The organism is Burkholderia sp. Tr-20390 (genome assembly GCF_017104595.1).
GTDB lineage: Bacteria > Pseudomonadota > Gammaproteobacteria > Burkholderiales > Burkholderiaceae > Burkholderia.
Genome location: NZ_JAAGPC010000073.1, coordinates 1 through 41,267, shown reverse-complemented (window position 1 = coordinate 41,267; position 41,267 = coordinate 1). Strand labels below are relative to the sequence as shown.

At 66.8% G+C, this 41,267-nt stretch carries 34 protein-coding genes and 1 pseudogene; 19 read left to right on the top strand and 16 right to left on the bottom strand.

Features of this window, described 5'->3' with window-relative positions:
• Positions 1-523: dihydroxyacetone kinase subunit DhaK (locus G3N98_RS20745; protein WP_206149089.1), on the bottom strand; the 523-nt coding region annotated here is incomplete at its 3' end.
• A gap of 621 nt (positions 524-1,144) precedes the next feature.
• Here G3N98_RS20745 and G3N98_RS20740 point away from each other — a divergent pair.
• Together G3N98_RS20740 and G3N98_RS20735 are read left to right on the top strand one after the other, a co-directional pair.
• Positions 1,145-3,418: a LamG-like jellyroll fold domain-containing protein gene (locus G3N98_RS20740; RefSeq protein WP_206149088.1), complete on the top strand. Its 2,274-nt coding sequence runs from the start codon at positions 1,145-1,147 to the stop codon at positions 3,416-3,418.
• 144 nt (positions 3,419-3,562) lie between these two features.
• Positions 3,563-5,809, top strand: a complete 2,247-nt coding sequence (locus tag G3N98_RS20735) for a dockerin (RefSeq protein WP_346779098.1) — start codon at positions 3,563-3,565, stop codon at positions 5,807-5,809.
• A 250-nt stretch (positions 5,810-6,059) separates the two neighbouring features.
• Here the strand turns inward: G3N98_RS20735 and G3N98_RS20730 are convergent, their stop codons facing one another.
• Together G3N98_RS20730 and G3N98_RS20725 are read right to left on the bottom strand one after the other, a co-directional pair.
• Complete coding sequence (locus tag G3N98_RS20730; RefSeq protein WP_206149086.1) at positions 6,060-7,160, bottom strand: sigma-54 dependent transcriptional regulator; 1,101 nt, start codon at positions 7,158-7,160, stop codon at positions 6,060-6,062.
• The gene (locus tag G3N98_RS20725; RefSeq protein WP_241026009.1) at positions 7,157-8,503 is read right to left on the bottom strand and encodes an acyl-CoA dehydrogenase family protein; all 1,347 of its coding nucleotides are present in this window, start codon (positions 8,501-8,503) and stop codon (positions 7,157-7,159) included. Before G3N98_RS20725 ends, G3N98_RS20730 begins: the two co-directional genes overlap by 4 nt.
• A 502-nt stretch (positions 8,504-9,005) precedes the next feature.
• Here G3N98_RS20725 and msuE point away from each other — a divergent pair.
• From msuE to G3N98_RS20705, 4 genes are all read left to right on the top strand, one after another.
• Entirely contained in the window at positions 9,006-9,566 is a 561-nt protein-coding gene (gene msuE / locus G3N98_RS20720; RefSeq protein WP_041492695.1) for an FMN reductase, read from the top strand.
• A gap of 36 nt (positions 9,567-9,602) precedes the next feature.
• Positions 9,603-10,706, top strand: coding sequence for a dimethylsulfone monooxygenase SfnG (gene sfnG / locus G3N98_RS20715; RefSeq protein WP_206149085.1), 1,104 nt, complete (start codon positions 9,603-9,605; stop codon positions 10,704-10,706).
• Between the two features lie 174 nt (positions 10,707-10,880).
• Entirely contained in the window at positions 10,881-12,110 is a 1,230-nt protein-coding gene (locus G3N98_RS20710) for an SfnB family sulfur acquisition oxidoreductase (protein ID WP_206149084.1), read from the top strand.
• A gap of 126 nt (positions 12,111-12,236) precedes the next feature.
• A complete protein-coding gene (locus G3N98_RS20705; RefSeq protein ID WP_089476451.1) occupies positions 12,237-13,685 on the top strand; it encodes an APC family permease in 1,449 nt (482 codons plus the stop codon).
• A gap of 98 nt (positions 13,686-13,783) precedes the next feature.
• On the opposite strand, the gene G3N98_RS20700 is transcribed toward G3N98_RS20705, so the two are convergent.
• A complete protein-coding gene (locus G3N98_RS20700; protein ID WP_206149083.1) occupies positions 13,784-15,127 on the bottom strand; it encodes a PLP-dependent aminotransferase family protein in 1,344 nt (447 codons plus the stop codon).
• On the opposite strand from G3N98_RS20700, the gene G3N98_RS20695 reads away from it, so the two are divergent.
• Positions 15,126-16,199 carry a sulfite exporter TauE/SafE family protein gene (locus G3N98_RS20695; protein ID WP_241026008.1) on the top strand — a complete coding sequence of 358 codons (1,074 nt, stop codon included), beginning with the start codon at positions 15,126-15,128 and terminating at the stop codon, positions 16,197-16,199. The genes G3N98_RS20700 and G3N98_RS20695 overlap by 2 nt on opposite strands.
• A gap of 58 nt (positions 16,200-16,257) precedes the next feature.
• On the opposite strand, the gene G3N98_RS20690 is transcribed toward G3N98_RS20695, so the two are convergent.
• Complete coding sequence (locus G3N98_RS20690) at positions 16,258-16,905, bottom strand: LysE family translocator (protein WP_089476449.1); 648 nt, start codon at positions 16,903-16,905, stop codon at positions 16,258-16,260.
• 110 nt (positions 16,906-17,015) lie between these two features.
• On the opposite strand from G3N98_RS20690, the gene G3N98_RS20685 reads away from it, so the two are divergent.
• Positions 17,016-17,867, top strand: a complete 852-nt coding sequence (locus G3N98_RS20685; protein ID WP_089476448.1) for a LysR substrate-binding domain-containing protein — start codon at positions 17,016-17,018, stop codon at positions 17,865-17,867.
• Between the two features lie 22 nt (positions 17,868-17,889).
• On the opposite strand, the gene G3N98_RS20680 is transcribed toward G3N98_RS20685, so the two are convergent.
• Positions 17,890-18,786, bottom strand: a complete 897-nt coding sequence (locus G3N98_RS20680; protein ID WP_089476447.1) for a LysR substrate-binding domain-containing protein — start codon at positions 18,784-18,786, stop codon at positions 17,890-17,892.
• Between the two features lie 153 nt (positions 18,787-18,939).
• Between G3N98_RS20680 and G3N98_RS20675 the strand changes: the two genes are divergently transcribed.
• Positions 18,940-21,999, top strand: coding sequence for an FAD-binding and (Fe-S)-binding domain-containing protein (locus tag G3N98_RS20675; RefSeq protein WP_089476446.1), 3,060 nt, complete (start codon positions 18,940-18,942; stop codon positions 21,997-21,999).
• Between the two features lie 94 nt (positions 22,000-22,093).
• Here the strand turns inward: G3N98_RS20675 and G3N98_RS20670 are convergent, their stop codons facing one another.
• From G3N98_RS20670 to G3N98_RS20660, 3 genes are all read right to left on the bottom strand, one after another.
• Positions 22,094-22,396, bottom strand: coding sequence for a DNA-binding protein (locus tag G3N98_RS20670; protein WP_089476445.1), 303 nt, complete (start codon positions 22,394-22,396; stop codon positions 22,094-22,096).
• Positions 22,397-22,483: 87 nt separating this feature from the next.
• Entirely contained in the window at positions 22,484-23,638 is a 1,155-nt protein-coding gene (locus G3N98_RS20665) for a branched-chain amino acid ABC transporter substrate-binding protein (protein WP_206149082.1), read from the bottom strand.
• 640 nt (positions 23,639-24,278) lie between these two features.
• Complete coding sequence (locus G3N98_RS20660; RefSeq protein ID WP_089476443.1) at positions 24,279-25,178, bottom strand: DMT family transporter; 900 nt, start codon at positions 25,176-25,178, stop codon at positions 24,279-24,281.
• Between the two features lie 57 nt (positions 25,179-25,235).
• On the opposite strand from G3N98_RS20660, the gene G3N98_RS20655 reads away from it, so the two are divergent.
• The 4 genes from G3N98_RS20655 to G3N98_RS20640 all read left to right on the top strand — a co-directional run bounded on the left by G3N98_RS20655 (position 25,236) and on the right by G3N98_RS20640 (position 28,378).
• Positions 25,236-26,222, top strand: a complete 987-nt coding sequence (locus tag G3N98_RS20655) for a LysR substrate-binding domain-containing protein (protein WP_089476442.1) — start codon at positions 25,236-25,238, stop codon at positions 26,220-26,222.
• A 186-nt stretch (positions 26,223-26,408) separates the two neighbouring features.
• Entirely contained in the window at positions 26,409-27,077 is a 669-nt protein-coding gene (locus G3N98_RS20650) for a nitroreductase (protein ID WP_089430004.1), read from the top strand.
• A 118-nt stretch (positions 27,078-27,195) separates the two neighbouring features.
• Complete coding sequence (locus G3N98_RS20645) at positions 27,196-27,651, top strand: sodium:proline symporter (protein ID WP_206149081.1); 456 nt, start codon at positions 27,196-27,198, stop codon at positions 27,649-27,651.
• A 214-nt stretch (positions 27,652-27,865) separates the two neighbouring features.
• The gene (locus tag G3N98_RS20640; protein WP_206149080.1) at positions 27,866-28,378 is read left to right on the top strand and encodes a hypothetical protein; all 513 of its coding nucleotides are present in this window, start codon (positions 27,866-27,868) and stop codon (positions 28,376-28,378) included.
• Positions 28,379-28,386: 8 nt separating this feature from the next.
• Here G3N98_RS20640 and G3N98_RS20635 read toward each other — a convergent pair whose 3' ends face one another.
• The 5 genes from G3N98_RS20635 to G3N98_RS20615 form a co-directional block, all read right to left on the bottom strand.
• A complete protein-coding gene (locus G3N98_RS20635; RefSeq protein ID WP_206149079.1) occupies positions 28,387-29,538 on the bottom strand; it encodes an acyltransferase in 1,152 nt (383 codons plus the stop codon).
• A 133-nt stretch (positions 29,539-29,671) separates the two neighbouring features.
• Positions 29,672-30,316: a glutathione S-transferase gene (locus tag G3N98_RS20630; RefSeq protein WP_206149078.1), complete on the bottom strand. Its 645-nt coding sequence runs from the start codon at positions 30,314-30,316 to the stop codon at positions 29,672-29,674.
• Between the two features lie 120 nt (positions 30,317-30,436).
• Complete coding sequence (locus tag G3N98_RS20625; RefSeq protein ID WP_206149077.1) at positions 30,437-31,609, bottom strand: porin; 1,173 nt, start codon at positions 31,607-31,609, stop codon at positions 30,437-30,439.
• Positions 31,610-31,801: 192 nt separating this feature from the next.
• Positions 31,802-32,314 carry a DUF4262 domain-containing protein gene (locus G3N98_RS20620; protein WP_206149076.1) on the bottom strand — a complete coding sequence of 171 codons (513 nt, stop codon included), beginning with the start codon at positions 32,312-32,314 and terminating at the stop codon, positions 31,802-31,804.
• Positions 32,315-32,422: 108 nt separating this feature from the next.
• Positions 32,423-34,276: an ABC transporter ATP-binding protein gene (locus G3N98_RS20615; protein WP_206149075.1), complete on the bottom strand. Its 1,854-nt coding sequence runs from the start codon at positions 34,274-34,276 to the stop codon at positions 32,423-32,425.
• A 289-nt stretch (positions 34,277-34,565) separates the two neighbouring features.
• Between G3N98_RS20615 and G3N98_RS20610 the strand changes: the two genes are divergently transcribed.
• The 3 genes from G3N98_RS20610 (at position 34,566) to G3N98_RS20600 (ending at position 36,877) form a co-directional block, all read left to right on the top strand.
• Positions 34,566-35,132: a TetR/AcrR family transcriptional regulator gene (locus G3N98_RS20610; protein ID WP_089448963.1), complete on the top strand. Its 567-nt coding sequence runs from the start codon at positions 34,566-34,568 to the stop codon at positions 35,130-35,132.
• A 227-nt stretch (positions 35,133-35,359) separates the two neighbouring features.
• The gene (locus tag G3N98_RS20605) at positions 35,360-35,785 is read left to right on the top strand and encodes an organic hydroperoxide resistance protein (protein WP_046547194.1); all 426 of its coding nucleotides are present in this window, start codon (positions 35,360-35,362) and stop codon (positions 35,783-35,785) included.
• A gap of 57 nt (positions 35,786-35,842) precedes the next feature.
• A complete protein-coding gene (locus G3N98_RS20600; protein ID WP_089433932.1) occupies positions 35,843-36,877 on the top strand; it encodes an alpha/beta hydrolase in 1,035 nt (344 codons plus the stop codon).
• Positions 36,878-36,978: 101 nt separating this feature from the next.
• Here the strand turns inward: G3N98_RS20600 and G3N98_RS20595 are convergent, their stop codons facing one another.
• Together G3N98_RS20595 and G3N98_RS20590 are read right to left on the bottom strand one after the other, a co-directional pair.
• The gene (locus G3N98_RS20595) at positions 36,979-38,694 is read right to left on the bottom strand and encodes an ATP-binding protein (RefSeq protein WP_206149074.1); all 1,716 of its coding nucleotides are present in this window, start codon (positions 38,692-38,694) and stop codon (positions 36,979-36,981) included.
• A gap of 90 nt (positions 38,695-38,784) precedes the next feature.
• Complete coding sequence (locus tag G3N98_RS20590; protein WP_089429985.1) at positions 38,785-39,414, bottom strand: response regulator transcription factor; 630 nt, start codon at positions 39,412-39,414, stop codon at positions 38,785-38,787.
• 418 nt (positions 39,415-39,832) lie between these two features.
• Between G3N98_RS20590 and G3N98_RS20585 the strand changes: the two genes are divergently transcribed.
• From G3N98_RS20585 to G3N98_RS20575, 3 genes and pseudogenes are all read left to right on the top strand, one after another.
• Positions 39,833-40,156, top strand: a complete 324-nt coding sequence (locus tag G3N98_RS20585; protein ID WP_039355302.1) for a flagellar transcriptional regulator FlhD — start codon at positions 39,833-39,835, stop codon at positions 40,154-40,156.
• A complete protein-coding gene (locus G3N98_RS20580) occupies positions 40,153-40,806 on the top strand; it encodes a FlhC family transcriptional regulator (protein WP_206149073.1) in 654 nt (217 codons plus the stop codon). The genes G3N98_RS20585 and G3N98_RS20580 overlap by 4 nt, the downstream gene beginning before the upstream one ends.
• Positions 40,807-40,941: 135 nt before the next feature.
• Positions 40,942-41,267, top strand: a pseudogene (locus tag G3N98_RS20575) (sensor histidine kinase); the annotation flags it as partial.

The window sequence follows — 41,267 nt, the reverse complement described above, 5'->3', positions numbered from 1 at the left end:
CGCGGGCGAGCGGCAGCCCGCGCGCGGCGGCCGCGCCGGCGAGCTTGTGGATCAGCACGGTGCCGGCGATCCCGCGTCGCTGGCCACGCTCGACGCGGCCGCGCAGCGACACGTCGTCGGCGACGATGACCGTCTCGACCGGAATGCCTTCGGCGCGCGCGAGTTCGGCGGCGAGCCCGAAATTGAGCCGGTCGCCGGTGTAGTTCTTCACGATCAGCAACGCGCCGTTCGGGCCGGCGCTGGCGCGGATCGCGGCGAGCACGGCGTCGGTGGACGGCGACGTGAACACTTCGCCGCAGACGGCCGCGCTCAGCATCCCTTCGCCGACATAGCCGCCGTGTGCGGGCTCGTGGCCGCTGCCGCCGCCGGAGAGGACGGCGACGGGGCGCTGCGCGGGCTCGGGCAGCGGCTGGCGGACGAGCACGTGCTCGTCGCCGAGGATCGCGACATGCGGCGACTGCCGTGCGATGCCTTCCAGCATTTCTTGCACGACATCGGACGGGCGGTTGACAAGCTTTTTCATGGCGACGGGTTCCGGACGGGTGAACGAGGCTCGGCCGGGCCCGCACGGGCGCCGGACGGCCTTTCGTGTTGCGCAGGATCGTGCGGGTGCTGTCGCCGGGGGCAGGCGGTCATGGAATGGATGACGTTCCGCACGGGCGAAGCGAGGCGCACGCTTCGCGCCACGATACATCAGGTTCGGACGTTGATGTATGGAGTGCGGCGCACGCCCATGCATGTTGTGAGATGCGAGGCCTTTGGCCGCGCATTCCGAGCGAGGAACGAGATGCAAGTTCGGCCACGGCCGTCAACGCCGAACTTCTATCGGCAGGCTGGTCGTCGGATTCGAGATGGCGTGCTCCGCCGTGAGCGCGCTACGGACAACAGAACATGCCCAGGCTCGACTTTGTTTTGTTCCATGGCGGTGCCCAGCCGCTTCGCGCATCCCTCAGTCCTTGCATCACCGATGTGTCAAGTGCGTGTCATGAGTGAATATGTTTTTTTTCGCTTGATTACCTCCCTATCGCACTGGATAGAATGCTACGCGTTCCTGATGAATACGGAATGGTTCGTACATTTTTGACGCTTCGACCATAGCTAAAAAACTGGGGATCCCAACATGCGAGACAACGGAGCACCGACGATGCCATCCGAGGAAATCGTCCCACTCGGCGACATCGAAAATATTGCACGACGCCATTTCGTGATGGGGCTCGGTGCAACGCTTCTGGCCGGATGCGGCGGCGACGGAAGCAACGCGGTGACAGGCGGTGAGCGTACTTCGGCAAACGGCATCAGCCAGGCGTCCGGCGTTGTTCCAGCTTCGGACGGTATCGGCGCAGGGGCGACGTCGGCAGGCACTGCCCAGACCCGCGCCTTCACGCATCCCGGGTTGCTGCATACCGAGGCGGATTTCGAACGCATGCGCGCTAAAGTCGGGGCCCACGCTTCCCCGTGGATCGACAGCTGGAACGTGCTCGTCGCCAACGGTCACACGCGCCTCACGAACAAGCCGAATCCGCAGGTCGGCATCTATCGCGGCAATGATCCCACGCATGGTCAGAACTACGGCGCGCTCTACAACGACATCGCCGCCGCCTATGGCGACGCGCTGCGCTGGAAGGTGTCGGACGACAAACGCTATGCCGACAAAGCCGTCGAGTATCTGGACCAATGGGCGTCGACGCTGACGACGCTTGGCGGCAGCGACGTGGCGCTCGCCGCCGGCATCTACGGCTACGAGTTCGCCAACGCAGCCGAAATCATGCGCGGCTACAGCGGCTGGAGTCCGGCCGGGCTTGCCGCGTTTCAGGCCATGATGCGCAAGGTCTTCTACCCGGTCAGCCATGCTTTCCTGACCCGTATCGACACCGCGATGGACACGCACTACTGGGCCAACTGGGGCCTGGCCAACATCGCGTGCGTGCTGGCCATCGGCGTGCTGTGCGACGATGCCGAGCTCGTCAACGAGGCCGTCACCCATTTCAAGACTGGCGGCAGTAACGGCTGCATCCGGCAAGCCGTGTACTACCTGCACCCCGGCAACCTCGGGCAATGGCAGGAAGCCGGCCGGGACCAGGGCCATAGCACGCTCGGCATTGCATTGACGGGCGCCATTTGCGAGATGGCGTGGAATCAGGGCATCGACCTGTACGGCCATGACAACAATCGCTTCCTGGCGGGCGCGGAATACGTGGCCAAGGCCAACCTGAAGCAGGCGGACGGCGCGTTCTATACGGTGCCTTTCGTCACGTACCAGAACAGCGCGGGCGTCACCCAGACGCAGTTCTCCACCGGCGGGCGAGGCGACGCCCTGGGGCGGCCCTGCTGGGCATTGGTGGCCAACCATTACATCAACCGCAAAGGTCTGGCGGCGCCCTACACTAAGCGCGCTGCCGAACTGGTGGCACCGGAAGGCGGCGGCGGCAACTACGGCCCCAACAGTGGCGGCTTCGATCAGCTTGGCTACGGCACGCTCACTTGCACGCTCGACCCCGGCACCCCCGCCGCAACGCCGACCGGCCTGACCGGCTACGCGAGCGCGGGCAAGGTGGTGCTGTCGTGGTGGGGCAGCAGCAACGCCGTCAGCTACAACGTGAAGCGCGCCACCATTGCCGGCGGGCCGTACAAAGCCATCCAGAGCGGGATCACCGATCTGCTGACCTATACCGATCTGCCAGCCGCTGCCGGCACGTATTTTTACGTCGTGACAGCGCAAACGATTGCGGGCGAATCGGCGTTCTCCAACGAAGTGAAAGTGATCACGGCGCAGCAGCTGCTCGCGCACCTCACGTTTGATGAAGGCAGCGGCATCACGGCCGCCGATAGCTCGGGCAACAGGCGCAATGGCACGCTCAACGGCGCAACGTGGGCGGCCGGGCACAACGGTAACGCGGTCTCGCTCAACGGCTCGGGCGCGTATGTCGCGTTGCCCGACGATCTGCTGGTCGATGTATCGGACTTCACCATCGCTTCCTGGGTGTTCTGGAACGGCGCGCAAACGTGGGCACGCCTGTTCGACTTCGGCACGGGCTTCCACCGCTACATGATGTTCACGCCGCGCGGGCAGTTGCGCAACGGCTGGGCCGGCATGCGCTTCGCCATGACGGCCAACGGCCCCGGTGACGGTCCACCGGAACAGATCATCGACGCCCCCACCGAGCTGCCGAGCAAGCGATGGGTGCATGTGGCCGTCACGCTATCGGGTTCGACCGGCACGATCTACGTGGACGGCACGCCCGTCAGCACCAACACGGCGATGTTCCAGGCGCCGTTCCGCTTGGGCAGTACCACGCAGAACTGGCTGGGCAAATCGCAATACAGTGCCGACGCCACGTTCCACGGCCTGATCGACGATTTCCGCATCTATCGCGGTGCGCTCAGCGCTGCGCAGATTGCGTCGCTCATGGCGAATTGATTGCGCGGGCCCGATGGCGGGCCCTGCGATGGACCGCTTTCCTAAGGACTTCTGATGACCGTGTTTTCTCAACGATGGATTGCCGTTGCGGCGATGGCGTGTGCGTTATGGGGCTGTGGTGACGGATCCGATAGCACGACAGGTGTGACCCATGCGGGTGCCAATGCAGCCGCCAATCGTAGCCAGATCGGCGGAAATGGCAGCGGCAGCAACCTGCCGGCGGCCAGCTGGACCAGCGTCAAGTGGGGCGGCGGCGGCTATGTGACCGGCCTGATCTACCATCCCGTCAACGCGAGCCTGCTGTACGCACGTACCGACGTTGGCGGCGCGTACCGCTGGAACGCGACCAACTCGACGTGGACGCCCATCACCGACGGCATCGGTTTCGGCTCGGGCGAGGGCGATTTCCACGGCGTCGAAAGCCTCGCGCTCGACCCGAACAACGATCAGCTCGTCTACATGGTGACCGGCATTACCGTGACGCAGGGTCACAACGGCCGCATCTACATCTCGAGCAACCGCGGCGATACCTGGACGCACTACGACCTGCCGTTCCCGGTGGGCGGCAACGACAACGGCCGCGCCACGGGCGAGCGCCTGCAGGTCGACCCGAACAATCCGTCGACGCTGTTCTACGGATCGCGCACGGCCGGCCTGTGGAAGAGTGCCGATTCGGGCCGGACCTGGACGCAGGTCACGGGTCTGTCCTCCACCACGATCAGCGGCGGCAGTTCCCCGATCGGCGTCGAACAGGTGATCTTCGATACGTCGGGCAAGGGGAGTGGCCAGCCGACCTGGATCATGTGGGCCACCGTCGCCCCGGATTACGCCAACGCGGCGGGCCTGACGTCGACCCTGTACAAGTCCACCAACGGCGGCTTCTCGTGGACGCCGGTGCCCGTCCCGCCGACGGTGTCCGGCTACTACATCCCGCACGCCGTGCGCACGTCCGACGGCAACTTCTACGTGGTGTTCAACGCGGGCGTCGGCCAGGGCATCGGCGGGCCGAGCTCTCTCTACAAGTTCGGCGGAAGCAACGACAGCAACTGGACGCTGCTCAACCGCTCCAGCAGCAACGGCTTTGGCGGCCTGTCCGTCTCCGGTCTGGGCGCGTCCGCCCGCATCGCATTGGGCATGACCGGCTGGAGCGACACCAGCAAGACCATCCAGCTATCCGACGACGGCGGCAGCACGTGGCGCGAAATCGAGGCCGGCATGCCGCATATCGGCACTGCCTCGGGTGGCTGCGCCGGCTGGGTCGAGAGCGTCGCCATCGACCCGGCCAATCGCGATCACGTCATGCACGTCCACGGCGGCGGCATCTGCGAAACCATGAACGCCTCGTCGCCCACGCCAACCTGGCGCGCCAAGGTCGACAACCTCGAGGAAACCGTGACGCTGGCGCTCGTCACGGCGCCGCCCGGTGCGTCGTACAAGTTCATCAACAGCGCCGGCGACATCGGCACGTGGGTCAATACGGATCTCTCGACGAGGCCGACGAAAGGCCCGTTGAACACGTGGAGCAGCGGCAATTCGGCCGACATGTCGTGGTCCGATCCGACGTACATCGCCGCCGCGGGCGTCGACAACGCCAACGGCTATGCGACCAAGGGCTTCTGGTCCGGCGACAGCGGCAATAGCTGGTCGACGTTCGCGTCGCTGCCCACCGGCGCCGCGGCAAGCCAGAGCAACGTGGGCAACCTGGTCGTCTCGTCCCGCAACAACGTGACCTGGGCACCGCCGGACTCGGTGCCGTCGTACACGACAAACAATGGCGCCAGCTGGACGGCGACCAACCTGCCGGCGTTCAGTGCCACATGGAACGGCTTCCCGCGTGCCTACCGCCTGGCCGCGGACCGCAAGAACCCGAACAAGGTCTATGCCTACGACTCCGGCGGCGCACCGTGGAGCTGGCAGCGCGGCAAGATCTACGTCTCGAACGACGGCGGCCACACGTTCGCGCTGAGCCAGGGCTCGGTGAACGCGAACCTGGCGTGGAATGCGTGGCGGGATACGTCGATGGCGGTCAATCCGAACGCCGAGGGTGACCTCTGGCTGGCCGACGGCACGGCCGTGTACCACTCGGTGGACTCGGGGGCGACCTGGACGAAGCTCGGCGTCTTTGCGTCGACCAACGACACACCGGGCGCCACCGTGATCGCGTTGGGCAGGGCGCCGACCGGTTCGTCGTACTCGGCCGCGGTCTACGTGGAAGGCACATTGAACGGCGTCTGGGGTATTTACCATTCCGACGACGGTGGTGCAACGTGGGCGCGCTTCAACGATGACGCGCACCAATTCGGCGGCTCCGGCGTGATGGCCGGCGACTGGAACACGTATGGCAGGATTTACGTCAACGGCGCCGCTCGCGGTCTGGTCTATAGCAATTGAGGTTGATCGACCGTAAGGGGCCATTCTCGACGTCTATGTCACGGTGCGCTGACCAACGAGCATGGGTGTCCACCGATTGGGGAGGTGGGCACCTATGGCCGACAAAGACGCTGAGTTGACCGTTTGCCGCTACGGTACGATCGCCTGCTCAAGCTCTGGCTCGCGCCACGATACATCGGGTTCGAACGTTGATGCACATAACGCTGCGCGATCGCGCCGGAGCGAGGCAGCGGTGCGCCCCCATACGTGGCTACTTCATCGCCGCGATTTCCTTCGCGCGAATCAGCCGCGCCCGCAGCACGTTGCGGCTGATGCCGAGCAGCCGTGCGGCCTGGATCTGGTTGCGGTGGCTGAATTCGAACGCGACGCGCATCACGGTGTCCTCGATGCGTTCGAACAGGTTGCCGTGATCCTCGTCGAACAGGTCGCGCAGCGCGCGTTCGAGTGCGGCTTGTGCACCGGTGGCCGGGTCGGGTTCCGGCGCTGACGTACTCGAGGCGGCCTGCGACACACCCGGCGACGCGATATGCAGGTCGGCCTCCTGCAGCGAGTCGTTCCGACTCACGAGCAACGCGTGATGGATCACGTTCTCGAGTTCGCGGATGTTGCCCGGCCAGCTGTGTGCCTCGAGCCGGCGCTCGGCGCGCGGGTCGATGCTGCGCGGCCCGTAGCCGAGGCGGCTGCGGTAGTCGTCGAAGAAGTGGCGCGCGAGCGGCAGGATGTCGCCCGGGCGTTCGCGCAGCGTCGGCACCGCGAGCTGCACGACGTTGAGCCGGTAAAACAGGTCGCCGCGAAACTGCCCGTTCGCGACGGCCTGCTGCAGATCCACGTTGGTCGCGGCAACCACGCGCACGTCGATCGGCACGCCGGTGCGCGAACCGAGCCGCACGACCTCGCGCTCCTGCAGCACGCGCAGCAGCTTGACCTGCATCGACAGCGGCAGGTCGCCGATCTCGTCGAGAAACAGCGTGCCGCCGTTCGCGGCCTCGAACCAGCCGGGCTTCGCGCTGAACGCGCCGGTAAACGCGCCTTTCTCGTGCCCGAACAGTTCGCTCTCGACGAGTGTCTCGGAGAAGGCGCCGCAGTTCACCGCGATGAACGGCCCGTTGCTGCGGCGGCTGAGGCCATGCACGTGGCGCGCGATCAGTTCCTTGCCGGTGCCGGTCTCGCCGACGATCAGCACGTTCGCATCGCTCGGCGCGACCAGGCGAATCCGGTCGAGCAGCGCGACCGAGCGCGGATCGACGAACACCTGCGCGCGGGCACGAATGGATGTCGCGAGCGCGGGCCGGTCGGGCAGCGTGAGGACGGGCGCGGCGTCGGGCCACGCATCGGAAGGGGTGTGATTCACGAGTAGAAGCCCGGCGTCGGATAGGTTCGCTTGAGCGCCCATTCGCCGATCTCGCGAATCTTGTACGCGAGCGGGTCGTGGAGCGTATGGGTGCGCAGGTTGCGCCAGTGCCGGTCGAGCCGCAGCGCGCCGTGCGTCGCGCGGGCGCCGGCGACGTCGAACATCCGCGTGCAGAGATCGAGGCCGGTGCGCGCGGCCGACACCTTCGCGGCGGCCGTGGCGAGCGCGACCTGGCCGCGCTCCGCCTGGGTGAGCGCCGCATCGCGCGACCATGCGGCGTCGAGCCGGTCCGCCGCGCGATCGGCGAGCACGCGCGCGGCTTCGAGCCCGACCCAGAATTCGCCGTACTGGCCGAGGATGTACGGATCGTCGCCGGTGCTCGCGACCTGCGCGCCGGGCCACGGCCGCGCCTCGTGCAGCGTGTAGTGCCGCGCGTCGTTGAACGCGGCTTCGGCGATGCCGAGATACACGTTCGTCAGCACGAGCTGCGCGACGAGCGGGCGCAGGCACGCGAACGGCGTCGACAGCGGGCCGGGGTCCGTCAGCAGTTCGTGATCCTCGACGCGCACCTTCTCGAACGTGACCGTGCCGCTGTCGGTCTGGCGCTGGCCGATGTTGTTCCAGTCGTCGGCGATCGAGATGCCGCTGCGCTGCGTCGGCACGGCCGCGATCAGGAATGCGCGCGTCTGCGCATCGTGCGCGGACGCGATCAGCATCTGTGAATCGAGCGCCCCCGAGCAAAAGCTCTTCTGGCCACTGAATTCGTGCCACGCGCCGTGCGAGCGGCTGAGCGTGCGCTCGTCGAGCGGATTCAGCGCGTTGCCCCAGAACCACTGCTGGCGCGCGGTGCGTTCGAACCACGATTCCCATTGCGTGGGCGCGCCGAACAGCCGCACGGTCGCGAGCATCAGGTGGTGGAAACCGAACACGTGCGCGAGCGAACTGTCGGCCGCGGCGAGCACGCGGACGACGTCGAGCGTCGTGCGCCAGCTCGCGCCGAGGCCGCCGTAGGCAGACGGGATGCTCAGCGCGAGCAGGCCGCTGTCGCGCAGCTGGTCGCGCTCGGCCTTCGGCGTGCCGCCCTGCTGGTCGCGTTCGGCCGCGGTGCGGGCAAAGCCGGCCGCCAGGCGCTCGGCGGTTTGCAGGGCGTCAGGAGGAGCCGGTTCGTCGCGGGACGGCGCGACGACGCGCAGGCCTTCCGCGCGGGGCGATACGGAAATGGGTGTCATGGCGGTGAATGCGTCGGGTTGCTGCACGAAAACGGTCAGGTCGCAAAGGGCGTTGCTGACCGGGTGCTGCGTGATCAGCAGAGTGTTCAACGTTTTGAGCAACGCGGGAAACATCGAATTCTGATAACCAATGCGGGAATGCTGCGCTGGACGCAGCCGGGCACGGAGATGTCGCGCAACGTAGCGATCGGCGGCACGCAGGGTGACGATGCAGCAGTCATGTCGGCGCTATTGCAAGTGCGGGACGCGTCACGCTGGCGCATGAACGCGAAAAGCTGGCGCCAATGCATGCCAATGGACGCCACGCACTTGCCGGAATCCGTGTTGAAGCGGAAAGGCGCGAGTGCCGCACACCGCGCTGCTGATCACGCAGCAGCGCATCAGCAGCGTTGTTTCCCCGAGTTCATCGCGCTGCGGAATATGGTTGTGATGCACTGGCTGGCACGCTTATCAACGTGCGGCGATCGTTGGGAACGCCATGACAGGCCGTCGATCGCGATGCATTTCGTCATGCACACGATCGTTTTTGCTCTCGATCATCGAAATGGCACGCTCCTTGCTGACCCAAGACGTGACGGGTGCGCTGGCACCCGACTCGACAATGGGAATGCAACCGATGAGCAATGCAATCAACGTGGTCGCGATATCGGGCGGCCTGCAGCGGCCGTCGCGCACGCTGGCGCTGACCGACGCGATCGTTTCGGCACTCGGCGCCGCGCTGCCGATCGAAACACGGCTGATCGAACTTGGCGAGATCGGCGGCCGGCTGGCCGGTGCGCTGACGCGCGCGCAGGTGCCGGCCGACCTCGATGCGCAGATCCGCGCGATCGAGACGGCCGACGCGCTCGTCGTCGCGAGCCCCGTCTATCGCGCGTCGTACACGGGCCTCTTCAAGCACCTGTTCGATCTCGTGCATCACGAAGCGCTGATCGACGTGCCCGTGCTGCTCGCGGCCACCGGCGGCAGCGAGCGTCATGCGCTCGTGATCGACCATCAGCTCCGTCCGCTGTTCAGCTTCTTCCAGGCCCGCACGCTGCCGATCGGCGTGTATGCGTCCGAAAGCGATTTCGACCAGTACCAGATCACGAACCCGGCGCTGCGCGCGCGTATCGCGCTCGCCGTCGATCGCGCGGTGCCGCAATTGCGCCCGCATGCGCTTTCCGTCGCGGCCGCGTAGGCCGCCTGCGTTTTCTTTTCCGACCAGGACACACTCATGAGCCATCCCGACCCTTCCGCCGACGGCGTCAAGTTCGCCTACTGGGTGCCGAACGTCAGCGGCGGCCTCGTCGTCAGCACGATCGAGCAGCGCACCGACTGGAGCCTCGAATACAACCAGCAGCTCGCGCGCACGGCCGAGGCGGCCGGCTTCGACTACGCGCTGAGCCAGATCCGCTTCACGGCCGGCTACGGCGCCGAACACCAGCACGAGTCGGTGTCGTTCAGCCAGGCGCTGCTGCATGCGACGACGAAGCTCAAGGTGCTCGCCGCGATCCTGCCGGGGCCGTGGCATCCGGCCGTGGTCGCGAAGCAGCTCGCGACGATCGACCACATCTCGAACGGGCGCATCGCGATCAACGTGGTGAGCGGCTGGTTCAAGGGCGAATTCACCGCGATCGGCGAGCCGTGGCTCGAGCACGACGAACGCTATCGGCGCTCGAAGGAATTCATCCAGGCGCTGAAGGGCATCTGGACGCAGGACAACTTCACGTTCAAGGGCGACTTCTACCGCTTCAACGACTACACGCTGAGCCCGAAGCCGGTGCAGAAGCCGCACCCGGAGATTTTCCAGGGCGGCAGCTCGCGGGCGGCGCGCGACAACGCGGCGAGCGTGTCGGACTGGTACTTCACGAACGGCAATACGCCGGAGAACCTGAAGGCGCAGATCGACGACATCCGCGCGAAGGCGGCGGCGAACAATCATCGTGTGCGCATCGGCGTCAACGCGTTCGTGATCGCGCGCGATACCGAGGAAGAGGCGAAGGCCGTGCTCGACGACATCATCCGGCACGCGCACGTCGAGGCCGTGCACGCGTTCGGCGACGCGGTGAAGCAGGCCGGCAAGGCATCGCCCGAAGGCGAGGGCAACTGGGCGAAGTCGACGTTCGAGGATCTCGTGCAGTACAACGACGGCTTTCGCACGAACCTGATCGGCACGCCGCAGCAGATCGCCGAACGCATCGTCGCGCTGAAGGCGATCGGCGTCGATCTCGTGCTCGCGGGGTTCCTGCATTTCATCGAGGAAGTCGAGTACTTCGGCAAGCGCGTGCTGCCGCTCGTGCGCGAACTCGAGGCGCAGCGGCAGGCGGTTGCCGCGTAACGCGGAGGCCGGTGTGCGGCGGGCAGTCACGCGTGCTGCGTGCGGGCCGATTGCAGGGGTGACACCGACGATTCTTGCGGGTCATCCTGATTTGACGTTTCGGATACCGAAACAGAAGGTCGGCGGATGCTTCTCGGCACCGCCGGCCGGTTCACGAGCTTTGCCGGAAAAACCATGTCTACGGAAATCATCGAAGAAAACGTGCAACCGCAAGCGAGCGCCACGCCCGTTCCCGTCATCGGCTCGGATGCCGAGGCACTCGACGTCGCGCACCAGGTCGCGGCCCGACTGGCCGAGCACGCCGCGTTGCGCGACCGAGAGCGCAAGCTGCCGTTCGACGAGATCGAGCTGTTTTCGTCGAGCGGCCTGTGGGGCATTACCGTGCCGCGCGAATACGGCGGCGCGGAAGTGTCGAACGTGACGCTCGCGGAAGTGATCGCGATCGTTTCGCAGGCGGACCCGTCGCTCGGCCAGATCCCGCAGAACCACTATTGCCTGATCGAGGACATCCGCCTCGAAGGCAGCGACGCGCAGAAGCGCTTCTTCTTCGATCTCGTCCTGAAGGGCACGCGCTATGGGAACGCGTTCTCCGAGGCGGGCGGCAAGAACGTGCTCGACATTCAGACGCGGGTGCGCCGCGACGGCGATGCGTTCGTGCTGAACGGCCGCAAGTTCTATTCGACCGGCACGCTGTTCGCGCACTGGATTCCGGTGCTCGCGCTCGACGAGTCGGACCAGGCCGTGCTCGCATTCGTGCGGCAGGGCGCGCCGGGGCTGAGCGTCGTGGATGACTGGAGCGGCTTCGGGCAGCGCACGACCGCGAGCGGCACGGTGATCGTCGAGAACGTGCGCGTGAGCCCGTTCGAAATCTTCCACACGCAGCGTTCGTACGACCGCCCGACTTTCGCGGGCCCGTTCGCGCAGATCACGACCGCCGCGATCGATCTCGGGATCGCGCGCGCCGCGCTGCAGGACACGATCGCGTTCGTGCAGGAGCATGCGCGCCCGTGGATCGACAGTGGTGTCGATCGCGCGAGCGAGGATCCGCTGACGGTCGCGCAGATCGGCGATATCGCGTACCGCGTGCACGCGGCCGAAGCGCTGCTCGCGCGCTCGGGGCGCTTCGTCGACGCGGCGAAGCACGCGCCAAGCGAGGAAACGGTCGCGCTGGCCGCGATCGCGGTGGGCGAGGCGAAGATCGCGACGACCGAGGTGTCGCTGCTCGCGGCGAGCAAGCTGTTCGAGCTTGGCGGCAGCAAGTCGACGCTCGCGAAATACAACTTCGATCGTCACTGGCGCAACGCCCGCGTGCATACGCTGCACGATCCGGTGCGCTGGAAGTATCACGCGATCGGCAACTACTACCTCAACGGCGTGAAGCCCGCGCGCCATTCCTGGAATTGACCGGCTCGCGCCGGCGTATTCAACGCAACGAAACATGGGCAAGGAATTGGGGTGGCCGCACCGGCAGCCGCCACCGCCGCGTAGTTGGCCCACGCGTCACCGCTTCATTCCTGACGAGGTAAACCAATGAGTCATCCAGCAAGCACCGCGCAGGCACTCCCTGCGCAAAGCGCCGTGCCGCAGGCAGGCGGCCTGCGGCGCAACTACCTGAGCCTGCCCGAACTGATCGCGCAGTCGATCGGCCTCGTCGGCGTGTCGGGCGGGATCGGCGTACTGATTCCCGCCGTATTCGCGACGGCCGGCAACGGGACCTGGCTCGCGTACCTGTTCGCGATCGTCGCGCTGCTGTTCGCGTCGTGGAGCATCGCGGTGTTCGCACGCGACTCGGCGTCGCCGGGCGCGCTGTATGCGTACGTGTCGGCCGGCATCGGGCCGGTCTGGGGCGCGATCTGCGGCTGGTCGCTGCTGATTGCCTATGCGGTGGCCGCCGCGGGCATCCTGCAGGGGACGATCAACACGTTTCTGGTGCTGGGCCGCGAAACCGGGCTGCTCGGCAGCGCGACGCCGCTCGGCGCGGTGCTCGGGCTGACGGTCGTCACCGCGTTCGCTGCGTGGTACATCGCGTTTCGCGACATCCGGCTGTCCACGCGCTTCACGCTGTTCGTCGAACTCGCGACGCTGCTGCTGATCGCCGTCGTCGTGATCGGGACGATCGCGTTCGGCGGGCATCCGGTCGATCGCGCGCAACTGACGCTGGAAGGCGTGAAGCCGACGCAGTTGCAGCTCGGGATGGTGCTCGCGTTCTTCAGCTTCACCGGGTTCGAGAGTGCGACCGTGCTCGGCGCGGAAGCGCGTGACCCGTTCCGTGCGATTCCGCGCGCGGTGCTGATCAGCGTCGTCGGGCCGGCGATCCTGTTCGTGATCGGCGCGTACGGGATGGTGAGCGCGTTCCACGGGCAGACGCCGTCGCTCGATCAGGTCGACGGCCCGCTCGCGGTGCTCGCGCATCGGCTCGGGGCCGGCTGGGTCGGCGTGCTGATCGACGCGGGCGTGGCGTTGAGTTTCTTCGCGGCGTTCTTCTCGTCGATCAATGCGGCGGCGCGGATCGTCTATACGTTCGGGCGGCAGGGTGTGCTGCATGCGTCGACGGGCCAGGCGCACGAGCGGAATGCGACGCCGCACGTCGCGGTGGCGCTGATCGCGGTGCTGGCGCTGGTGACCGCGCTGGTGTTCACCGCACGCGGCACCGCGCTGCTCGATTCGTATGGTTATCTGAGTTCGATCGCGACGTACGGCTGGCTGCTTGCGTACGTGCTGGTGGCGATCGGCGCGCCGCTTTATCTGCGCCGGCAGCGCCGGCTGCGTGCACGGCATGTGGCGATCAGCGTCGTGGCGGTCGTGCTGCTCGCGATTCCGCTGGCCGGCAGCGTGTATCCGGTGCCGGCGGGCGTCTATGCGTGGCTGCCTTATGTGTTCGTCGCCTTGCTGGCGATCGGGCTCGGGTGGTTCCTGGTATTGCGCGTCCGGTTCCCGGAGCGGCTGCGCGAGCTGGAGGCCGAGCTGCTGACGAAGTGACGGCGTGGCGCCGCTGGCGGGTGGTCGGCGGTGACGGCGTGATATTGATCCGGATACCGAATCAGGGGGCGGTGCATACCGACGCATCCGCGCGCTGCTTACTCGGTCGCGTCGAAATCGTCCTCCCGGCCGTTCAGCATCGCGGTCAGCGTGCGCAGGCCGGCATCGAGCTGATCCATGGTCGGCGCGGCCAGCGCGAGCCGGACTGCGTTCGGCGCATGGCCGGACGACACGGCGAAGGTGGTCGACGGCGTCAGCCCGATGTCGCGCCGGGCCGCGGCTGCGACGAGGGCTTGCGAACGCCAGTGCGCCGGCAACGTCAGCCACAGGTGATAGCACTTGCCGTTGGTCCGGACATCGAAACCCGCGAGGCGCTCGATCGCCAGCGCCTGACGCGCGCTGGCGTCGATGCGTTTCAATCTCGCGAGTTCGGCCACGGTGCCGTCGCGCATCAATCGCTGCGCGGCTGCAAACGCGAACCCGGAAGCGGTCCATCCCCCCGAGCGTACCGACGCCATCACGCTTTCGCGCAGCCGCGGCGGCGGCACGATGAAGCCGAGGGTCAGGCCTGGCGTGACCCGCTTGGACAGGCTGTCGATCACGATGCAGGCATCTGGAGCGAGTGCGGCCAGCGGCGGCTCGTCGCCGAGAAAACCGTAAACGTTGTCTTCGATGACCGGTATGTCGAGCTTGTCGACGACACGCAGCAGGTCGGCGCGGCGAGCGGCGCTCATCGTCGTGCCCAGCGGATTCTGGATGGCCGGCTGAACGTAGATCGCCGACAGCCTGGCCTCGCGGTGAGCCTTTTGCACGGCGTCGGGCCGAACGCCGTCTTCGTCCATCGCCAGCGGCACCAGCGAGATCCCCAGCTTGGCCGCGATGCCCTTGATGAACGGGTAGGTCAGTGCCTCCACGCCACAGCGCCCGCCGGTCGGCACGACGGCGGCAACGGCCGCGGCGATGCTTTGCCGCCCGTTGCCGGTAAACACGAGCTGGTCGGGCGATGGGGCCCATTCATGCTGCGCCAGATACGCGGCGGCAACGCTTCGGATGGCCGGGGTCCCGGTACTCGTCGCCTCGCGTAACGCGGCGTCGAGCTCCCCAGGTCGGTGCAATCCGCGCAGGCTTCTGGTGATCAACGCGGTCTGGGCCGGGACGGTCGGGTAGTTGAACTCGAGATCGATCCGAACGCCGCGCGGCTCGCCCGGCGCAGCGGCCCCGCGTCGCGTCTCGCCCGACACGAAAGTGCCCCGACCGACTTCACCGACCACCAGGCCGCGGCGCAGCAATTCCGCATAAACCCGTCCCGCCGTCGATGCGGCGATGCCATGCTGGTCAGCGAAATGACGCTGCGGAGGCAGGCGGTCGCCCGGCCTGAGCGTGCCGTCGGCAATTTGGGCGGCGATCGCGTCTGCCAACTGCAGATACTCGGAATTCGACATGGATTGCACCGATAACAATGATTATTGCACCGAGGTCAATGTTTTAATTGCACTGAGTCTAACGGCGGTGCATTCTGCTTTCATCAAGTCGATTGTACCGGGGCTGACATGCTTGTGCGGCCCGTGCGGCCCACGGTGCGTTGGTGTACCGCATCTCCCCGGCATCCCATTGGAGAAGCAGCATGCGTGCAACGCGTTCAACCCGGATCCACCGTGCGGCGATGCCGCCCGTGCGACCCGCTCCGTGGCAGTCCGCCACGCCGCGATTCGAACCGGCACGGAGGTCGTGATGGCGACCCCTGCTGCGATGGGCCTGCAATTGACGCTGGCCACGATCCTGATCGCGTTTGCCGGCGTGTTCGTGATCGCGCTCATGCGCGGCGCGTTCGGTGGCGGATTCGCGATCATCGGCATTCCGCTGCTGTCACTCGTGATGGACCCGGTGACGGCCGGCGGCTTGCTCGCCCCGTTGTTCATCGCGATGGATCTGTTCGCGCTGCGGTACTGGAAGCCGTCGACATGGTCGAAGCCCGACCTCGTGCTGCTCCTGCCGGGGCTGGTGATCGGTATCGGGTTCGGTTACCTGGCTTTCCGCTTCCTCGACCATCGCGCCATCGAGCTGTTGATGGCGGTGGTCACGCTGGTCTTCGTCGGGTTGTGGGTGAGGGGCGGCGCGAAACCGACGGTTCGTCCGCGTTCGTCGCCGAAGGCCGTCTCGGCCGGCCTTGCATCGGGCGTCACGACGATGGTCGCGCACTCGGGCGGTCCGCCGCTCGCGATGTATCTGCTGCCGCTCGGCCTCAGCAAGGAGATGTACGCGGGAACGACGAGCCTGTTCTTCACCGTGGGCAATGCGATCAAGGCGGTGCCGTGGCTGCTGATCGTGCGGCCGACCGCGAATGTCTGGGCGTTGATGGCGGTGTGCCTGCTTGCCATTCCGGCCGGCGTGGTGTGCGGCTGGCGGCTTCACGGCAGGCTGGATCAGCGCCTGATCTACCGGAGTTGCTACGGATTGCTCGCGGTGACCGCGTTGAAACTGCTCTGGGACGGCGTTTCCGGCTATCTCGCGTAAAACCGGCGCGCGGCTGTCCTGGTTCCGGTGGCATCCGCTCGATGGCGTGATTGGCGCACTATGCCATGCCCGCCATCTTCGACGCATCGACCACCATCTGCACGCCGAGCCCGCCGAGAATGAGCCCCATCGCCCAGCGCTGCGCGAGCAGCAGCATCGGGCGCCCGTGCAGGAACGTCGCGATGCTGCTCGAACAGATCGCCACCAGCCCGTTCGCGCAAGCGAACGCGGTGATCAGCAGCGAACCAAGAAACAGCGATTGCCCGAGCACGCTGCCTTTCCGGTAGTCGATGAACTGCGGCAGCAGCGAAATGAACAGCATCGCGAGCTTCGGGTTCAGCACGCTGGTCGTCGCGCCCATCGCCAGCAAACGAAGCGGGCGCTCGCTGGGCAACGCCCGCACCTCGAACGGCGAGCGGCCGCCGGGCCTGACGGTCTGCCACGCGAGATACAACAGGTACGCCGCACCGACCACGGCCAGCCCGCTGCCCGCGTAGGGCACGCTCATGAACAGCGTCGTGATCCCGAACGCCGCACCGAACATGTAGAACAGGTAGCCGATCATCACGCCGCCGAGCGAGATGAGCCCCGCGGTGCGACCTTGAGCGATCGAGCGCGACATCACGTAGACCATGTTCGGCCCGGGCGTGACCGCGAGCATGCCGCCGATGACGAGAAATCCGTAGAGCGATCCGGACGTATGCATGTCTGATGATTCCTGCAACGAGTAAGGGCTGACGGGATGCATTGTCCGACCGTGGAGGAGAACAGTAAAACGGGATAAACTGAATCGATTAATCAGTTTTTCTGAAGACGATGAAAAAGCTCGACCTCGATGTGCTCGCGATGGTGGTGGCCGTCGCGGAATCCGGATCGTTCGCGCAGGGCGCGCAGGCCGTGCACCGGTCGCCGTCGGCGGTGAGCATGCAGATCAAGGCGCTGGAAGACGCGCTCGGCAAGCCGCTCTTCATCCGCGACACGCGCAACGTGACGCCGACCGACGACGGCACGATGCTCGCCGAATACGGCCGCCGGATGCTGGCGATGCGCGACGAGGCCTGGGCGTCGGTCGTGCGCCCGGAGGTCCGCGGCCGCGTGACGATCGGCGTGCCCGACGATTACATTTCGTCGCTGCTGCCGCAGGTGCTCGGCAAGTTCGCCGCGATGCATCCGCGCGTGGAAATACGCGTGATCGGCCAGCCGAGCAGCGCGCTCGTGCCGATGCTGAAGGACAACACGGTGGACCTCGCGTGCCTCACGCGGATCAAGGGGGTGACCGGCGAGCTGATCCGGCTCGAGCCGCTCGTCTGGGCCGGGTCGCCGAAGCGCAATGTGTGGGAAGAGCGGCCGCTGCCGGTGGCCTTTTTCACGCACGGCGGCAGCGCGGCGCGCGATCACGCGGTCAAGGCGCTGAACCGGCGGAAGATCCCGTACCGGATGTCGTACGAGAGCCCGAGCCACCTCGGCCTGCTCAGCATGGTGGAGGCCGGGCTCGCGGTCGCGCCGCTGGCGCGCTGCTGCATTCCCGATCATCTCGTGCAGCTGTCGGAAAGCCACGGGCTGCCGCCGCTCGGTGAAATGGAGGTCGTGCTTGCGCGCAGCGCGCAGTCCGCGCGCCCGCCGTGCGACTACCTGGCCGAGCAGATTCTCGGCGAATGGCGCACCTGAGCGGGCCGCCGCCGGCCGCGTTTCAGCAGGATTTCAGCAGCCATTCGCGGAAGGCGACGAGCGACGGCAGCGTCTCGTTCCCCGGCGGGTAGACGAGGTAGTAGCTGCGCTGGCTGGTGATCGCGTCGCCGATCGACACGAGCTCGTGGCGGCTCAGCTCGTCTTCCACCAGCACCTTCGGCACGAGCCCGATCCCCATCCCGGCCCGCACCGCCTGGATCAGGTGCGACGTGAGCTCGAAGCTCGGGCCGATGCGCATCTGCCGATGGTCGAGCCGAAAGTGCGAAAACCACTCCGCCCACGCCTGCTGGTTGCTCGTCACGCCGAGCAGCGTCTGCTTGGCGGCCCACGCCGGCGTGCGTGCGTCGGCCTTGCGGCGGCTTGCGCTGCCCGTGTCCGGCGGCGCGATCGCGATCAGGAACTCGTTGTACAGCCGGTGCGCGTGCAGGCCCGGCCAGTCGCCTGCGCCGACGGTGATGGCCGCATCGAGGTCGTCGTTGAGGAAATCGATGCCGCCGATCCGCGAATGGAGGTGCACGGTCACGCCCGGATGCGCGGCGTAGAAATCGTGCAGGTGCGGCAGCAGCCATTTCGAGCCGAACGTGGGCAGCGTTGCGAGCCGCAGCGTGCCGGCGCCCGCCTGGTGCGACATCGCCTGCAGCGTCGCGCCGCGGATGCGCCCCAGTGCGCCGCTCAGCTCGCTGAAGTAGCGGCGCCCGACTTCGGTCAGCTTGACCGAGCGGCCCTCGCGCCGGAACAGTGGCACGCCGAGCTGATCCTCGAGCGTCTGGACCTGCCGGCTGATCGCGCTCTGGCTCAGCGACAGCTCCTCGGCCGCGCGCGTGTAGCTTTCATGCCGCGCGGCGGCCTCGAACACCAGCAGCAGCGACATCGACGGGGTGAGGCGACGGTAATTCATGAGTTTTATGCAATATTCGCCGGAGCAGAATTCGTTTGTTTCTCGCGAAGTATCCAAAGATACTGGAATTCCCGGTCGCGTGGAAACTTGCTAAAAAATCATGTTTCGGCCATGCGAGCCGGCCGGTTCCACTCACGTTGCCGCTTTTGCCCCATGTCGATCGCCTCGTTGCCCCGTCCCGCCAGCCCGCCCGCGCATGCGTACCGTGACTTTCTCGCCGCGCTGCGGGCCGCCGGATTCGCCGGGGAAATCCGCGCGGACCATGCGAACCGGACGGTGCAGGCCACCGACAACTCGATCTACCAGCGTCTGCCGCAAGCGGTGATCTGCCCCGCGCATGCGGACGACGTCCGGCTGCTGGCACGGCTGCTCGCCGAGCCCGCGCATCGCGACGTCGCGGTGGCCGCGCGCGGCGGCGGCACGGGCACCAACGGGCAGTCGCTGACCGACGGCGTGGTGGTCGACCTGTCGCGCAACATGAACCGGATCCTCGAAATCGACGTCGAGCAGCGCTGGGTGCGCGTGCAGGCGGGCGTCGTCAAGGATCAGCTCAACGCGGCACTGAAGCCGCACGGGCTGTTCTTCGCGCCGGAACTGTCGACGTCGAACCGCGCGACCGTCGGCGGAATGATCAACACCGACGCGAGCGGGCAGGGCAGCTGCACGTACGGCAAGACGCGCGACCACGTGCTCGAGCTCGATTTCGTGCTGATGGGCGGCGAGCAGCTGCACAGCGAAGCACTCGCGGACGACGAGCTCGAGCGCCGCTGCGCGCGCGAGGACCGCATCGGCAAGGTCTACCGCACCGCGCGGCGCATCAGCGACGACAAGGCGGCGCTGATCGAAGCGAAGTTTCCGAAGCTCAACCGCTGCCTGACCGGCTACGACCTCGCGCACCTGCGCGAACCGGACGGCCGCTTCAACCTGAACAGCGTGCTGTGCGGCGCGGAAGGCTCGCTCGGCTTCGTCGTCGAGGCGAAGCTCAACGTGCTGCCGATCCCGAAGGTCTCGGTGCTGGTCAACGTGCGCTATGCGGGCTTCATGGACGCGCTGCGCGACGCGCGCGCGCTGCTCGCGCACCAGCCGCTGTCGATCGAGACGGTCGACTCGAAGGTGCTGATGCTGGCGATGAAGGACTTCGTGTGGAGCAGCGTGGCCGAGTATTTCCCGCAGGACGATGCCCGGCCGACGCTTGGCATCAACCTGATCGAATTCAGCGGCGACGATGCGGAGGACGTCGACGCACGCGTGCGCGCATTCGTCGATCATCTGCGCACCGATTCGAGCGTGGAGCGCCTGGGCCACACGCTCGCGGCCGGCGACGACGCGGTGAAGCGCGTGTATGCGATGCGCAAGCGCGCGGTCGGCCTGCTCGGCAACGTGCAGGGCGAGGCGCGCCCGCAGCCGTTCGTCGAGGACACCGCGGTGCCGCCCGAAAACCTTGCCGCGTACATCGCCGAATTCCGCGCGCTGCTCGACGGCCACGGGCTGCAATACGGGATGTTCGGGCACGTCGATGCCGGCGTGTTGCACGTGCGGCCGGCGCTCGACATGAAGGACCCGAAGCAGGCGGCGCTGGTGCGGCCCGTGTCGGATGCGGTGGCGGCGCTCACGCAGCGCCACGGCGGCCTGTTGTGGGGCGAGCACGGCAAGGGCGTACGCTCCGAATATGCGCCGGCGTTCTTCGGCGAGCTGTATCCGTCGCTGCAGCAACTGAAGGCCGCGTTCGATCCGCACAACCAGTTCAACCCGGGCAAGATCGCGACGCCGCCGGAGAACACGATGCGGCTGCTGAAGATCGACGAAGTGCCGACGCGCGGCGACCACGACCGGCAGATCGACGAGCGTGTATGGCAGAGCTACGGCACCGCGATGCACTGCAACGGCAACGGCGCGTGCTACAACTTCGATCCGGACGATGCAATGTGCCCGTCGTGGAAGGCGACGCGCGAACGCGTGCAATCGCCGAAGGGGCGTGCGTCGCTGATGCGCGAATGGTTGCGCCTGCAAGGGCAGGCCGGCGTCGACGTCGTCGCGGCGGCGCGTGCGCGGCAGCCGTTCCTGGGCGGTCTTGCCACGCGCTGGCGCAACAGCCGCGCGGCGCGCAGCGGCGAAGCCGATTTTTCGCACGAGGTGTACGACGCGATGGCCGGGTGCCTCGCGTGCAAGTCGTGCGCGGGGCAGTGCCCGGTGAAGGTGAACGTGCCGGAGTTTCGCTCGCGCTTCCTCGAGCTGTATCACCAGCGTTACCTGCGGCCGCTGCGCGACTACCTGATCGGCTCGCTCGAATTCACGATGCCGTGGATGGCGCGGGTGCCCGCGCTGTACAACGGGCTGATGCGCTCGGGATGGGTGCGCGCGGTGCTGGAGCGGCACGTCGGCATGGTCGACAGCCCGCTGCTGAGCCGCTTCGATCTCGCGGCGGTGATCCGTCAATGGCAGGTGAAGCCGGCCGATCCGCAGGCGCTCGCCGCGTTGAGCGACGCGCAGCGCGCACGCAGCGTCGTCATCGTGCAGGACACCTTCACGCGCTATTTCGATACCGAGCAACTGGCGACGCTGATCGAGCTGGCGGCGCGTATGGGCTTCCAGGTGTGGCTCGCGCCGCTCGCGCCGAACGGCAAGGCGCTGCATGTGCAGGGCTTCCTGCGCGCGTTCGAGCAGGCGGCGATCCGCAATGCGACGCAGCTGGCCGCGCTGGCGCGCTCGGGTGTCGCGCTGGTCGGCCTCGATCCGGCGATGACGCTCACGTATCGGCAGGAGTACCTGAAGGTGACGGGGCTCACCGATGTGCCGAAAGTTGCGCTGCCGCAGGAGTGGTTGCTGCAGGCGTTGCCGGAGGCTGGTACTGGCGACGGTGTCGGCGGCGTGCCCACGTCGTACCGGTTGCTGCCGCACTGCACCGAGAAGACCAATGCGCCCGACAGCGGCAAGCAATGGGCCCAGGTATTCGCGCGGCGCGGGCTGCGCTTGAAGGTCCAGGCGACCGGGTGCTGCGGGATGTCGGGTACCTACGGGCACGAGGCGCGCAATCTCGCGACGTCGAAGACGATCTACGCGCAGTCGTGGGCGTCACACGTGGACGGGCCGGAGGACGAAGGCGAGGCGCTGGCGACCGGCTATTCGTGCCGCAGCCAGGTGAAGCGGATGTCGTCGAAGCAGGTGCGGCACCCGTTGCAGGCGCTGCTCGATCACATGCGGGCGGTGGGGTGATTGGTCGGGCGTCGCGTGTCGCGTTGCCCGTGAGATGACATTCGATTCAGCGTCGAGCGGCAAGCCCCGTGCCGTTGTCGACGCATGCCTGTGCTCAGGCGTCGGCTTTCGCCGTTTTTCTGGAACGTGGTTTTTCCACCGCAGGAAACGCACCGCCGCCGCGCGGCCGTTTCGGTTCGATCCGCATCTGTCGGATCACGCGCCGGAAATCGATCTCGTGCGCCGCCATCGTGCCGATCAGTTTCGCGATGACCGCGAGGTGGGACGGGACCGTGCCCTTGCTCGAATAGTTCGTGATCGAACTTTCGTTCATCTTGATCAGGCGGGCGAACTCGCGCGCCGTCAGCTGTGCCTTCTTCAACTCCTGTTGAAATTCCGCATACGCCATTGCACACATGATGCTTCGTCTCCGTGAATCAGAATTCGGCCCGCGCGGCGCCGGCGCCGACGGGTGGCGTTCCCGTCGCACCGGCGCCGCGTCGGGTTACATCTTCACCTGGTCGAGGAAGGTCTTCTTGCCGCTCTTGTAGCCGTAGATCGAGATGATCCCGTGCGTCAGGTCGCCCTTCGAATCGAACGTCGTCGTGCCGATCACGCCTTCGTACTTCGTCGCCGGCATCGCCGCGAGGATCTTCGCCGGCTCGGTCGAATTCGCGCGCTTCATCGCGTCGACCGCGATGTAGACCGCGTCATACGCGAACGGCGCATCGAACTTGATGCCCTGGTTGAAGCGCTTCTGGTATTTCGCGAGGAAGTCCGCGCCGCCCGGCATCTTCTCGAGCGCGGCGCCGGCCTGCGAGCACAGCACGTTGTCGGCCGCCGGGCCGGCCAGCTCGGCCAGCGAGTCGGTGCACACGCCGTCGCCGGACAGGATCTTCGCGCGCAGGCCGAGCTGCTTCGCCTGCTTCGCGAGCGGGCCGCCGGTGGCGTCCATGCCGCCGTACATGATCGCGTCCGGGTTCTCGCCCTTGACCTTCGTCAGGATCGCGCGGAAGTCGACCGCCTTGTCGTTGGTCGCGTCGTGCGACAGCACCTTCAGGCCGAGCGCCTTCGCCTTCTTCTCGAACTCGTTCGCGAGGCCCTGGCCGTATGCGGTCGAATCGTCGATCACCGCCACGCTCTTCACGCCCTTCGACTGCGCGTAGCTCGCGAGCGCCGGGCCTTGCTGCGCGTCGGTCGCGACCACGCGGTAGGTCGTCTTGAAGCCTTGCTGCGTGTAGGTCGGGTTCGTGGCCGACGGCGAGATCTGCACGATGCCCGCGTCGCTGTAGATCTTCGACGCCGGGATCGACGTGCCCGAGTTCAGGTGGCCGATGACGGCGACGACCTTGTCGTCGACGAGCTTCTGCGCGACCTGGGTAGCCTGGCGCGGGTCGGCCGCGTCATCCTGTGCATCGAGTTGCAGCGTGATCTTCTTGCCGCCGATCGTGAGACCCTTCGCGTTGATTTCCTCGACCGCGAGGCGCGCACCGTTCTCGTTGTCCTTGCCGAGGTGCGAGATGCCGCCCGTCGTCGGTTCGACGCTGCCGATCTTGACGACCTGGTCGGCCATCGCGGTCGACGCGGCCGCGAATGCGGCGGCAGCCAGTGCGACGGTGATCAGGGGTTTGCAGCGCATGCCGACAGTGCTTCGTTCCATCTGCCATCTCCGATTTGAATGTCTTTCTATTGGCGTCTCGACCGGCCGACGGCGAGGTCGGGGCGATCGGACGAGTCTCCATACCCATCATGGGCTTCACTGCATCGCGTCCTGCCCCGCGACGTGCCGCCCGGGTGAACGGGCGAATCGGGGCCTGAAACGGTGCAATTCGTATGAATATATATGAAGCCGATTTTGCGCGCTGCAGCGAATCACGTAGCGGGGCGGGCGCAGTGCGACCAGCGCCCGAAATTCGACGGCGCCGGATGCCGGAAATCGTGCGCCGCGGCAGGCCACAGGCTGCGATTCGCTGTCGACGGCCTTACGAACGCATCCATTATTCGGCCGGCGGGTGGAACGAAGCCATGGACACTGATGCACGGTCAATCCGGAACTGTTCGGTCGATTTGTCTGCACAGTTTGGACGATTTCGATTGCGCATCCGGTTGCGGGGCCATGCTTCATCGCGATCGATATCCTCGTTTTAATGCAACTAACGGTCGAGCCCGGCAGCGTCGACGACCGGGCGCGGGTAGGCGACCCACGCGATGCATTCCGCTTTGCAGATGCCGGGGTTCGTCCCGACCGGCTCGCTTGCGGATCGTCGGGGCGATCGGGCCGGCCCGATTCGGCTGCGAGCCTAAGAACGTCCGCGCAACGCCACGAAGATCACGCCGGCAATCGCCAGCAGGCCGCCGCACACCGTCTCGATGCCGGGTCGCTCGCCCGTCAGCACCATCGACAAGACCGTCGCGACCGCCGGCGTCAGGTAGAGGAAGTTGGCGGCGCGCGCCGCGCCGAAGTAGCCGAGTGCGAAGGTCCAGGTCGCGTAACCCAGTGCGGCGGGGAAGATGCCGAGCATCAGCACGGCCAGCGCGGTGTCGCGCGACCCGCTGCCCAGCGCCACGAGCGCGCCCGGCAGCCACGGCGTGAGCAGCAGCGCGCCGGCGAGCAGCGTGTACGCGGTGCAGGCCAGCGCGCCGTACACCGGAATCAGCCGCCGCTGCAGCACGAAATAGCTGGCCGAACACAGGGCCGCGCCGAGGATCAGCGTGCTGCCGGCGCCGAGGACGAGGCCGCCCGGCTGCCCGCGCGCGATCACCGCGATGCCGGCGAGGCTGACCAGCGAGCCGAGCCAGCCCCAGCGGTTGAAGCGCTCGCCCAGAAACACCGAGGCCAGCAGCGCCGTGAAGATCGGCAGCGTGTTCACGATGAAGCTCGCCGCGCCGGCCGAGACGGTTTGCTCGCCGGTATTGAGCAGCGCGTTGTAGAGCGCGATGCCGAGAAAGCCGCACAGCAGGAAGCGCAGCGCGTCGCCCCGGGTCGGCACGCGCGGCCGCCGCACGGCGAGCCACGCGACGATCAGCACGGCCGCCGTGGCGAAGCGCGCCGCCGCGAGTTGCAGCGGTGTCAGGCCATGCAGGCCGATCCGGATGAACGGGAAAGCGGACGCCCACGAGACGATCGTGAAGGCGACCGCGCCGGCCGCGATCAGCGGCTGCCGCGCAGTGCGCGACGACGGGGTGGAGAGCGTGTTCATGCGGCCATGATGAGGCGTGGCAAGATGCTAAGCTAGCGCACAGATCAGCACGCAGATATGACCATGATTCACAGCTCGAGCCGGCGGCCGGCCGGCGCTTCAACCCGCGCAAAGCGCGCACCGGCGGCGTCGCCCGCCGCAGCGCCGGCGCCGGGTTCGCGGCCGCCGCTCGCGAGTCTCGAGACGGTGTGCACGGTCGCGCGCGAGGGTTCGTTCCTCGCCGCGGCCGATGTCTCCGGCGTGACGCACGGCGCGATCAGCCGGCGGGTGGCCGCTGTCGAAAACTGGCTCGGCCTGCGGTTGTTCGAACGCCATGCGCGCGGTGTGCGCCTGACGCCGGACGGCCAGCGCTTCGTCGGCCGGATCGAGCAGGCGTTCGCGATCATCGACAGTGCGGCCGATCAGTGGCGCTCGCCGCGTACGCCGCGGCTGGTCAGGATGAGCGTGGTGCCGGCCTTCGCGCAGCTCTGGCTGCTCGAGCGCCAGCATGCACTCGAGAGCGAGGCGCCCGCATTGCGGATCGAACTCGGCATCGATCTGCGCAACGTGGATATCGCCGGCGGCGAAGCAGACCTGTCGATCCGGTACGGGCGCGGCAACTGGCGTCAGCTCGACACCCGTGCGTTCATGCCGGAACGGCTCTATCCGGTTGCGCATCCGCGGCTCGCCGCGCAACTGGCGAAGGCGCGCCGCCGGCGCGGCGATGCCGCGTTGCTCGACATGCCGTTGCTGCACGATTCCGACGTGACTGGCTGGCGCACGTGGTTCGATGCATTGGGCGTGCCGTTCAAGCCGCGCGCGCAGGATCGCCGTTTCGAGGATTACAACCTCGTGCTGGCCGCCGCCGAGGCCGGGCTCGGCGTGGCGCTGGCGCGGGTACCGCTCGCCGACGCCTATCTCAAGCGCAGCGAACTCGTGCGCGTGAGCCCGCACGAAGTCGATTCGGTGCTCAGGTATTACTTCGTGCATGCGAAGGGGGAGAATCGGCCTGAGGTGCTGGCGTTGATGGAGCGGATGCGGGCGGCGGTGGGGGCAGGCGGCTAGTGCCGGCTATAGGGTATCGTGTCGGCCCGCCACGATAGCTGTGGCAGCGAAAAAGCGTTGTGCGATACGCGGCACTAGGCTCGGGCCGCCGGATCGACGACAATGCGACCGCGAAAAACGATGAGGTGGAGAGATGAACGAGATTCGAAAAGGGATGCATCCGTGCGGATGCAAGCGAGGTCAACAATGAACAAGCCGGACAAGTCGTCGAAAGCGCGTGCCGCGCTCGACCAGCTGTTTTCGGGCATGGCGCCCACGGACGCGACGCGCGCGTCGCGTCCGGGCAATCCGTTCGAAGCGAGCGCGGACGATGCATCCGCCGGCACCGGCGGGCGCGGCGGTATCGAAGTCACGCTGTCGACCCGGATCCAGTTGCGCGGCTATCCGAATGCGAACGCATTCATGAAGCGCATGGCCGAAGCGTGGGGGCTGGAGTGGGGGATGTACGACAGCGTCAAGGCCATCGCGACGCTGCCCGTCGGATGGCGAGCGCGCCGGTTGCCGGAAGTCACGCAGATCGTCGACGGACACGACGTGCTGCGCGCGGAGAGCAGCCTGCAGGGCGGCGAAATGTCGTACCTGAAAGTGCATCCGCGGTACTACATCGACGCACGCAAGGGACTGGGCTGGGGCAAGTCGTCGAAGGCGTCCGACGATCCGGATCTCGACGGCCCCGACTGGAACTGCTTCGTGATCGATCGCGAAAAGTCCATCGAAGTGCACGAACTGACGACCTCGTCGTTGAAAGCCGACATGGACAACGCGCGGGCGACGTTGCTGAAATGGCTGGACGAGAACTATCCGAAACATCGCGATCCTTTCGCTTACTGGTCGGATTGCGAAGGGGCGTCGTAATCTTGCGTGGCTGCCCGGTTCGGGTTCCGGTTCACCGGCACGCGCTGTGCGGCCGGCGCCGGAGCGGGTGGGGTGCAAGTCGCTTCGATGCATCGGCCGGTTGCGACGGGAGCGTCAATTGAAACGAGCCAGTGTCGCCCCGGTTCTCTGGGCAGCGTTCGGTGCGGCGGTCGGTTCGACCGTCATCGAGCTGCTGCTCTGGCCGATCGTCGGTGACGACGCGATCGGGAACCTGCTGCGCGACACACGCCTCACGGCAGCCATCGTGATGGGGCGCGGCATGCTCGGGGCGTCCGCCGGCTTCGATCCGATCGTCATGGCGGTGGCGACCCTCGTGCATCTGGTGCTGTCGCTGGTCTACGCGGCTGTGCTGGCGAAGTTGATTCGCAACCTGTCGCTCGCGGCCTCGCTCTTCGTGGGCGGCGCGTTCGGCCTCATTCTGTACGGCGTCAACCTGTACGCGTTCACCGCGATCTTCCCGTGGTTCATTCCGGTTCGTGGCGCGATCACACTCGTGGCCCATCTGGTATTCGGGATCACGGCAGCGGCTGCCTACCGCTTCGCCAGGCGCTAGGCCGGGCGCCAATCGACGGTTCCTGCGTCGATCATTCACATCAGACCCCTGGAATAAGCCCGCGCGCTGCATCGTTTAGCCGTCAGGAGACCCTGCACGATGCGGCGGCGCGTGAGCGCCGCGTGATGAATCGTGCGCGAGCAATCCGATCTGCCGGGCGCCGTCAGCGGCGCCCGCGATCGAGTGGTCGGGGGCAATCAGGCAGGAGCCGATCATGTGCAACTGGATTCGATCCGGGATAGGTATCGTCTGTCTCGGCTGTTCCGCGGCGGTCTTTGCGCAAACGTACGACGATCTGGCGGACGAGACGACGAACTGCCGGGCGGTCGTCGCGCGAGCGAACATCGACGGCACCGAGCAGCAAATCGTCGGGCGTGCGTGCCTGCAGGACGATGGCACATGGCAGTTCGTGCAGAGCGCCGATGGTAGTGTTTTATGGTATCCGGCAGCGGACTATCCGTATGCGGACCTGGGGTACTGGGGGCCGCCGCTTTTCATCGGCGCAGGTGTGGGCTTCGTGTTCGTCGATCGCTTCCACCACTTCCATCATTTCCACCACTTCGATCACGTCGTCCACTTCAACGGGGTGGACCATCACCGCGTCGGCGTGCCGATCGGCGCCGGTTTTCACCACGGTGCGTTTCCGGCCGGCACTGTCGGGCACGGGTTCGGCGGCATGCGTCCGTTCGGCGGCGGGAGCGGATTCGGTGGAATGCGGCGACGCTGACGCAGCAGTTACAGGATCGATGCGAACCTGGGCACGCGAAGCAGCAGTCCTGCGATCAGGTAGCACGCGACGCATGCGATGCCGCCGGTCGCGGCGAACTTCAGGAACGGGGCCGCCGGCACGTTCTGCCATGCGAGGGCAACGCCGACCAGCACCGGCGGATGGATGATGTAGATCGTGTAGGCGCGTCGCGCCAGCGGCTGCCACACGCCCGTCAGTCGAGTGAAGCGTCGCTGAAAGCGGCTGGCGAGAAACAGTATCGTGCCCCATGCGACCAGTGGCTCCCAGAACGCGTACACCACGTCAACCGGACGGCCATGCAATGCGGGAACGTGCTTCGCGAGAAGGTAGGCGACGGGCAGGACAGGGATTGTCAGCAGCGCGATGCGCCACCATGTGTCGACCTGCCGTGGCGGAAGATGCTCGAGCCAGCGTGCGCGTGCTGCCCGGCAACCTGCTGCGTACAGCACGACGTAGCTGGCGAAATACCCGAGCTGAAGCCCCCATACGTTGACACCTATCGGCCATCGCGACCGCAACGCCAGCGCCGCGATCCCGGTCAGCCATGCCGCCGAGGCCAAGGTCCTGTCCGAGGGGAAAGGATGCTGCTCAGGCCGGCTCGCGGTGCGCGCGAACGCGGCGCTCCAGAGTGCCGCAGCCGCACTGAAAATCAGCAAAGCCTTGGCGAACCACATCGGGCCATTGTCGAACGTGCCGTGGCGCCACAGGCGGCCGAGCGTGTCTTCAAACGGGTGCCCGGCAGCGGACTGCGCCAGTGCGATCGTGGCGGGGCCGATCAGAAACCCATACACCAGCAGCGGCAAGCCGAGCCTGAGAAACCGGTCAGCCAGAAAGCGGGGGGCGCCCTTGCGATCGAGGGATGGTGGCGTGTGGTAGCCCGCCAGGAAAAAGAACAGGCCCATGAAGAACGCCTGGTTGATCGCGCAGAAGAGCGTCAACAGCGCGGATTCCACCGACGGCCCCGCGGCCACCTCGTGGTAGTACCACCCGCCGAGCGCACCGTACGTGATCGCGCAGTGGTGAAACACGACCAGCAACGTCAGGCAGGCGCGCAATGCGTCGAGGCCGGCGTTGCGATGCGCGGCAACCGCCTGGTCCGTCCGGGCCGTGACATTGACTGCAATGTCCTGAGCGCTCATTGCCTTGCCTGTGGGATTGGTCAGTCATGACCCGCGTCGCATGCATCGGGCGGGCGTACAGGTCGGCAACATACGCCGTTGTGATTACAACCTTCCTACAAGCCGTTCTGCTGCCGGCGCGATACGCGATTGCCTAATCGAGCCGCCCGCGCAGATCGTCGAACGGAATCATCACGTGCGTGCGATACGCGGGCCGTGCTTGCAGCCGCTCGTACCACGCTTGCACGTGCGGGAGGTCCGGCCGTGCGATGTCGAGTTCGAAGTAGCGATACAGGTGCGTGCCGGCCGCGATGTCGGCGAGTGTGATTGAATCACCCGCGAGAAACGGCTGCCCGGCCAGCGCCGCATCGAGCGTCCGGAAGTGCTGCGCGCACTGCGCGATGCTTTGCTCGACGCGCACCGTGTCGCGTTGCTCGGGCGGCGTCCGGAAGTAGCCCCGGAACACGCCGTTCAGGAACGTCGGCTGCAACGTGGTTTGCGACCAGTCCATCCAGCGGTCGGCGCGCGACTGTTCGGCGGGGTCGTCGTGCCAGAAGCCGGGGCGTCCGTAACGCGCGGCGAGGTAGCGCAGGATGCTGTGCGATTCCCAGACGACCGTGCCGCCATCGTCGATCACGGGTATGCGCCCGTGCGGGTTCATCGCCAAGAAATCGGGCGTGTCGAGCACGCCGAACTGCCCGCCGGCCGGCACGTGCCGATGCGCAAGCGCGAGCTCGTCGACGAGCCACATCACCTTCTGGACGTTGAATGCATTGCGGCGCCCCCATACGGTCAGCATGCCGGCCTCCTGGTGTCGTGCGGAACGGGATCGCGACAGTGTAAACGCCACAGGCGCGCACCGCGGTGCGCGCCTGCCGGCTGTCGTCGATGTCGTCGTCGTTGCCGTGCGGCGACGCGCTCAGAACTTGTGGCGAATCCCGACGATCGCGAGTTCCTGGGTATCGGTGCCGGAGTTCACGCCGTACGAGCCGACCGACGCGGCAGCCTTCACGACCGCGCCGTTCGCGTTGAGCGTGTTGCCGCTCGCCTTCTGGTAGCCGAACAGTGCATACAGGTCGGTGCGTTTCGACAGCGCGTAGTCCGCGCCGAGGTTGACCTGGTTGTAGTGCGCGGAACTCGGCCCCGTCAGCGACGTGTAGTTGTAGCCGACGCCCGCGCGCAGCGCCGGCGAGAACTGCCAGTTGAAGAACGCCGAGCCGTTGTTGAACTTCGCGTTCTGGCTGAACGCCGACAGCGTGTCCGCGCCGTACTGCGTGTTCGAATACGCGAGGCCGAAGGTGGCGGGCCCGGCCACGTACTGGCCGGCCACGCGCACGATCTGGATCGACTTCGCGCTCGAGAAGCCCTGGTTGATCACGGTGTTGAACAGCGTGTCCGAGCTGCTCGACCACGTGCGCACGCCGTTCGCGACGGTGGAGCCGCCGTTCGCGTAGAAGAAGCCGGCGCCGAGCGACAGCGGGCCGTTCGCGTAGCTTGCGCCGAAGCTGTACGTGCGGCCGCTGCCGGTGGCGCCCGCCACGCCGCCGAAGCCGTACAGGCCTTCGAACTGGAAGCCCGAGATCAGCGGGCTCGTGTACTTCACCGAGTTGCTGACGCGCAGGCTGTTGTCGTAGTTGTCGAGGTCGCCCGGCGTCGCGAACACGCCGCCGAAGTAGTTGTCCTGCGTGAGGCCCTGCACGAGATCGACGACCGGATCGTACTGGCGGCCAAGCGTCACGGTGCCGTACGTGCTGCTCACGAGGCCGACGACGGCCTTGCGGCCGAATTCGCGCGAGCCCTGGCCGAGCGCGCCCGTGCCGATGTTGAAGCCGTTCTCGAGCTGGAACAGTGCGGCCAGGCCGCCGCCGAGATCCTCGGTGCCGCGCAGCCCCCAGCGGCTGCCCGACAGGTTGCCGCTGCTGAACTTGACGAGGCTCGACGCGTTGCTGCCGTTCGCGTTCTGCGCGTTGTGCACGTACGCGATGCCCGCATCGACGATGCCGTACAGCGTGACGCTGCTTTGTGCGTGCGCGCCGGCGGCGTAGAGCGCGGCCGGCAGCGCGAGCAGTGCGAATGAACGGATCTGTTTCATTGTTGGATTCCCCCGTTGGTCGATTGGTCTGACGAGTCGGTGAACGATACGGACGGCGCATCGTCGAGGGAACCAATAAATTTTCGGATCGTTATGAGGCGGCGCGGAGATGGGTGTGCGCGCAACGAATGGGCGGCGCGGGCGGGCCACCCGCGCATCGCGACGGGCGTGCCGCACGATCCCGTGCGCAGATCAGTGGCAAGCGTCGCCCGATGCGAACAGCCGCGGCTGTGCGGCATTCAACGTGTCATCCGCTTCGGGCTGCCACGGAAAGATCCCGTTGCGGTCGGGCCACAGCAACTGGACGCACGGGAAGTCGTCGTTGCCGTAGAACCATCGATTCCAGCCGAGATGGGCTTCGTAGTGCGCTTTCTCGACCGGCATGAGGAGCGCGTTCGCATGGGAGTAGAGGGATGCGGTGACTTCGCCGACCGGAGGGGGCGTACCGGCCGCGACCATCCGGTAGACGTCCCACAGCACGTCGTGGACGATGCGCGCCGGCAACGAGAACACGATGATTTCCGGAAAACCGTGGTTGACCCACAGCCCGGTCGTGAACGAGAACCCGGGATCGTCTCCCTCTGCAAACACTTCCGTGCGAAACCATCCGTGCCGGCGAATCTGGTTCACGAATCGCTGCTCGTCTTCCTCGAGCACCGAATCGGGCGCGTCGAGCGCAGTGGCGATATCCGGTCGCGTGGTCATAACGGTTCCTTGTATCTGCGTCGTGCGGCAGGATACCGGGCGACGAGGTTCGGCTGACGGCAAAGCGATCGCGGCCGAATCCGCCGCTGATCGCGATGCCGCCACGGCTCACTGCTCCGCGCTTTCCACATCCGCCGTCTCACCGAGGAACCCGCCGCTCTGGTGCGCCCACAGCGCCGCGTAAATACCACCGGCCTGCAGCAACTGCTGGTGCGTCCCTTCCTCGACGATGCGCCCTTCGTCGAGCACGATCAGCCGGTCCATCGCCGCGATGGTCGACAGCCGGTGCGCGATCGCGATCACCGTCTTGCCGCTCATCAGGTCGTCGAGGCTGCGCTGGATCGCGACTTCGACTTCGGAATCGAGCGCGCTGGTCGCCTCGTCGAGCACGAGGATCGGCGCGTCCTTGAGCATCACGCGCGCGATCGCGACGCGCTGCCGCTGGCCGCCCGACAGCTTCACGCCGCGCTCGCCGACCTCGACGTCGTAGCCGCTTCGGCCATGGCGATCGCGCAGCCGGCCGATGAACTCGGACGCTTCCGCGCGCACGGCTGCGTCGTGCATCTCGCGCTCGGTCGCGTCGGGGCGCCCGTACAGCAGGTTCTCGCGCATCGTCCGGTGCAGCAGCGACGTATCCTGCGTGACCATCCCGATCGCGCCGCGCAGGCTGTCCTGCGTCACGTGCGCGATGTCCTGCCCGTCGATCCGGATCGTGCCGCCGCCCACGTCGTAGAAGCGCAGCAGCAGGTTCACGAGCGTCGACTTGCCGGCGCCCGAGCGGCCGATCAGTCCGATCCGCTCGCCGGGCCGGATCGTCAGGTTCAGCCCGTCGAACACCGCGCGATCGTTGTCCTCGTGCGCGAACTGCACGTTGTCGAACACGATCCCGCCGCGCTGCACCACGAGCGGCTTCGCGTCGGGCGCGTCGACCACGCTGTGCACCTTCGTCAGCGTGTTGATGCCGTCCTGGATCGTGCCGACGTTCTCGAACAGCTCGGTCATTTCCCACATGATCCAGTGCGAGTAGCTCGACAGGCGCAGCGCCATCGCGATCACCGCCGCGACGACGCCCGCGCTCACCTGGCCATGCATCCACAGCACCAGCGCGAGGCCGGTCGAGCCGACCAGCAGCAGCGTCGACAGCAGGTGATTGACGACCTCGAACGCGCTGACGAGCCGCATCTGCGCGTCGCCGGTCGCCTTGAACGCCTCCATCGCACGGCGCGCGTGGTCGGCTTCGCGCCGCGTGTGCGAGAACAGCTTGACGGTCGTGATGTTCGAATACGCATCGGTGATGCGGCCCGTCATCAGCGCGCGCGCATCGGCCTGGCGGCTGCCGACGGCACCGAGGCGCGGCACGAAATACGCGCACGCCAGGCCGTAGCCGAGCGCCCACAGCGCGAGCGGGATCATCAGCCGCCAGTCGAAGCTGGCCGCGAGCGCGAGGATGCCGATCAGGTACGCGGCGACGCCGATCACGACGTCGACCGACATGAACAGCGCATCGCGCACCGCGAGCGCGGTCTGCATGATCTTGGTCGTCACGCGGCCCGCGAACTCGTTCGCGTAGAACGACAGGCTCTGGTCGAGCATCAGCCGGTGAAACAGCCAGCGCAGCCGCATCGGGAAGTTGATCGCGAGCACCTGGTGCTTGACCATCGTATGCAGCGCGATCAGCAGCGCGCTGCCGGCGAGGATCGCCGCGAACCCGGCGAGCGTGCCGAAGTGCCGGCCGCCGAAATCGGCCGGCGTCGAGGACGCGAGCCAGTCGACCACGCGGCCCATCATCGCGAACAGCGCGGCTTCGTACGCGGCCAGCGCGGCCGACGTCAGCGCGATCAGCAGGATCCAGCTGCGCGCGCCTTTCGTGCACGCCCCGACGAACGAGAAGAAACCCCGCGGCGGCGTGACGGGATCTTCGAGCGGGAAAGTCGGCAGGCGCCGTTCAAACCACGAAAACATCGACTTGTTCTCCTTGTGCGGCCCGACGCAGCGGGCGGGCCGATGATGCCGGGGCCGGATGCGACGCGGTCATCGTGTGCCGGCACGTCCGTCCAGCCGATGGACGTCGCGCCGCGATTCGCGTGGCCCGGCGTGAAGTGTCGCATCGATTCGATCGTGCTGCAGGCCGGTTGTAAGCCGCCCGGCCAGGCGAACGGCGTCGTGATTGCGCGGCGGGCTCGCAGGCATGGTCATCGCACCCTTAAAAAAGTCCTTGACTGTCTATCTATGAGTAGATAAAGTTCGATCCATGGAAACGAAACCGACCGTCCGCGAACAGATTCTCGATCATGCAATCACGCTGATGATGCAGCGCGGTTACAACGGCTTCAGCTATCGGGACCTGTCCGACCTGGTGGGCGTGAAGACGTCGAGCATCCACTACTACTTCCCGTCGAAGGACGATCTGGTGCTGGAAGCGGTGGCGGCCTACAGCGACGAAGTCCTCGCGGCCGTGCGGGCGATCGATCCGGCGCTGCCGGCCGACGTGAAGCTGAGTCTGTACACGAAGATGTTCGGCCGCACGCTGGGCGACGGCAACCTGATCTGCCTGTGCGGGATGCTCGCGTCCGACATCGAAACGCTGCCGGAGAACGTGCGGCAGGCGGTGCAGGCGTTCTTCACGGCCAACGAGCGCTGGCTCGCGGAATTGCTGGCGCAAGGCGCGAAGGAAGGCACGCTGCAGTTCAGCGGCGAGCCGGACACGGCGGCGCGCACGTTGTACGCGGCGTTCCAGGGCAGCGTGCTGGCCAGCCGGCTGTTTCATACGCGGGCGCGTCTCGAGGATGTCGAGGCCGTCTGGAAAGCGCGGTCCTGACGGGCGGCGCACGAGCAGGGAGGCGGTTCGCCGCCTTTTTATTGAATCTTGTTATCTATCATGTAGTAGATAGATGAATGGCGCAGAGGAATCGATCCTCTGCATTTTTTGGGGATGTTTGTCTATCTATGAGTAGATAAACAACTGCGAAGCCGGCGAAGAAGCCGCCGGCACGTGGTCCCCGGTTCGAGGGTTGTTTCATTCATTTGCTGAAAAAGGAGTCTGTCATGTCGATCGAAAAAGTGCTGTACCGCGCCCATGCAAAAGCCACCGGCGGCCGTGACGGCCGTGCGACGGTGCCCGAAAGCGGCCTCGACCTGAAGCTGACCACGCCGCGCGAGCTCGGCGGCGCGGGCGGTGCGGGCGCGAACCCCGAGCAACTGTTCGCCGCCGGCTACAGCGCGTGTTTCATCGGCGCGATGAAGTTCGTCGCCGCGCGCGACAAGATCGCGATCCCCGCGGACGCCGCGATCGAAGGCAGCGTCGGCATCGGCGCGATCCCGAACGGCTTCGGCATCGAAGTCGAACTGAAGATTTCGCTGCCGGGCCTCGATCGCGATGTCGCGCAAACGCTGATCGACCGCGCACACGTCGTTTGCCCGTACTCGAACGCGACGCGCGGCAACATCGACGTCACGCTCACGCTCGTCTGATCAGTCGCACTGCCAACCATCCATCGCCATTCAAAGATTCGACCAAGGAGTTGCACCATGAAGATCGTCAAGCCGCTGCTGATCGCTGCCGCCGTGGCAGCCGCACTGTCCACCGCACCTGCCGCGTTCGCCGCCGGCGCCGAAGCCGTCGGTCCCGATGCGACGACGAGCGCATTCCTCGCCGCGCTGAACGGCCAGAAGGGCCCCGGCCTCGAAACGCTGAGCCCCGCGAAGGCGCGCCAGGTGCTGGTCGACGCGCAGAACGGCACGAAGGTCGACCTGTCGGGCATCGACGTGTCGAACCGCACGATCGAACAGGACGGCTTGTCCGTGCCGGTCACGATCGTCCGCCCGCAGGGCGCGACGGGCACGCTGCCGGTGTTCGTGTTCATTCACGGCGGCGGCTGGGTGCTCGGCGATTTCCCGACGCACGAGCGCCTCGTGCGCGACCTCGTCGTGCAATCGGGCGCCGTCGCGGTGTTCGTGAACTACACGCCGTCGCCGGAAGCGCATTACCCGGTCGCGATCAACCAGGCGTATGCGGCGACGAAGTGGGTGGCCGCGCACGGCGCGGAGATCGGCGTCGACGGCAGCCGCCTCGCGGTGGTCGGCAACAGCGTCGGCGGGAACATGGCGGCCGTGGTGGCGCTGATGGCGAAGGACAAGGGCGGCCCCGCGATCCGCTTCCAGGGGCTGATGTGGCCGGTGACGGACCACAACTTCAACACGGGTTCGTACAACGCGTATCAGCAAGGGCACTTCCTGACGCGGCCGATGATGAAGTGGTTCTGGGACGCCTATACGAAGAACGAAGCGCAACGCAACGAGATCTACGCGTCGCCGCTGCGCGCGAGCACCGCGCAGTTGAAGGGCCTGCCGCCCGCGCTGATCCAGGTCGCGCAGTTCGACGTGCTGCGTGACGAAGGCGAAGCGTATGGCCGCAAGCTCGACGCGGCGGGTGTCGATGCGACGACCACGCGCTACGACGGCACCATCCACGATTTCGGCCTGCTGAACGCACTGGCCACGGATGCGCCGACGAAAGCCGCGACGAAGGCGATGGCGAACGAGATCGCGACGCGGTTGAAGTAAGCGGGGGGCCGCACGCGCGCCGCGCTTGACGCGGTGCGCGTGAGACGACTCGGCGGCGGGCAGATGCCCGCCGTTTTTGCATGCCGCCAGTGCGCCGCCGACTATCCCGCGTCGGCCCGGCGCTGCTGCCCGGGGGCCTGCGCATGCAGCAGGCGCGCCATCGCCGCGCGCAGCTTGTCGCTCGGCACCGGCTTGTGCAGCAGCACGAACCCGCCGTGCTTCAGCCGGCCGGGCCGTCGCGCGGTCGTGTCGCCCGTGATCAGCATCGCGGGAATCGCCGTGTTGTACTCGTCGCGAATGCGCGCGATCGCAGCGATGCCGTTCTGGTCGCCGTGCAGGTGCAGGTCGCAGATCAGCAGGGTCGGCCGGACCTCGCACGATGCCAGGCACGCGATCGCGTCATCGACCGACGCGGCCGTGACGACCTGGTAGCCCCAGCGCTCGAGCAGCATCGACATGCCGGCGCGGATCGCGCTTTCGTCGTCGATCACGACCACGAGGTGCGCGGCGGCCGTCGTCTCGTCGACGGCGATCTCGTCGGCGGCGGCGCCCGGCTGCACGGCCGTGTCCAGCCGCACCAACTGCAGTTCGAAGCATGAGCCCCGCCCGGGTTCGGAGCGCAGCGTCAGCGGACAGTCGAGCAGCCCCGCGAGGCGCCGCACGATCGCCAGCCCGAGGCCGACGCCCCGTTCGGGCTCGTCGCCGCGACGGCGCAACTGGTAGTAGTCGTCGAATACGCGCGCCTGCTGGTCGGCCGGAATGCCGTGCCCGGTGTCGATGAATTGCAGGCGAACGTGCTGGCGCGTGCGCCTGCAGCCGACGACGATGCGTCCGGTGTCGGTATAGCGCACCGCATTCGACAGCAGGTTGCGCGCGATGCGCTCGATCAGCACGGGATCGGAATCGACCACCGCGTTGCTGCGCACGTACGACAGCGACAAGCCTTTCCCGTGCGCGTCGGCGGCGACTTCGCGGCACACGCGCTCCAGCACCGCGCCGATCGCGAACGGCCGGCGATGGACGGGCACGACGCCCGCATCGAGCCGCGAGATGTCGAGGATCGCGGTGAACAGCGCGTCCATCGCGTTGACGGACTGGTCGATGCGATCGACGAGCAGCGTGCCGTCGGCCGGCATCGGCACGTGCCGCAACGCGCCGACGAACAGGCTCAACGCGTGGACGGGCTGGCGCAGGTCGTGGCTCGCTGCCGCGAGAAAGCTCGACTTGACGTGCACGGCCTCCGTCGCGAGATCCTTTTGCCGGCGGAAGTTCTCGGCCAGCTGCGCGGCGCGCTGGCGTTCGCGTTCGGCGATCCGCTGCGCGCGGATCAGTTGCAACTGCATCTCGATCTGGTCGCGGAATTCCTCGACGAGCCGGATGTAGCGCTCCGAATACGCATTCTCCTTGCAGTCGAGCAGGCAGATCGTGCCGAACGGCGTGTTGTCGGGCCAGCGGATCGGCAGGCCGAGATACGAGACCATGTTGACGCGCAGGTCCGGATTGTTGCGCCACTGCGCGGATTGCCGCGCATCCGGCACGACCAGCGTATCGCCGCTCGCGATGACCGCTTCGCAGTAAAGCCCCGAGCCGTGCAGTTCGGCCGATTCGCCCGGATAGAACGGATTGCCGGTGTTGCGGCTCGCCACCAGCACCTGGATGTCGCGGCCGACGTTGCGCATGATCAGCCCGGCCGGCACGCCGACGATTTCCGCCATCAGGTCGACGAGGCGCTGCCAGCGCGCGATCACGTCGGCGGCGAGGTCGAACGGAACTTCATGGTCGGCCGGCGCGTCGGGCGGCTCGTCGACATGCGTCATGCGCACGCTCCTCGAACGGGCGGGGAAGATGAGGAAAATTTAGGCGTTCCGCGCCGGCATGGCAATGTCGCGACGCGAGCAGCCGTCGGATCAGATGAGGCCGGCCTTCCTGCCGGCTGCCGCTGCCTGGGTGCGGTTGATGACGTTCAGCGCCTTGAAGATCGCGGTGATGTGCGCCTTGATGGTCTTTTCGGAGAGGCCCAGCTTGTCGGCGATGACCTTGTTCGGCACGCCTTCCGCGAGATAGCGCAGCACTTCGATCTGTCGTTGCGTCAGCATCGAACCGCGTGCTGCAGCGGCGCCGTCCTGATGCTGCAGCGCGGGGTCGTCGAGCACGAGCGGCGGTACGTAGCGTTCGCCGTTGAGGGCGATCCGGATCGCGGACAGCAGCGTGCGCGGGCTGGCGGACTTCGGCACGTAACCCATCGCGCCCTGCGCGAACGCGCTGCGCACGGCGCCGGGATCCTCGGACGACGACAGCACGATGACCGGGAGCCCCGGGCGCATCGTCGCGAAGACGGCGAGCGCGTCGAGGCCGTCCATGCCCTGCAGCTTCAGGTCGAGCACGATGGCGTCGAGGTCGGTGTGATCGTCGAGCAGCCGCACCGCATCATCGGCGCTGCTCGCCTGGACGACGACCGTGTCGTCGTCACCCTGGCGCAGCAGCATCTCCACGCCATCCCGCAGGATCGCGTGATCGTCGACGATCAGAATTTTCATGAGGACGCTTGAATAAGTGAATCCGGAGTCGGGCCGACACGAACGAACCGGATTGTACAAGACGAAAGTCTTAATACTAAAGTCGCTTTTGTCCTGCATCTGTCTTGCGTCTAACGTCGCATTTACATTCAGCGGAATATCGCCGAGACTCAATCACGACAGTTCGCAATGCAGGTGAATGCAGGCACGCCATTCGATGCGTCGCCGGCATCGCGGCGAGGCGAGCGACGAAGCAAGCGGCCCTCTACAGGATTGAATGACGGCGCGCTGCACGCACACGATGTGCGTCGTTCGGCAACCGTGAATTTCGGTTATTCATGCCGAACGAAAAAAATTAACGGTTCGTAATAACCGGATTATCGGCACGCATTTTGACGATGAATCATTGATCCTGATCGCGCATGAATCGAGGTGAACGATGAAGGTTGCCAACGACAGCGATGCAATGTGGGAACTGAACATGTCCTATCTCTGGCTTGCGCAGCGACTGCTGCAGTCGGATCGCGCAACCGGCATGTTCCGCCTGGGTGTGACCGCCGATGTCGCCGCCGCGCTGGCCGCGCTGTCGATGAAGCACATGAACGAGCTCGCGTCCGCGGGGCAGTTGATCTGCGCATTGCGGCCGGGCCGGTACGGTGTGCTGTCCGCACTGACCCGCGCGACGCCGCCGGTCGATCTCGTGCGCGTGCATACCGCGATGGTGCTGGCCGGCCTTGCGCTACCCGACGAGGAAACATCATGAACGGCCGGGCAGGGCGGCATGGCCTCGCGGACGACGCGCAGCTGACGATGCACGCGGCGGCGCTGATCCGGCTCGGCGCGCGGCTGCAGATGCTGGAGATCGAGTGCGGATTGCCGCGCGACCGGCTCGTGCGGCTGTATCGCGAAGTGCGCGGCGTGGCCGCGCCGAAGGGGTTGCTGCCGTCGTCGATCGACTGGTACATGACGTGGTTCGCGAACCTTCATGCATCGCTGTTCCACAGCATCTATCGCTTCCTGCGCAACCAGGCGGGCTGCACGCGACTCGAGGCGCTCGTCAAGGCCTATACGCTGTATGCCGAACAGGGCGATGCCGCGTGCCGCGCGTTGCCGCTGGACCTGACACGCGCCTGGATGCTGGTGCGCTTCGTCGATGCCGGCGTGCTCGACATCACCCGATGCCGGGATTGCGGCGCGGCGTTCATCACCTACCGCCACGCGCTGCGCCGGCATCCCGTGTGCGTCGCCTGCCGGCTGCCGGCGCGTGCCGGCAAGCGCGCGGTCGGGACGTCGCCGCGCGTGGCGCCCGGCACGCGTCATGCGCGACGGCACGATGCACAGGTCGCCGTCGCGTCCTGTCGCGGCAGCGGGAGCGCCGTGGACGATTCATCGGGAGAATGGTGTGCGATCTAGCGGGGCGAGGGCGGCCGCGGCAGGGCCCACGCGGTCCGCGGCGCATGACGCCGGCCGGCACCTCGCGTCGGCCGGGGCGGCGCGTTCGTCCGATGGAGAAGGCTGCGCGCATCCGGTGCGCATCGAGCCGGCATCGTGAACCTCCGCGGCCTCTCCATCCGGCAGCGAATGCGGGCCGGCTTCGTGCTCGTCGTGATGCTGACGGCAGTCGCGTGCGGCACGAATCTGTGGGAAAGCTATCGGCAGTATCGGCGGGGGATGCTCGACCTGCGCGATTTCGCGCTGGTCGAGTGCGTGATGATCGCGTCGAACCGGATCTCGGCCGAACGCTGGCCCGCCAACCGGTTGCTGGCGCTGCGGCGGCGCGATTCGGCCAAGGAAGCGCAGGCCGTGCGCGATGCGCGCGCGCACACGGACCAGGCGCTCGATGCGCTGCGAGACGACCTCACGCGGGCGGAGGA

Excerpts from the sequence above, each read along its gene's own strand:
- G3N98_RS20630 (WP_206149078.1), bottom strand. The coding sequence starts at position 30,316 with ATGCTGACCGTATGGGGGCGCCGCAATGCATTCAACGTCCAGAAGGTG.
- G3N98_RS20675 (WP_089476446.1), top strand. The coding sequence starts at position 18,940 with ATGTCGATCGCCTCGTTGCCCCGTCCCGCCAGCCCGCCCGCGCATGCG.
- G3N98_RS20690 (WP_089476449.1), bottom strand. The coding sequence starts at position 16,905 with ATGCATACGTCCGGATCGCTCTACGGATTTCTCGTCATCGGCGGCATG.
- msuE (WP_041492695.1), top strand. The coding sequence starts at position 9,006 with ATGAGCAATGCAATCAACGTGGTCGCGATATCGGGCGGCCTGCAGCGG.
- G3N98_RS20620 (WP_206149076.1), bottom strand. The coding sequence starts at position 32,314 with ATGACCACGCGACCGGATATCGCCACTGCGCTCGACGCGCCCGATTCG.
- G3N98_RS20665 (WP_206149082.1), bottom strand. The coding sequence starts at position 23,638 with ATGGAACGAAGCACTGTCGGCATGCGCTGCAAACCCCTGATCACCGTC.
- G3N98_RS20580 (WP_206149073.1), top strand. The coding sequence starts at position 40,153 with ATGAACGGCCGGGCAGGGCGGCATGGCCTCGCGGACGACGCGCAGCTG.
- G3N98_RS20625 (WP_206149077.1), bottom strand. The coding sequence starts at position 31,609 with ATGAAACAGATCCGTTCATTCGCACTGCTCGCGCTGCCGGCCGCGCTC.
- G3N98_RS20695 (WP_241026008.1), top strand. The coding sequence starts at position 15,126 with ATGGATTGCACCGATAACAATGATTATTGCACCGAGGTCAATGTTTTA.
- G3N98_RS20635 (WP_206149079.1), bottom strand. The coding sequence starts at position 29,538 with ATGAGCGCTCAGGACATTGCAGTCAATGTCACGGCCCGGACGGACCAG.
- G3N98_RS20605 (WP_046547194.1), top strand. The coding sequence starts at position 35,360 with ATGTCGATCGAAAAAGTGCTGTACCGCGCCCATGCAAAAGCCACCGGC.
- G3N98_RS20705 (WP_089476451.1), top strand. The coding sequence starts at position 12,237 with ATGAGTCATCCAGCAAGCACCGCGCAGGCACTCCCTGCGCAAAGCGCC.
- G3N98_RS20590 (WP_089429985.1), bottom strand. The coding sequence starts at position 39,414 with ATGAAAATTCTGATCGTCGACGATCACGCGATCCTGCGGGATGGCGTG.
- G3N98_RS20710 (WP_206149084.1), top strand. The coding sequence starts at position 10,881 with ATGTCTACGGAAATCATCGAAGAAAACGTGCAACCGCAAGCGAGCGCC.
- G3N98_RS20700 (WP_206149083.1), bottom strand. The coding sequence starts at position 15,127 with ATGTCGAATTCCGAGTATCTGCAGTTGGCAGACGCGATCGCCGCCCAA.
- sfnG (WP_206149085.1), top strand. The coding sequence starts at position 9,603 with ATGAGCCATCCCGACCCTTCCGCCGACGGCGTCAAGTTCGCCTACTGG.
- G3N98_RS20725 (WP_241026009.1), bottom strand. The coding sequence starts at position 8,503 with ATGTTTCCCGCGTTGCTCAAAACGTTGAACACTCTGCTGATCACGCAG.
- G3N98_RS20740 (WP_206149088.1), top strand. The coding sequence starts at position 1,145 with ATGCCATCCGAGGAAATCGTCCCACTCGGCGACATCGAAAATATTGCA.
- G3N98_RS20610 (WP_089448963.1), top strand. The coding sequence starts at position 34,566 with ATGGAAACGAAACCGACCGTCCGCGAACAGATTCTCGATCATGCAATC.
- G3N98_RS20660 (WP_089476443.1), bottom strand. The coding sequence starts at position 25,178 with ATGAACACGCTCTCCACCCCGTCGTCGCGCACTGCGCGGCAGCCGCTG.
- G3N98_RS20685 (WP_089476448.1), top strand. The coding sequence starts at position 17,016 with ATGAAAAAGCTCGACCTCGATGTGCTCGCGATGGTGGTGGCCGTCGCG.
- G3N98_RS20600 (WP_089433932.1), top strand. The coding sequence starts at position 35,843 with ATGAAGATCGTCAAGCCGCTGCTGATCGCTGCCGCCGTGGCAGCCGCA.
- G3N98_RS20655 (WP_089476442.1), top strand. The coding sequence starts at position 25,236 with ATGACCATGATTCACAGCTCGAGCCGGCGGCCGGCCGGCGCTTCAACC.
- G3N98_RS20650 (WP_089430004.1), top strand. The coding sequence starts at position 26,409 with ATGAACAAGCCGGACAAGTCGTCGAAAGCGCGTGCCGCGCTCGACCAG.
- G3N98_RS20640 (WP_206149080.1), top strand. The coding sequence starts at position 27,866 with ATGTGCAACTGGATTCGATCCGGGATAGGTATCGTCTGTCTCGGCTGT.
- G3N98_RS20615 (WP_206149075.1), bottom strand. The coding sequence starts at position 34,276 with ATGTTTTCGTGGTTTGAACGGCGCCTGCCGACTTTCCCGCTCGAAGAT.
- G3N98_RS20585 (WP_039355302.1), top strand. The coding sequence starts at position 39,833 with ATGAAGGTTGCCAACGACAGCGATGCAATGTGGGAACTGAACATGTCC.
- G3N98_RS20670 (WP_089476445.1), bottom strand. The coding sequence starts at position 22,396 with ATGTGTGCAATGGCGTATGCGGAATTTCAACAGGAGTTGAAGAAGGCA.
- G3N98_RS20595 (WP_206149074.1), bottom strand. The coding sequence starts at position 38,694 with ATGACGCATGTCGACGAGCCGCCCGACGCGCCGGCCGACCATGAAGTT.
- G3N98_RS20680 (WP_089476447.1), bottom strand. The coding sequence starts at position 18,786 with ATGAATTACCGTCGCCTCACCCCGTCGATGTCGCTGCTGCTGGTGTTC.